Genomic DNA, 57,671 nt, shown 5'->3' with positions numbered 1-57,671 from the left:
TATTCATACGGCACGGCAACTGGTTTGCCGTCAGGGCCAGCAAGAGTGTCGGTCGGACGAAGCCAGTCACTCACCTTGGAAGCAGCTTCAGGCAGTGGTGCGTAGACGCCGGCAGACGCCATCTGCGGAACGACGGGGGTGTACATCTTGAAGACGTCAGGAGCCTGACCTGCTGCCGCGGCTTGCGGCAGTCTGTTCAACATGTCGCCAAGCGAGACGACGGAGAGGTTGATCTTGATATCCGGGTTTGCCGCCTCAAACTTGGCAATGTTTTCCTTTAGGGCCTTCGAGCGCGGATTAGCCTGGCTGGGATCGAGGAAGTCCCAGTAATTGAGCGTCACGGGTCCTTTGGGTTCCGAAGCTGAGGGGGAGCAGCCACTGAGAGCGAGGCCGGCTACGACGGCTGTGACGAGCGCCAAGCTCCATCGCTTTTTGATCATGAATTTCTCCTGAGAACTGGTTTGCCGTTGCGGGAGCATGCCGTGCTCAATCGACGCCTACTAAACGAGGGCCACCGACGGTTGGGAGGAGCCAGTTGATCATCGAGTCTCTCCCTTGAGATCGGTTGCATTTACGAAATTAGCAGTGAGATCGGTTGCTGAGATCGGTTGCAATAAACTTAGGACTGGAGGCTGGCTCTGTCAAGGGAGCATTTGACGCGGAATTGGGAAGTCTGAATTTGTCGATTAGATCCAGTATCTTGGGGCTGGTCGCCCTGTATCGTTTCGAAGTGCACTCCAGAGAGGCCCGAGCCATCCAAGCGGGCGCCTGGCCGATCTCAAGGGGCTCTCACTGACTCACTACTTTGCCGCTCGCAGCGGGCCGGGACTTCCGAGGCTTCTTGCCCAGTACTTGTTGCCGCCGCCGGATTAGGCGGCTCTCGGTTCGTTGCACTTCATTTTTTCCCTGGCTCCGCTCCGGGCCAAGTACACGAGCGATCTGCCGCTGCTACGAACAAAGAAACCAGTGTGGACAGACACCGACCGGACTGCTCAGGATTCTTCATTTTCCGCCACATCCCAGTGCGTCCAAGGCCCTGGAATGCCGCGGTCCGTGCCTCCCAACTGGCTGGCAGTTGTTGTCGTTCTGGGGGGACTGTCCGTTTAACGGTGGATTCGGGATTGGCATTTAGTTGATTCTTCCTTCGAAGGTGATGGCGAAGGCGTTGAGGGCCGGTTTCCATCGCATGGCCCATCGTGCCCTGCCTTTGCCGGCGGGGTCCAGTGCCCTGGTTGCCAGGTAAAGGCACTTCAGGGCGGCCTGCTCCGTCGGGAAGTGACCTCTGGCCCGGACCGCGCGCCGGTAGCGGGCGTTGAGCGATTCGATGGCGTTCGTGCTGCAAATGACCCGCCGGACTTCGACGTCATAGTCCAGGAACGGCACGAATTCACTCCACGCGTTCTCCCACAGACGGGTGATCGCCGGGTACTGCCGACCCCATTTGGCGGAGAACTCCACGAAACGTTCCTTGGCTGCGGCCTCGGACGGTGCCGTGTAGACCGGGCGCAGGTCACGTGCCACTTCGTCCCGGTACTGCCGGGCCGCGAAGCGGAAGGTGTTGCGGATCAGATGGACAATGCAGGTCTGGACCACGGCCCGCTCCCAGACGGTGTTGATGGCCTCGGGCAGGCCTTTGAGCCCGTCGCAGACGCTGATGCAGACATCCTCCACGCCCCGGTTCTTGATCTCAGTCAGCACGGAGAGCCAGAACTTGGCGCCTTCCCCGCCGTCGCCCGCCCACAGGCCCAGGATGTCCCGTTCACCGCCGGTGCTCACCCCGATCGCGACATAGACCGGGCGGTTCGTGACCTGCCCGTCGCGGATCTTGACGTGAATCGCGTCAATGAACACCACCGGGTAGACCCGGCGGTTTCCAGGGGCCGGTTTTGCCACTCGACCATCTCGGCAATGACCTTTTCGGTGATCCGGGAGATCGTGTCCTTCGAGACTCTCGCGCCGTAGACATCATCGAAGTGGGCGGCGATTTCCCCGGTCGTGAGTCCCTTCGCGCTCAGCGACCACACGATCTCGTCCACCCCGGTCAGGCGCCGCTGCCGTTTCTTGATGATCTGCGGCTCGAAGGTCGAACCGGTGTCCCGCGGCACATCGATCTTTACCGGCCCGATCTCCGTCAGCACCGTTTTCGTGCGTGTGCCGTTGCGGGAATTTCCGCTCCCGCGCCCGGCTACATCGTGCTTCTCGTAACCAAGGTGGTCCTCCATCTCCGCCTCCAGGGCGGTTTCAAGGACGTTTTTCGTTAGTCGGTTCAACAGCCCGTCGGGTCCGACGAGCTCAATTCCCTGCTCCTTGGCCTGGGCCAGAAGCTGCTGCGCCAACTCGTGCTGATCCACATCAGTCGCCATGGGATCCAGTGTTTCGCTCACAGTCAGTCCTCCCCGCCAGGCACGCTGCCCGGCGTGTCAGGCCAACCCTGAATCCACCGTTATTCAGACACTCCCGTTCTGGGGGCTGAAAACGGCAACAACTGCGAGTCAGTTGGGGGTGGCCCGCGTTTGGGTCGCCGTCCAGCCGTTGATGATTTGGGGTTGGCCGAGGGCTTTGAGGCCTTCGGTGCCGAATTCGAGGCCGTAGCCGGATTGTTTGGCGCCGCCGAAGGGGATGCGGGGGTCCACGGCGCCGTGTTTGTTGATCCAGACGGTTCCGGCTTGGAGGCGGGCGGCGACCTCTCGCGCCGCACTCACATCGGGGGACCAGACGGAGGCGCCGAGTCCGACGTCGAGGGCGTTGGCCATGGCGATGGCCTGGTCGATGGTGGTGTAGCGGATGATGGGCAGGGCGGGGCCGAATTGTTCCTCGGTGACGAGGGGGTTGTTGTTGTCGATGTCCGCGACGAGGGTGGTGGGGTAGAAGTTGCCGGGCTGGCCGGGGTCGGGGTTGCCGCCGAGCAGGATCCGGGCGCCGGCGTCGCGGGCGGCGTCGACGAGGCGGGCGAGGATGTCGTACTGTTGCTGGTTTTGCAGGGGGCCGAGGACGTTGTTTTCATCGAGGCCGTTCCCCATGGGCATCGCGGCGGCCACGGCGGCGAGTTCCTCACAGACGGCGTCGTAGAGGGAGTCGTGGACGTAGAGGCGTTTGAGGGCGGCGCAGGTCTGGCCGGTGTTGATGAAGGCGCCCCAGAAAAGATCCTGCGCGATCGCTTTGGGGTCGGCGTCGGGCAGGACGATGCCGGCGTCGTTGCCGCCGAGTTCGAGGGTGAGGCGTTTGACGGTGTCGGCGCTGGAGCGGATGATCGCTTTGCCGGTGGCGGTGGAGCCGGTGAACATGACTTTCCCGATCGCGGGGTGGGAGGCCAGGGCTTCGCCGACGTCGGGGCCGCCGGAGATTACGGTGAGCAGGCCTTCGGGGAGTTCTTCGTTGATCACCGCGGTGAGGGCGAGCACGGACAGGGGCGTGTATTCGGAGGGTTTGACGACGACGGTGTTGCCCATGCGCAGGGCGGGGGCGATCTGCCAGGTGGTGATCATCATGGGCCAGTTCCAGGGTCCGATGGCGCCGACGACGCCGATGGGCCGGTAGTGCAGTTCGGCGCGGGTTTCGCCGTCGTCCACGACGGTTTCGGGGTCCAGCGGTGTGGTGGCGGTGGCGCGGAGCCAGGCGGCGCAGGCGCCGACTTCGAAGCGGGCGTTGGGGCCGTTGAGTGGTTTGCCTTGTTCGCGGGAGAGCAGGCGGGCGAGTTCTTCGGCGGAGCGTTCGACGGCGTCGGCGGCCTTGAGCAGCGCGGCGGACCGGGCGTCGTGGCCCAGCGCGGCCCACGCGGGCTGGGCCGCCGCGGCGGCGGCAACCGCGGCCTCGAGGTCCTCGACGGTGTGCACGGGAGCCTCGCCCACGGGAGTGCCCGTGGCCGGGTCAAGGATAGTCCGGCTGCACTGGCCCGGGGCCGGGGCGATCCTGGCAAGCAATGAATCGTGCGTTTCCATGGGGTACTCCTCTTCGAGTAGCTGGATGAAGCTCTTGCTCGATGTCCGGTTAGTGTTTGTGGGTGTCCTGCGGGTACTCGGTGGTGTTAAGCACGCTCAGCCGGGAGTTGAACGGCAGGATCACGGGTTCGGCGGCGGGATCGTCCCATCCGAACATGCGTCCGATCGAGCGCTGCTCGCGGAGATCGACCAGCAGCACGGCCTCTACAGTCATGACTTTCTCTGTCCAGAAGAAGATATAGAGGTCATCGGCGGCGTCCCAAGTCATGCAGCGGTCCGTGTCGGCGAGTCCTGCTTCGCCGCCCCGGATGCAGTTCCAGGTGAAGGTGCCCGGGTTCAGGTAGATGTGCTCATAGGTTTCAACATCGCTGTAGCGGTAGAAGATCCGCTTTCCGACCAGCCCCGTTGAGCGCTGGTGCACAATGGTCGAGCCAAAGGTGTTCGAGTGGCTGAATTCAGTGGTGCTCCGGGTTTTGCCGTCGACGGTGACGAACCTGGAAACGCCGGCGGTGACTGCCCCGGTGTTGCGGTCGAGAATGATGGTGACGTTCTCGGCGTCGACGCCTTGGCCCATGACGAAGTCAATGATGAAGATTCCGGGGCGTGCCTCGATGGCCTTGTAGGTGGCCGTGCCGCTCCGGTTGGCATCACGTTCCGAGACACGCCAGGTGAGAGAGGATGCATCCTCAAAACCGTATTCGGCGGTGGACCCGTCCTGTCCCGGGAGGCGGAGGGTGGTGCCCGCCAGCTCGGGGGACGCCGGGAGGGTCTGGTCTCCGAAGCCATCGAGCATGGCTGATACAGGCGGCCACTGGTCTTCGGGGATGTAGTCCTGAATGTCCGTTGAGGTCATGGTGTGGTTCCTTTTGATAATCATGAGGTGCTTGATGTCGGTTGTTAGAGGATTTCTGCGGCGTAGTCGATCGATGGCTTCTGTTTCCCCCGTACCAGTCCCGCCACGAGGAAGATCGGTATGCCCAGGAGGAGCCAACGGGCGACTCCGCCGGCACCGCCGAGCAGGGCGTCGTAGTTGTCCAAGGTCAGGTACCCGATGGCGATGAAGGCCAGGACGGACAGTGAAGGAGCGATGACCGTCACCCAGAGATTGTCGCGGACGCCGTTTCGGGCGAAGAACGCGACGATCGCAACTGAGGTCAGAAGCAAGATGGTGATGAACCCCGCCGTGCCCAGCGCGACGAACCAGGAGAAGACAATGCCGATGGGGTCGGCTCCGGCCAGCAGGAAGGCGCTGATCACGACCAGGACGACCAAGGCATTGACGAGACCGGCGAAGGAGGGCGCTCCCGTTTTGGAGACGGAGGAAAGCTTGGCGGGCAAGGCGCCGGCCCGGCCGAGTGCAAACAGGTACCGGGAGAACATGTTGGACAGGCCCAGGAGCATGGCGATGAAGCTCGTGACAACGAGGACCTGCATGGCAACGCTCAGCCATGGGCCGGCGCTGGCATTGGCGAGATCGAAGATCATCCCGGCGGGGTTGTTGCTTGCCTCCTGCTGGATGTGGTCTATTCCGATGGAGCCGCTGATCGCCCAGGTGGAGAGCGTGTAGAAGACCCCGACAAAGGCGATGACAAGGTAGGCCGCGCGGGGGATCGTCCGTCGTGGATTTTTCGCCTCTTCGGCGAAGACAACCGTGGCTTCGAAACTCGTGAAGCAGGCGAAGGCGAACAGCAGGGAGATCCCTAGGCCAGGACCGAAGACACTGGATGCGGTGAAACCCTCAAACGTGAAGATTCCCAGCCCCTTCTGGGCAATGAGGGAAATAACCAAGGCCGCGACAACTAGGGTTTCTCCCAGGATCAAGACGCCCAGGACCTTCAGGCTCGCGTCGACGCCCTTCATCGTCAGTCCTGCCGTCAATGCCAGGACAACGACTATCCAGACGTAGACGGGTATTCCGATTCCGGTGAGGCCTTCAACGAGTTGCTGGGCGAAGACGCCGAACTGGGACCAGAGGCCTATCTGCAGGCTGAGATAGGTGAGGATGGCGATGCCGGCACCGGCGGTGGCCCATTTGTTACCCAGTCCCTTGGCGATATAGGCGACGAAGCCACCCGCGTTGGTGATGTGGTGGCTCATCCGCAGATATCCGACGGAGAAGAGCGCAACGAGCAGCGCCGCGATGGAGTAGATCACCGGGGTCCCGGGGCCGCTTGCTGCGAAAAGCACCGGGCTGGCCCCTACAACGGCGGCCATGGGCGCTGCTGCGGCGATGGAAAAGAATGCGACGGCGATGACGCCGAGTTTGTTCGGCCTCAATCGCACTGCGTGCGCGTTTGACACCGGCTCTACTAATCCGAGACCTGTCGAGGTCTCGCCTGGTTCTTGGTTCATGGGCGGCTCTTTCGGAAGCGCAATGGCGGGAAGCCTGATGCGGAAGGGGTGTTAGAAGGCCCTGCTTTCGCGCGCCGATGCGCGGTAGCGGGTAGGTCCGAAGCTCTTTTCGAGGACTGCGGACCGGTTAGTGATCCCGGCCACGCGCAAAACTCTACATCTGTATAGTTTTCTCTGTCAATGGCCTTTCAGTGCGAGCTGACGAGGCTAGACTCGGTCTATGAGCCAGGATTCACGGAGGTTGCCGTACGGGGACGGCCGAGACGCCCTGCTGGCCGCGGTGATCGACGTCGTCGCAGAAAAAGGCCTCAAGGGTGTCACGTACCGCGCGGTCGCCGCCCGGGCCGGCGTGAACCATACGCTTGTCACGCACCACTTCGGATCCATCGAGGGACTTCTGGCCGCCACCATGGAGTGGGCCATTCAGCGCTCCATCGAGGAGACCGGCCTGGCTGGTATCGCGGACTTTGATGAAGGATTCGCCGACTCCCTCATGGCTACGGTGTCGGCTGAACCCGAACTGCAGCTCTTCCAGTTCGAAATGCTCCTTGAGTCCAGGCGCAACCCTAAGATCCTGGCGATGGTGGAGCGGCTTTACGAGAGCTACGTGGGAACCGTCGAAGAGGCATTGAGCAAGCGAGGCCTCGACACTACAGGCGAAGCCTCCCTGGCCATCTTTGCCGCCCTGGACGGGCTCATGCTCCAGTTCCTGACGATCACCAACCCCGCGAAAATCAGATCGGCCGTGATCCAGGTGGGCAAGCTCGTGTCCGGACTGCAGAACACTGCAGAGGAATCCCGGCGCCCGGCAACCACCAGCTGAGCACTTAGTCCCGGTCGGTACTGGAGCACTTCACGTCAGGCCGGGGGTGCGTCTTGAATGGCGCGGGCTGCCTCGAGGCCGCTTTCGATGGCGCCGTCGATGAAACCACCCCAACCGTTGGCGTAGTCGGAGCCAGCGAAAAGGAGGCTCCCCTGCGGTTTCTGGAAAACCGCCAGAGCCCCGCTGAGATATCCGGGGCGATGCATGGGCCACGTTTCCCCGGACAAGGGGTCTGCGGTCCAATCATGGCTTGCGACCCCTAGAACCTCCGCATCAGGCACGAGGAGTCCGAGGGCGGCCTGCACTTGCCGGAGGTCTGTCACGTCCAACCGCGAGGAATCCGGGCCAAAGGCAACGAGAATAGTGTCTCCGTCCTGGTCATACTCTGTTTGGGCAAAATTAAGCTGCCAATCAGCCAACCCCAATGCAACAAGAGGCCTCCGTGCGCCTTTGACTTTGATCCAGGCCTTAATGCCCCTGGAGACCTGGCCCTCAGAAATGGCCTTCGTGCTGGATTCAGGAAGCGGTGGCTCGAAGGAGATACCGCCCATCGCGCCCAAGGGCAGAGTGCACACCACGTGATTCGCCCGATAGAGCGAGCCGTCGGCGGCCCTGACGGTAGCGCCCGCATCGTCGTGTTTGACCGAAACAACCGTCTCATTTAGCCGGATGTCCGTGCCGGTGGCCATGGCTTGGATGAGCGCCCCGGTGCCTCCCTGGATCTTGAACGTGGCGCACGCCTCGAAGCTGACCATCCAGTCGCCGTTGGTGAGGGCGACCCATCGGAGCGCCTGGGTATATGCCGCATCGTCTATTGGTCCGTTGAAGTTCAGTGCCCAGAAGGATTCCAGGATGTCCTTCGAATAATCGGTGATCTGCAGCTCTGCTATTTTCTTCGACAGGGGCGTTGCGTCGATGTCCCTGGACTCTGGATTGGCCCACGGGGTGAAGGGCTCGGGGAAGTACCGGCGTGCTTCCTCCATGAGCTTCCGGTTGGATGCGTCGATGTCGCCTAGGAGTTGCTCCGGGTCGCCTTGGTATCGCCTTCCGTCCGCCCACCAATAGGCAGTCTCCGGGACCGGGCTCGGCACGGTCCCCAGTCCGTACCTCTTCATTTCCGACCAGACGTGCGGCTGGGTCCAGTGCACCCAGGTGCCGCCCATCTCGAGCGGCCGCCCCAATCGGGTGTCGAGCCAAGTCCGCCCCCCGATGCGGTCACGGGCTTCCAAAACAATCACTGATCGGCCGGACTGGCGTAATTCCCGCGCAGTGGTAAGTCCTGCGAAACCGGCGCCGATGACAACGACGTCGGTCTGTTCGGTCCGGAAGGTGGTTTCAGTCATGATCAAGCCTTTGGTGGTCGTATTCGGGGAGGGGGTCAGGAGTAGACGAAGAACTCGGTAGTGGTTTCAACGACGGTCCAGCGGGTCTGTGCGCCTTTGTTGAATGACGCTGCCGAACCTGGTTTCAGGTCAAAGGTTTCGCTGCCGACGACCTCGATGCGCAGGCGGCCTTCGATGATGTGAATCGTTTCGTCCGCTTCTATGAGCAGGTCGAACGGTTCCGGAGCTTCCTCCTGTGTCACATGCCAAAAGCCAGCTGACAGGGCAGGCCGGTCTCCTTCGCCCGGGCGGCGCACCCACTGCACTTGCCCCAATTCGAACGGCTCGTACTTTTCTGGGTCAAATGCGCTGTGGACGGTGAATTCAGCGGATGTAGGGGTGGGCATGGCTTCTCCTTGGCGTTGCGATGGGATGCTTAAATTAAGCAGATGCTTAGTCGTGTCGTGAGTCACATATAAGCATCCGCTTAGCTTCGCCGTCAAGACTGTTTCAAAGGGCATTAGACTCTGCTTCATGGAAGAATTCGTCAGCGCCGGTTATGGCACCGGCAGGGAAGCCCTGCTGGCCGCAACGGTTCACGTTGTGGCACGGAAGGGGTTGCGGGGCCTCACATACCGTGCCGTCGCGGAGATCGCCGGCGTGAATAACTCGCTCGTGGCCCATCACTTCGGTAACCGGGATGCCCTGATCGAGGCGGCGCTGGAATGGTCGGTCAGCCGATCGATTGGCCTGTCCGGGCTGGAAAACCTGCCCTCGGATAAAGAGGATTTTTGCCGCACCCTCATGGCGCTCATTCGCGAAAATCCGGACCTGCAAACGTTTCAGTACGAAATGATCCTGGAGGCGAGGCGGCGCCCGGAACTCGCCGGCGCGGTCCGCCGTCTGTACGAAAGCTACATCTCGGCACTGTCAGTCGGGCTGAGCCGCTTGGGAATCAAGGGCGGTCCAGGAGCAGCGCAGGCCGCCTTTGCTGCCCTTGACGGCCTGGTGCTCCAACTCATCGCGGGGGTGGAGGAAGGAGGGGTGGAGCGTGCCATCCGTTATTTGTGGGGAGTCCTGGTTGGCTCGGACGAAGCTGGATCCCTTTCAAGCCTCGAGGTGTGAAGGGCTACCCCCCCTGGCGCGGCCTCCTGCCGCGGGACCTGAGTGCCGGGGTGCGGCGCCGCCATTAGGACACTGCCGTGACGGACAGTTTCCGGAAAACGGCCGTGCCGCCTTCCACGAACACGTCGGTGCCCAGGCTCCCGGGCAGGGGAAACACCAAATCGCTCAGGACGACCCTGCCGTCTTGGGCGAAGACCTCCACGGAGCACCGGTCCACGATCACCCTTAGCTTTAGCACGCCGTCGTCGAGCTCCACCGGCGCCGACTCAGCCGACGCGAACTTGTCGTGGAAGGAGGTGTTTCCGGAGTTGCGGCGATCCAGGGTGAGCCGGCTCGTGGTGGCATCGAAGCTGAGAACCGTTGCGGCGCTCCCGCTCGACGCGCCGAGAAGCCTGAAGGCAATGGTCCGTGCCGTACCGGGCAGGATTTCGGCCTCGATCAGTTGGGCTGATCCGGGCACCGCGTCAGGCAGTCTCACCAGTGAGTCGTGAACTTCCATGTTCTGGAGGGTGCGGGTCGGCTCCCCATAGTCCAACGGCAACACCGGGCGCTGGACCAGGCGCACTAAACCCTCCACCGTCGCGAGCTCGACCTCGCGGGCAAGGGACATCGCGGAGCGCCACGGAGACGTGGGCAAGGAGTTGGCATAGTCCCAGTTGTTCATCCAGCCGATCATGATCCGGCGGTTCTGCGGGGAGTTGCTGAAGGAGACGGCGGCATAGTAGTCCCGTCCCCAGTCGAGCCAGAGACATTTTCTGAGATCCGTGGTCCCATTGGCATCCGTCGGAACGAGTGAATCAAAGTCGGCGGTGAACTGCACCCCATCGAAGTCCCCGACGAAGTACTGCCCTCCCGAGCCGCCGGCAACGGCACCCGGGTTGATATTCACCACCAGGACCCACTTGACGTTGTCCGGGTCTCGGTCGACGGGGAGCGGGAACAGGTCGGGGCATTCCCATTCGCCTCCTGTCGCGTTTGCCGGGCCGAAGGTGCTCAGGTATTCCCAGTTTTTGAGGTTGGCCGAGCGGTACAGCACAACCTGCTGATGCTGGGCCTCCACCGCCACCATGACCCAGCAGGAACCGGCGGGTCCTTCATGGCGGAACACCTTGGGATCCCGGAAATGGGCCGAGCCGCGGCCAAGCACCGGGTTGCCTGCGTATTTGCTCCAGGTCATGCCGGCGTCCGTGGAGAACGCGAGAGACTGCGCTTGTGTCCCTTGGTGCGCCGAGCCTTCCTTGAAGGCGCTCGTGTAGATGGCCACCAAAGCCGGATTTTCCACCGTGCCGAATCCCGATGTATTGCCCTCGTCCACCACGATGCTGCCTGAAAAGACGTCTTCTTCCTCGTCGCAGGCGATGGCAACGGGGTGTTCGGTCCAGTGCAGGAGGTCGGTAGAGGTGGCATGTCCCCAGGACATGTTGCCCCAGATGTTGTCGAAGGGGTTGTTTTGGTAGAAGAGGTGGTAGACGCCCTGGTGCCACACGAGCCCGTTGGGGTCGTTCAGCCATGTGTCCTTGGCTGTGTAGTGAAGTACCGGCCGGATGGTGGGGCCGTTGTCTTCGCCGCGGCCACCGGCAAGGTGTGTTGTCGTTTCAGTCATCGGAGTTCTCTCCGGAATTCTGGGCCAGTTCCAGCGATCGAACAAGTTCTGCCCGTGTAGGCGGGTTCGCTCCGTGCCGCCCGACCGTTATGGCCGCAGCGAGCGAGGAGGCCGTTCCCAGGCGGCTGAGTTTGCCGTAACCGAAATCGTCCTCCGAGTCCTCAATGAGGCCAGCGATAAGCGAGGACATATAGGAGTCGCCTGCGCCGACCGTGTCTTTGACGAGTACCGGCCGTGCCGGCACCTCGATCTCGGCGGCGCTCGAACGCAGATAGGATCCGGATGCGCCGTCCGTGATGACTGCCAGTTCTGTCCCGATATCGAGTAGTCGCCGCGCGACGTCGTGAGGGGACGTGCGGGGATAGAGCCACTGGGCATCGTCCGTGCTCAGCTTCACGACGGTGGCCAGGGCAACTGTGTGTTCGAAGGTCCTGAGTGCTTCAGATTGGCTGTGGAGCAGTGTCGGGCGGATGTTGGGGTCATACGTGATCAAGCAACGGCCGGAGAAGAGTTCCAGCAAGGACAGGACCTGGGTTGCTCCGGGTTCCATGAAGGAGGCAAGGGACCCAGTATGCAGCACCTTCGGGAGGAAAGTGGGGCTGATCTGGGGGAGGTTCCATTCGAAATCGAATTCATACTCTGCGGAACCGCTGCTGTCCAGAAGTGCCCGTGCAGTGGATGTGCGGTCGAGGTGCTCGGCTCCCGGAAGCAGGCGTACCCCCGCGCTGTCCATGTGCCGTTGGATGGTCTTGCTGCGTTCATCCCTGCCCAGCGCCGTGAGAAACGCAGTGCTGACGCCTAGCCGACCGAGTCCGAATGCGACGTTCATACCCGATCCGCCGGGAAATTCGACGGGCCCTGCTGCGGTGTCAATGATGTCCATTATGGCCTCGCCGACGACGACGACATCTGTTTCAGGGCAGGGTGGAACGGGGGAGCTGTGCATTTTTGAAATCCTTGGAAGGTTGGGCGCGTCTTCTACTCGGCGCGCTCGGGGTCAGGTGTTGGCGTGTGCAGGAGAGCCTGGTGCTGCTCTGCTGGAAGCGTCCTCATGTTTTGGGGAGGCGACGGAATCGCGAAGCACGATGGGACAGGGAAGAACCGTCGGGTGAGCGGCGAACAACTGAAGGTCAGTTTTTCCCTCGATGGCGTCGATCAGGTTTTCGGTTGCCCATGCACCCATTTCATAGTGTGGGAGGGCAACAGTGGTCAGGGCGGGGTAGAGGCCTTCCGCAATCAGTTCCTGGTTGTCGAAACCTACGAAGGAAACGTCGTCCGGAATCCTCAGGCCAAGTTCCCCGGCGGCCCGGTACGCGCCCATGGCCATACGGTCGTTGTAGCAGAACACGGCCGTGGGCCGGTTTCGGGGTTTCAGCAGGCGCAGGGCCGCCTGGTGGCCGCCGGACACCTCCGAAGGCTCAGACTGGACCAGTTCTTTATGGAACGGCAGCCCGGCGTCTGCCAGTGTGTCCTTGAAGGCCCTCAGCCTGGAGTGGGTTGCCGGCACGTCATCGGTGTTGTTGAGCATGCCGATCCGGGTGTGCCCGGCGTCGATCAGGGCTTGCACTGCCGACCTTGCGCCGCCCGCTTCGTCGGGGATGACGGACGAAACGGTGTGACCGATATCCTCGGAGTCCACGAGGACTGCCGGCAGTCCGGCCAGGTTCTTGGGGACAACCAGCTTCCGGTGGTACATCGTGGCGTACAGAATGCCGTCCACCTGCCTGTCCAGCAGGTCCGCCACCTGGCTTTCCTTGGAATCCTGTGAGCCGGTGCTGGTGGAGTTGATGATCATGATGCGGTACCCGCGGGACCGCGCCGTTTCCTCGGCCCCGAGGATGATTCTGCCCGCGTGCGGGGTGGTGGCGATTTCCTCGCTGATGAACCCGATCATCCCGGAGCGATGGGTGCGCAGAGCCTGGGCGAGCCGGTTGGGCCCGTACCCGAGACGTTGAGCCGCTTCGTGGACCCTTTCCCTCGTGCGTGCGCCCACCCGGGCGTAGGCAACGTCATTGAGGACATGGGAGACGGTCGTGACAGAAACACCGGCCGCGGCCGCCACATCCTTGATACCGACTGATCTATTTGTCATTGTTCTCCCACATCCTCATTGTTCTGGTACTGATCCTACGTTCGGCCTATTCATTCCGGAGCCGGTGCTTGTTGGAACCCGGGACTTTGCGTCACCGGGCCACAAGTGCATGTGCCGCCTCGGATCCGACCGCCGGTGTAGCCCGAAAGGCGTTGACAGCCCTGTCTGCGATAACTTGGGCGTCACTTCCGGAATCAAGGATCGTATTCCGGGCTGATTCGGGATCGACCATGACGGCCGTAACGGCCAGGACGTCCGAAGCCTCGGTCGTCAACAGGGCGTCCACTTGGGCCGAAAAAGCGGAGTCACCTGACGTGAAGTGAACGTCCATCGCCACCACATGGTTGTTGGAGACGAAGTTGCCACCCCCTGCCATCAGCCGAATGATCACAGGCGTCGCGCCCGGCGGCCGGATGCTCTTTGAATCGATGACCTCGGAGAAATGGTTGCCGACGACAGTGTTGTTTCTGCCGCTGACACAAAGAAGTCCATAGTCGTCGTCCAGCCCGTTGTCTACTCCCAGGAAAGGCGTCCACGGCTCATGGTCACGCAGGAAGTGATTCGTGGCCACGAGGTTCTCCGAACTGTTCGCAGCGAGAACCACCATCCCGGGGTAGAACGAATGCAGACGGTTGTTGGTGACGCTTGAACGCGTGACGCCGACCAGATGGACGCTGCTCGCACCACGGGGGAAGACGTTGTTCGCGGTGATCAAGAGTCCGCCATGGTTCTCGGCGTAGATCGAGTGGCCTTTGAAGCCTGCCCCGATCAAATTGTCGGTGATCTTTGATGCCTGCCCCCACCCGCGCAACTCGATGCAGCTTCCGCATTCAGCGATGAAGTTGTCGTGAATGGAGAGCGCGTCCGCGTGGTAGATGGTGAGGGCATTCTCAAGGTAGACGAAACCCATTTCGTTTATCCGGAATGAGTCGTTGGCGCCCGCGACGTAGATCCCGGTCTTGCCGTTCACGTAGCTGTTCTCCGGATGCATTCCCGAGCCATCGGATTCGAAGTGCAAGCCGTCGATGCAGAAGTTGGAGAACTCCACCGAGCTGATCCGCGGGCTCCCGCTTCGCTCAACGTAGAAGGCGGCTCCCTTGGCTTCCTCCCCGTCTCCGCCGAGGGGAAGGTCATTGAGGATCCGGCTCCCTCCGGGCCACAGCTCGTGCAGGCCGGCCCATTCGTCTTCTGGAACGTTGAACCGGATGCTCGACGACGTGAAGCCGTGTCCGGAGCCTTGGATCCGCAGGAAGCTGACGTCGATCACCACCTGCGTCCGCAGGCGGTAGTCCCCGGGCGGAAGGTAAATCACCGCGCCCGGTTTTCCGCCGTTGTTGGCATCGGTGGCGGTCTGCCGGTTCTTGATGTCGGCGATGATGCTGTTGATTACTTCACCGACGTCTTCGGACGGATTGCCGACGTGCCACGTAGTCACGTCGTAGTAATTGTTGCTTGACATAGGTTTCTTCACTTTGTGTTGTGGTTTCTCAGCCCTTGACGGCGCCGAGGGTCATGCCTGCGACGATTTTGCGCTGCAGGAGGAGAGTGAGAAGGATGACGGGGATCGAGTAGACAGCCGCGAGGGCTGTCATGGATCCCCAGTCCAGTCCGAACTGGGTCTGGAAGTTTGCAATGACGACGGGGGTGGTCTGGGACCGGACGGCGGTCATGAGCAGGGCGAACAGGAATTCGTTCCAGGACGCGAGGAAGGCGAAGATCGCGGTAACTGCGATGCCTCCGGAGACGACCGGGATGACTACCCGCCATAGGGCTCCGAGCCGGCTGCAGCCATCCACTGTCGCGGCTTCCTCCAGATCCTGTGGCACGGCTTCGAAGAAGCTTGACATGAGCCAGATGGATAGCGGAAGGGAGATCGTGGTGTGCGCTATGGACAGGGCAATCGGGGTGTCCGCGAGACCCACGGAGGCCATCATGGACGCGAGCGGGATGCCGATGGCCACCGGCGGGACCATGCGGGTGACCAGCGCGGCCATGATGAACACTCGGCCGCTTCGGGTCTTGTAGCGTGTGATGCCGTAGGCGGCCGGGACCGCGAGGACCAGGGACAACAAGGTGCTGATGACAGCGGTCTGGATGCTGTTGATGAACGACGCCGGCACGCCGCCGCGGCCCAGCGCATTGACGTAGTTATCGAGCGTCCATTCTTTGGGCAGGATGGTCGGCGGAACGGCAATCGTGTCGATCGGCGTCTTGAAGGACGTGAACAGCAGGTACAGGAACGGGAAGCCGTAGATGACGAGGGAGGCTGCGAGCAGGATCCACAGAATGGTCCTTGTGCTGCGCTTGCCGGCTTCGAGTCCTTCACGATTGACGCCGCGGCGCCTGCGGCCCTCGCGGGTCCGTGGAGGTTCCGGGCTGGTCTGCGGCGCAGGGATGGTTGGACTTTCCATAGTGCTCATCAGGTGTCCTTTCCTGGCCGCCAGATCGTGGTGACGGCGACGAAGGCTATGGCGAGCATGGCCAGCAGGTAGATGGTGCCCATTGCGCTTGCGAGACCGGGGTCGCCGAAGCGGATCATGGTCTGGTAGATGAGCAGGCTCATGGTTTGGGAAGCGGACTGTGGTCCGCCGTTGGTCTGGATGAGGATGGTGTCGAAGGCCCTTGCTGCGTCGATGCCGCGGACCACCAGCGCGACGGCGATGACCGGCCGGAGCAGCGGGAGGATGATGCGAAACAGCAGGGACGGTGCACGGGCGCCGTCGAGCCTGGCCGCTTCAATGAGGTCTCCGGGGATGTTCTGCAGACCGGCGAACAAAACCAGGCACATGAACGAGGTCGTGAGCCAAATGTCCGGGATAGCGACGGAGAACAGGACGATGTCCGGGTTCGACAGCCAGCCGATCTGGTTTGGATTCTGCAGGATGCCTGCCTGGTTCAGCAGGGTGCCGAGCAAGCCGAAGTTGTCGATCATGAGGAACTTCCACAGCAGGCCGGCCACGATCGGAGCAATCATCAGCGGGTACAGGAACATGGTCCGCCAGACCTGGGATTTCCGGCCCAACGTGGTGAACAGGAGGGCCATGCCCAGGCCCAGGGCGAACTCAAGGGTCACCACCATCAGGGTGTAGGCGAGGGTCCGCCATCCAGCCCCGATAAAGGCATCGGATGTGAAGGCGCGGACGTAGTTGTCCAAGCCCACGAAGTCACGGGGTCCCCCGACGATCGGGGAGATCTTGAAGAAGCTGTCCGTTACCAACCGGAACAGCGGGTAAGCAACAAAGACTGCGAGGAACAACGCCGCCGGGGTCATCAGGTAGAGGGCGAAGCGGCGATCAGGGATGCGCACGGGATTCTCTTCCGCTGGTTGGGGCCGCGGCCGGCAACGCCATGGGCTGCTGCCGGCCGCGGAGTCTTACTTGAGGAGGGCTTGGATCTTGGACTTGGCGTCCGCCAGCAAGGTCGTGCTGTCTCCGCCGGCGACCGCCTTCTGGAGCATTGGAACCAGCACGGTGTCGACGATTTGCTGCCACTTTGCCGTCGCCGGACGGGTCGCCGTCGCGGGAGCGTTAAGTGTTTCGATCAGCGGCTTGAAACTCTCGTAACCGGGCTGGTCCTGGTACTTCTGGAAGGCGGAGACTCGTGCTGCCAGGCCAAGGCTTGACTGGACGGCCAGGTCATTGTGGTCGAAGGCGCACTTGACGAACTTCTTGGCAGCGTCTGTGTTCTTGGTTGCCTTCGGTACTGAGAGGTACCAGGGGCCGGGAACACCGGCAACACCTGCGGACCCGCCGATCATCGGGGCTGTTCCGACTTTGCCGTAGACGGGGGAGTCCTTGGGGATCTGCCGGTAGGCATGGGCCCAGAACTGGGTCATGGCCGTCTTGCCCTGGTTGAAGAGGTTCTGGGCGGCAGCCCAGTCGACCTGGGCCGCACCGGCCGGGGCGTCCTTGACGAGACTGGTGTAGAAATCCAGCGCTTGTTTGTGGGCCGCATTGTCAATGACTACGTTGTTGTTGCTATCCAGGACCATGGGCGATCCCGCCTGCAGCACATGGGCGAGATACTCGGTCTCAACGCCGCCCTTGACGTCCGTGCCGTACATGCCGTCTTTGGTGAAGAAGGCGGAGATGTCCTGGTATTGCTGCCAGGTCTTCGGCGCGGCGAGGTCGTAGCCGTACTTGGCCTTGAAGTCGGCCTTGTTCTTGGCGTCCTCAAAGAGGTCTTTGCGGTAGAGGACTATCTCGGCGTTGGTCCACGCCGGCATGCCAATGAAGTGGCCATCGACGTTGGCTTCCTTGACCAGTGCGGGGAAGATATCCTTCTTCGCCTCGTCGGTGAAGAGCTCATCGATGGGCTGCAGGGCGTCCTTGAAACTGGGCAGCCACACGGAGTCCAAGGCAGCAACATCGAAGGAGACAGTGCCCGAAGAGAACTCGCTGGAGAGACGGTTGAAAAGGCCGTCGTAGGGGAGTTCAACGAAGTTGACGTTGATCCCGCTGTCCTTCTTGCACTGGTCGGCAATCGGCTGCAGTTCTGCATGGCCGCCGGCCTCCACGAGGACGTTGATGGAGCTGCCCGCGGCGCCCCCGGACGTCGCCGGGCCTCCTGCGCCGCATGCGGTCGCGGCCAGGATCACAGCGGTTGAAAGGCTACCGATGGCGGCGAGCCTGGAGATTGTTTTTCGAGAGGACATCGCTGTCGACTCCCTTTCTCGGGAATGGAATACGAAGACTGGATGAGGATTGAAAAACCGTTTTGCCAAAACGACTTGGCAACAGACTATGCCGGGAGGGCAGAGGGTGTCAAGGGTCACAGATCATTGGTGGACGCGTTGGATGTGTGCCAAAAACTTCAGTCCGAATTTTGGCGTTGACAGCCGGTGTGCCGTGCTCCTAGTGTCATCTCTCGTTAGCCCAAACGGTTTGGCACCTCAGTTGTGACATTGGTCCAATGTGGGACATTCACCGTTTTCCGGGAACTAGAGCGTGATGCCGCCGAAGCAGATGACAAGGATAGCCAAGTCTTCGGCAGGCCAACCCGGTAGTGCCTGATTCTGAACAGCAGCAGTCTTATCCATACAAAGGAGACCCCGTGGTACCTGGCAAGAATCTAGACAATGCGAATCCAAGCCGCCGCCGGCTGATCGGCGCGGGAGCCGCCGGAACCCTGGCGGCTGCCTTGACCCTCGGGACAATGCAGAACGCCAATGCGGCCGAGGGCCAGCAAGGTACCCCCCTCAATTCGCCCAACACGTACGACGTAACCACATGGAGGATCAAGGCACGCCCGGACGTCACCGCGCAGTCCGACATCGGGGCGGTCATCAACGACATCATCGCCGACATCAAGCAACGGCAGACGTCACCGGACGCGCGTCCCGGAGCCGCGATCATTATCCCCCCGGGCGACTACGACCTGCACACCCAGGTCCTCGTCGACATAAGCTACCTGACAATCGCAGGCTTCGGGCATGGCTTCTTCTCCCGAAGCATCCTCGACAACTCGAACCCGGCTGGATGGCAGAACCTCCAACCCGGAGCAAGCCACATCCGCGTCCTGACCTCTCCGAGCGCGCCCCAGGCATTCCTCGTCCGCCGGACAGGGGATCCCCGTCTTTCAGGAATCGTGTTCCGGGACTTCTGCCTCGACGGGGTCGGTTTCACCCCCGACAAGAACAGCTACCACAACGGCAAGACCGGAATCGAAGTCGCCTCCGACAACGACTCCTTCCACATCACCGGGATGGGATTCGTCTACCTCGAACATGCCCTGATCGTGCGCGGCGCGGACGCGCTCCGCGTCAACGACAACATGATCGCCGAATGCGGCAACTGCGTCGAGCTCACCGGGGCCGGCCAGGCCACAATTGTCAGTGGAAATCACATGGGCGCCGGCCCTGACGGGGTCACACTCCTCGCCGAGAACCACGAGGGCCTCCTCGTCACGGGCAACAACCTCTTCCCCCGCGGCCGTAGCCTCATCGAACTCACCGGCTGCAACCGGTCCTCAGTCTCCTCGAACAGGCTCCAGGGCTTTTACCCTGGCATGCTCCGCCTGCTGAACGGCTGCAAGGAAAACCTCATCACGGCCAACCACATCCGCCGGACCAACGAGGGGTACCCGCCGTTCATCGGCCGCGGCAACGGCCTGGATGATCTCTACGGCGTCGTCCACGTCGCAGGAGACAACAACCTCATCTCGGACAACCTCTTCGCCTACAACGTCCCGCCCGGCAACATCGCCCCCGCCGGCGCCCAGCCGACCCAGATCCTGATCGCCGGCGGGGACGCCAACGTGGTGGCGCTCAACCACGTGGTCAGCGACGTCGCTTCCCAGCACGTCGTTCTGGACGCATCCACCACTCACTCGAAAGTGCTCGACAGCGGTACCGCCTCCCAGATCACCTCGTACAGCACGGACACCGCTATCCGGCCGACCCCCTGACAGGCGGAGAGCAGCTTCTCGGATATACCGAACGCGCCAGGGCATTTCTTTTGGGGCCTGGACCAATCGGTGGTATCGCGGGGAGCCTCAGCGGTCCTTGAGAGGCTCCCCGATCAATTCGAGCTGCCGGTTGCTCCAGTCGTGGAAGTAGGGGGCGGCGCCGTGATGGTGCTTGTTGTTGTACTCCTGGGCAAAACCGAGTGCACCTTCGAGCCCGGGGAAGACCCGGTCTTTGGTGTGATCAGCACATTTGACGAGGTAACCGAGCCCCTTAAAGCCGTAGCACTGGGTTACATAAGCGGGTCGAGCCAAAATGTCCCCCTTGGTGTCGATCCGCCCTCCGACGGGGCCCGCTTAGATGGTTCCATCGCCGGAATCCTGATCCACCTCAGTCACTGGTGATTTGATCCATGTGACGACCACACTCACCCCGCCGTCCTCGTCCCGTTCGGTCTCGATTTCAATCTCGGAAGCCGACGCCCCCATATCGAGAAGTTTCTCCCGGTAGGAGGCCACCAAGGCGTTCAGGCTCTCTTCTGTCCACTCACCGGGACGCATCCTGGTGGATATTTCAACCGGGTCTGGCTGGTAGAGCGTCACGCCGTGCCTCCCGGGATCTCCTTGCCGCAGGCTCTTCCCCGACGGATGTTCCGCAGAGGCCCCCCGCTCGGGGTCGGGCCCTGTTTGGATTCAGAAGCATCGATGGAGCGCATCGTTCTCTCCTGCTCTCACTGACGACTTACTGCCAAGAAAATGTAAGCATGCTTACTATTCGGGTTTAGTCAATATCGTAAAACAAAAACGGGCCGGGAGCGAGGGAGGTTGAGGGCAGGCTTGGATTGGCTGCTGGAGGCGTAGGGAAGACTGGGCTGTCGCGGGCAAGAGGGTTGCCCTCCGGCGCCGGTCTAACCGCGGTGCGGGGAGCCCAGTTCGACGGGTTCTTCGTCGCTGAGGTACGCGGCCTCGGAGTGGGCGGTGATGTCTATGCCGCGTAGTTCATCGGCTTCGTGGATGCGCAAGCCCATCGTGACGTTGAGGACCTTGGCGATGACCCAAGTGACGATGAAGGAATAGCCGAGCACGGCCGCTGTCGCCACGGTCTGGATGCCGAGCAGGCCGAACCCGCCGCCGTAGAACAGCCCGTTCACCTTGTTCGGTGCCGCGGCAGTGGCGAAGAAGCCGATCAACAGGGTTCCGAGGATGCCGCCGACCAGGTGCACACCGACGACGTCGAGTGAGTCGTCGAAGCCCAGGCGGAACTTGAGTTCGATGGCCAGGGAGCAGACGGCACCGGCGATCACCCCGATGGCGAGAGCGCCGAGGGGGCTGACAGCTCCGCACGCGGGAGTGATGGCGACGAGGGCCGAGATCAGGCCGGATGCGGCGCCCATGCTGCTGGCGCTGCCCAGCCTGATACGTTCCACGAGTGCCCAGGCCAGGAGTCCGGCGCAGGCGGCGACGGCGGTGTTCAGGAACACCACGGACGCGGACTGGCCGGCGGTGAGGGCCGATCCTGCGTTGAAGCCGAACCAGCCAGCCCACAGGAGTCCTGCGCCGACCAGGACGAGCGGCCGGCTGTGGGGTTTGGTGTGTTCGCTCTTGGGCCAGCCTGCGCTGCGTCCGAGGACGAGGGCGAGGGCGAGGGCGGCGATTCCGGCGTTCATGTGGACAGCTGTTCCGCCGGCGAAGTCGATGGCCTTGAGGTTGTTGACGATCCATCCGCCGGTCACGGCGCCGTCGGCAGAAGTGAACGCGAATACCCAGTGGGCGAGGGGAAAGTAGACCAGGGTTGCCCAAAGCGCGGCGAAGGTCATCCACGCACCGAATTTCATTCGTCCGGCCGCCGCCCCGGCGATGATCGCCGTCGTGATTCCGGCAAAGAACAGCTGGAAGGAGGCGAACAGTGCCGCAGGTATGGGCGCGTTCGGGTCCTCGGCGAGCAATTGCTCCATCCCGAAGTACTCGGCGATGTTGCCGATGAGGCCGGCACCGCCGACCGAGTTGCCGAAGACCATCGAGTAGCCGAACACGGCCCAAAGCACCGCGACGATGCTCATTCCGCCAAAGCACATCATCATCATGTTCAGGATCCTGCGCGAACCGACCATGCCGCCGTAGAACAGGGCAAGGCCGGGGATCATGATGCACAGCAAGGCGCCTGCGGCGAGGATCCAGGCGGTATCTCCAGAATTCATGGGGCTCCAATCAGGAAAGGGGAGGCTGACGGCCGTTGACGCAGGAGGCGTCGCTCAATGTGACCGTGGGATGAAACCATGATTCATGACAGTGAACGACCGCAGGTTTCGCTCACGTTAAGTTCCCGTTGCATTCGCCGCCTAATCGTGACATGTGGATTTAACACTTCGGGAGCGCGCCTGTAACATCATTTTGACTACTGTGGTTCAACAGCGTTTCCCCTTAGGTAACACCAATTGAACAGGACAGTTCCGATGACCAGTGTCGCAACCCCTGAAGTACCAACCGTGCAATCGGTGCCGGCCGAGGCCGGAGAGATTTCCCTCGCGGACATCGCCAAGACGCACAACGTGCGGTTCCTGCTGGCGACGTTCGTGGACATGACCGGCAAACCGTGCGCCAAGCTGGTTCCGGTCGAAGCCGCGGACGAGCTCGAGGCCGGCGCCATGGGATTTGCCGGGTACGCGGCCGGGCTGATCGGCCAGAAGCCGCAGGACTCCGATCTCATCGCAGTGCCCGATCTCACCTCGTTTACGCCCGTGCCGTTCATCAAGGAGGGCCTGGCGATCATCCACTGCGACCCGCACGTGGACGGCGCCCCTTGGCCCTTCGCCCCGCGGGTGATCCTGAAAAACACGCTCGCACGGCTGGCGGAGAAGGGCATGCAGGCCAAGGTGGGGGCCGAAGTCGAGTATTTCCTCGTCACCAAGAACCCGACGGCTCCCTCAGCACTGCCGACGCCAATGACGACTCGCCCCGCCCTTGCTATGACGCCCGCGGCGTCACCCGCATGTACGAGCACCTGACCTCCATCTCGGAGGCGATGAACGGCCTGGGTTGGGGCAACTACGCCAACGACCACGAGGACGCCGCCGGACAGTTTGAGCAGAACTTCAATTATGCCGACGCACTCACCACGGCGGACCGCGTGGTCACCCTGCGCTACATCCTGAACATCCTCGCCGAACAGCGCGGCATGACCGCGACGTTCATGCCCAAGCCGTTCACCGACCGCACCGGCACCGGCCTGCACTTCCACCTGTCCCTATGGTCAGGCGCGGAGGCACTGTTCCCGGGGGACGACGACGGTGCGGACGACGGCGGCAGGGGACTCGGTCTCTCCGACCTCGCCTATTCGTTCATCGGGGGCATCCTGGAACATGCGCCGGCCCTTCAGGCGTTCCTCGCCCCGACGGTCAACTCCTACAAGCGGTCGGGCGCCACCACCAGCTCCTCCGGCGCCACCTGGTCACCGCGCAAGGCCTCGTTCGGGGGCAATGACCGCACCCACATGATCCGTGTTCCGGACAACAAGCGGATCGAACTGCGTTCCGGGGACGGCTCCGCCAACCCGTACCTGGCCATCGCCACGGCCATCGAAGCAGGACTCGACGGCGTCACGAAGGGAACCGACCCCGGCGCACCGTCCGGACCGGGCGAATCACAACCGGACGCCCACCTGCTCCCGGCGACCCTCCTGCACGCCGTCGAGGCGCTGCGCCGCGACCCGGTGATGCTTTCCAGCCTGAGCGGCGACGAGACGATCGGCAGCTACTACGCCGATGCCAAGGAAGAAGAGTTCCTGGCCTGGCACAACCAGGTCAGCGACTGGGAAATCCGAACCTATTTGACCTCGATCTGACAGACCCCACTAGCAAAAGGACACACGATGTGCGGAATTGCCGCGCTGCAGCTGCGCAACCCCTCGCTGCACCCACAGATGGGCAGCCTCCTGTTCTCCATGATGTGCCAGATCGTGGACCGCGGACCGGACTCCGCCGGCCTGGCCGTCTACGACACTCCCGGCCTCGTCTCCAAGGGCACTTCCACGCTCAGCCTGCTGGGCAAGGACCAGGGCCTGCCGATCGGCGACATCACGGAAGCTCTGGAAAACCTGCTGGCGCGGTCCGCCGCACCGTCCGTCAGGGTGGTGGGGGACACCACCCTGGTGAGCGCCGCCGTCGGGACTGACCTTCTGGTGAAGGCCGTCAGCGAAACCCTCCCCGGTTCCACCATCATCGGCCGCGGCGAACACGTCGCCGTGATGAAAAGCGTGGGCCACCCCATGAAGATCGCCGCCGAACACGGACTCGAGGCCATGGCCGGAAGCCAGGGCCTGTCCCACACCCGCATGGCCACCGAATCCGCCGTCACCGCAGGCGGGTCCCACCCGTTCTCCGTGGCGGACGACCTGTGCCTGGTCCACAACGGATCCTTCTCCAACCACGCCACCATCCGGCGGGAGCTCAAACGCGAAGGAGCCGTCTTCGATTCGGACAACGACACCGAAGTGGGGGCCCGCTACATCGCCTCACGCCTGCAGCAGGGCGATGACCTGGAAACGGCCCTCATCAACCTCGGCAAGGTCTTCGACGGCTTTTACACCCTGGTGGTCACCACCGCCGACAGCATGGCAGTGGTCCGGGACCCGATCGCCTGCAAGCCAGCCATCATCGCCGAAACCGACGACTATGTCGCGATGGCCTCCGAATACCGCGCGCTTGCAGCCCTGCCCGGCATCGAGACAGCCCGCATCTTTGAACCGGAACCCGGAAAGGTCTACACATGGTCACTCTGACAGCCCCCGAAACAGCAGCACCCGCAACAACGATCGATCTCGCGGAATCCGCCGTCCGGGGCCTCAACCAAGTCCTGCACGACGCGACGGACGGCCAATCCTTCGTCGTCGAACGCCCCGGCGGCAAGCACAGCCTCGCCGTCGGAATCAACGCCGACATTTCCGTCACAGTAGATGGCCATGCGGGCTACTACGCCGCCGGAATGCACCAAACAGGCACCGTGACCATCAACGGCAACGCCGGCGTCGGACTCGCAGAGAACATCATGTCCGGAAAAGTGCACGTGAAAGGTGACGCGTCCCAGTCGGCCGCAGCCACCGGACACGGCGGACTCGTGGTGATCGACGGCAACGCCGGGGCCCGCTGCGGGATCTCCATGAAGGGCGTGGACATCGTGGTCGGCGGGAACATCGGCCACATGTCGGCGTTCATGGCGCAGGCCGGCCGGCTCGTGGTCTGCGGGGACGCCGGGGATGCGCTGGGCGACTCCATCTACGAAGCCCGTCTCTACGTGAAGGGAACCGTGGCGTCCCTGGGTGCGGACTGCATCGAAAAGCCGATGGAAGCCGAACACCTTGAGGAACTCGAAGGGCTGCTCAGCGCGGCGGGCCGGACCGACAACCCTGCGGACTTCAAACGCTACGGCTCGGCACGAAACCTCTACCACTTCAGCGTCCACAACTCGGCCTCGTACTAAAGGACACTCCCATGACCATCACCTCACGGCCGCAGGACACCGTCCTCCCGGCCCAAAGCACCCCCGCCCGGCACACGGAAGAGCTTGGCCTGCGCGAATCCGCCACCTTCGACCGCGCGACCATCGCCGACATCCAGCGCGCCGCCGCCACCGGCGTCTACGACATCCGCGGCTGGGGTGCCAAACGCAAGGTCCCGCACTTCGATGACCTGCTCTTCCTCGGCGCTTCCATGTCCCGTTACCCGCTGGAGGGCTACCGCGAAAAGTGCGACACCGACGTCGTCCTCGGCGACCGCCACGCGAGCAAACCGCTGCACCTGCAGACCCCGGTGACCATCGCCGGGATGAGCTTCGGCGCGCTGTCGGCGAACGCCAAGGAAGCGCTGGGCCGCGGGGCCAGCGAGGTGGGAACCTCCACCACAACGGGCGACGGCGGCATGACGCCCGAGGAGCGCGGCCAGTCCAAGCACCTCGTGTACCAGTACCTGCCCTCCCGCTACGGCATGAACCCGGACGACCTGCGCAAAGCCGACGCGATCGAAATCGTGCTCGGCCAGGGCGCCAAACCCGGCGGCGGCGGCATGCTCCTGGGCCAGAAGATCACCGAGCGAGTCGCCGGGATGCGCACCCTGCCCGTCGGCATCGACCAGCGCTCCGCCAGCCGCCACCCCGACTGGACCGGACCCGACGACCTCGAAATCAAGATCGGCGAACTGCGCGAAATTACCGACTGGAAGACCCCCATCTACGTCAAGATCGGCGCATCCCGGCCCTACTACGACACCGCCCTGGCGGTGAAGGCCGGAGCCGACGTCGTGGTTGTTGACGGAATGCAGGGCGGAACCGCCGCCACCCAACAGGTCTTCATCGAAAACGTCGGCATCCCCACCCTGGCCGCCATCCCGCAAGCAGTCCAGGCCCTGCAGGAACTGGGCATGCACCGCAAAGTCCAACTCATCGTTTCCGGAGGCATCCGCACCGGCGCCGACGTCGCCAAGGCCATGGCCCTCGGAGCCGACGCCGTCGCGATCGGCACCGCCGCGCTGATTGCGCTGGGGGACAACGACCCCCGCTACGCTGCCGAATACGCGGCCCTGGGCTCGGCAGCCGGGTTCTACGACGACTTCCAGGACGGACGCGACCCCGCCGGCATCACTACCCAGGACCCCGAACTCTCCTCGAGGCTGGACCCCGTTGCCGGCGGGCGGCGCCTGGCCAACTACCTGCGCGTCCTGACGATGGAAGCCCAGACGATCGCCCGGGCCTGCGGAAAATCCCACCTGCACAACCTCGAACCCGAGGACCTCGTGGCCCTCACCGTCGAAGCCTCCGCCATGGCACGCGTTCCCCTGGCCGGCACCAACTGGATCCCCGGAGCGAAGTAGTGCCGGAGTCCGCTGAATATGTCGTGGTCGGCGCCGGGCTGGCCGGCGCCGCCACGGCGTGGCAGCTGGCCGCCCGCGGCCACGACGTCACGATCCTCGAACGCACGCGCCCGGCCAGCCACGACGGCAGCTCCCACGGATCCGCCCGGATCTTCCGCTACGCCTACCCGGACGCGTTCTATACCCGGGCTGTCATCGAGTCCAAGGCCTTGTGGGATGAACTGGACCGGGCAAGCGGGCTGGAACTGATCACGCCTTTCGGGGCGGTGGACTACGGTTCCGGGCGGCAACCGGAACACCTCGCGGGCATCCTCGCCGCGACAGGCGTCGAGCACGAACTCCTCAGCGCAACCGAGGCAAGAGCACGCTGGCCGCACATCGCCTTTGATACCGCCGTGCTCTGGCACCCCGGTGCCGGAGTGATCGACGCCGAGAGTGCAGTCAACGCCATGATCGGACAGGCAGTGAAGCACGGCGCCCGGCTGCTGACCGGCTGGAACGTATCGCGCGTGGACAAGCGGGGATCCGGCTACCGTCTGGTTGCCGACGGCTGGGAGACGCTCGACGCCGGCAACGTCGTCATCAGCGCCGGCGGCTGGTTGCCGTCGTTGCTGGGACAGTTGCCGCTTCCGCCGGGGTTCCTTACCGGCCTGCCGGAGTTCACCGTCCGGCAGGAGCAGGCCTACCTTTTCCGCTACCTTTCCGACGGCGGTCCATGGCCCACGTTCATCCATAAGGGCCCGGACATCCAGACCTACGGGCTGCCCGGAGGCCGGGATGCCGGCTTCGCCGGGCAGAAGGTCGCCGAATACAACGGCGGAAAATTCATCCCCTCGGCCGCTGCCCAAACCGGCCTGGTGGACCCGGATAACCGACGGCGCGTGGTGGACTACGTGGAAAGATACCTACCCGGCCTCGACCCCGAGCCGTACGCAGAAACGACCTGCCTGTTCACCAATACCCCCAATGAGGACTTCGTCATCGACCGGACCGGCGGCCTCACTATCGTGTCCCCCTGTTCGGGGCATGGTGCGAAATTCGCCCCGCTGATCGGGCAATGGGCGGCCGACATGGCCACCGGGACCGGCGATATCCCGGCGCGCTTCCGGCAAGCCACCGCGCGGATCATCAACCAACCTTCCTACAGAAACGGACCCAGTACGTGACCCCTTTGGCGACCAAACCGGCAAGCGACACCGTCACCGGGCTCATGCGGGACATCTCCAGCGTCGGGACGGACCCGCGCCGCGGCGGATATTCCCGTCCGGTCTTCTCCCACGCAGAAACCGAGCTGCGCAGCTGGTTCATCGAGCAGGCCGGCAGGCGCGGACTCGATATCATCACTGACAACAACGGGATCGTCTGGGCTTGGTGGGACACCGCGACCCGAATCCGCAAGGACGCCGTCGTCACGGGCAGCCATCTGGACTCCGTACCCGGCGGCGGCGAGTACGACGGACCCCTGGGCGTCGCCTCGGCCCTCGTCGCCGTCGATGTTCTCAAGGCCCGCGGTATCCGTCCGCGCCGCCCCCTGGCGATCGCGGTCTTCCCGGAAGAGGAAGGCTCCCGATTCGGCGTCGCCTGTCTGGGCTCCCGGCTGCTTACCGGCGCCCTCGACCCTGACAAGGCACGCAACCTCAAAGACGCCGACGGCAACACTTACGCGGATGTGGCGGCGGCCAACGGACAGGACCCCCGGTTTATTGGCGCAGACCCCGAAACCCTCCAACAGCTGGGCATGTTCGTGGAACTGCACGTCGAACAGGGGAGGGGACTGGTCGACCTGGACCAACCGGTGGCCATCGGATCGTCCATCCTGGGCCACGGCCGGTGGAAGCTCTCGGTGAACGGCCAGGGCAACCACGCCGGAACCACCCTGATGAAGGACCGGAGAGATCCGATGATCGCAGCAGCCAAGATCATGATCGGCATCCGCGACACGGCAAGGAATTACCGGGACGCCCGCGCGACCGTGGGCCGCCTGCAGCCCGTTCCCGGAGGCACCAACGTCATTGCCTCCCGGGTCGACCTGTGGATCGACGTCCGGCACCCACGCGATGAAGTCACGGCAGCGCTCGTCGAATCCATCCACCTCAACGCGCATGTCATCGCCGCAGAGGAAAACTGCACTGTGACCTTCGGCGTTGAATCGCTCAGCCCCACGGTGCACTTCGACACCGGCCTGCGGGCCCAGCTCCAGAAGCTGCTCCGGGATGCACCTGTCCTGGACACGGGCGCAGGCCACGACGCCGGAGTGCTCGCAGGCCACCTCCCCACCGCGATGCTGTTCGTCAGGAACCCGAGCGGGATCTCGCATTCTCCCGAGGAACTGGTAGAGGACCACGATGCCGAGGCAGGTGCCTTGGCACTTGCCGATGCGCTGGGCGGATTGCTGGGCGAAGCCAGGAACCTGGGCTAGAACGGGCACCTGGGCTAGAACGGGCGGACCCGACTTATGATGGCTGAATGAGCAGCCCCTCAACCAGCCACACGAACCTCGCGCCGGAAACCGAGCGTTCGGCAGGCACCGACGGCACGGACGCACCCGGCAAACTTGAACGCGTCATCGCCGGGCAACTCCGCCGCTACCGCTCGGCCCAGGGACTCTCGGCCGCCGAACTCGCCGCCAGAACCGGCCTCTCCAAGGCGATGATCTCCAAGATCGAGTCGGCCAGTACCTCCTGTTCCCTGACATCGCTGCAGCGTCTGGCGGACGGTCTGAACATCCCCGTCACGGCATTGTTCCGGGGCGCGGACACCGACAGGGATGCCACGTTCACCAGGAACGGTGAAGGCAGCCTGACCGTGCGCAGCGGAACCCAGCACGGGCACGAATACCGCGTCCTGGGGACCCTCAAGGGCCGCACGGACGCTCTCGAGCCCACGCTGGTGACGCTGACGGACGCCTCGGATGTCTTTCCGTTGTTCCAGCACCCCGGCACGGAATTCATCTACATGCTCTCCGGCAAGATGGTCTACGGCCACGGCGCCTACGAGTACACGATGGAGGCCGGGGATTCTCTTCTTCTCGACGGCGAAGGGCCGCATGGTCCGCTGGAGCTGATGGAACTGCCCATCAGGTTCCTGGCCATCTCCGCTAAATAGCGACGCAGCTAAATAGCGACGCTCGGACGGCAAGGCTAGCCCGGGTCTCCCAGCCCGGCTTGTTCCATCAGTTCTGTCAGCCATGGCCGGTGGGCACGGTGGAACACAATTCCTTCGGGAAGCCCCTGCACGGTCGGGACGGAGTGGGCGATGTCGACGGTGATCCGGCTACCAGCCATCGGCGCGTTGGTGATGTGCAGATCGCCGAAGGATTCCGGGAGTGCCGGGTCCATCCAGAATCCGCCGCGTGAAATATGGGCGTCGTAGCGCATCAGGCTCGTCACCAGCCGGATCGGCGTGGTCGCTGCCCAGGCCTGCGGGGAACATGCCGTCGGATACGGAACGGGCTCGGTGACCTGGTCGCGGCTGAAGCCGCAGAACAGTTCCGGGAGCCTGCCATTGGTGTAATCGGCCGCTTCGAAGAGGGCGGTGGAGATCCGCTGTGCTTCTTCCACGAAGCCGTAGCGCATCAGGCCGACGGCAATGATCGCGTTGTCATGCGGCCAGACCGATCCGTTGTGGTAGCTGGCGGGATTGTAGGCGCCCATGTCGCTCGCGAGGGTTCGCACTCCCCAGCCGCTGAACATCTCGGGGGACATGAGGCGTTCGGCGACCAGCGGTGCCTTGTCTTCATCGATAATGCCGTGCCACAGGCATTGCCCCATGTTCGACGCGCACGCGTCGACCTGCCGTTTCTTGCCGTCCAGGGCGATGGCATAGTAGCCGCGGTCGGGCATCCAGAACTGTTCGTTGAACCGTTTTTTCAATTTCGCTGCTTCGCCGGTGAGCCGGGCGGCCAAGGGTGAGTCACCGGCGTCGTACGCCATCCATGCCCGGGACAACAGCGCGGTGTAGACCAAAGCCTGGACTTCGCAGAGCGCGATCGGGGGTTCGGCCAGCCGGCCGTCGGCGAAGTTGATGCCGTCCCAGGAGTCCTTCCAGCCCTGGTTGATGAGGCCCTGGTCGTTGAGGCGCTCATATTCGACGAACCCGTCGCCGTCCTTGTCCCCGTACGTGCGGACCCAGTCCAGTGCGCGGTCGGCGTGGGGCAGCAGCGCCGCGATGGTGTCCTTGGCAAAACCCCAGCGGCTCACCGATCCGAGCGTCATCACGAACTGCGGGGTCGCGTCGACGCTGCCGTAGTAGACGGACTTGCCGCCCAGGGAGAGCCCGCTGGAGACTCCGAGCCTGACCTCGTGCAGGATCTTTCCCGGCTCTTCCTCGCTCATGGGATCCACCACGCTGCCTTGGCGGTCAGCCAGGGTCTGCAAGGTGCCCAGTGCCAGGGACGGGTCCACGGGAAGCGCCATTTCCGAAGCCCAGAGCGAGTCCCGGCCGAAGAGCGTCATGAACCACGGAGCGCCGGCGGCCACCACGATCCGCTCCGGATGGGCAGGATCCTCAATGCGAAGCGCGCCCAGGTCGTCGTAGCTGCGCCGCAGGGTCCGTTCGACCGAACGGTTGCCCATATGCAGTTGGGGAATCTTCGCCACCCATTCCTGGCGGCGGCGGTCGCTACGGGATACCTCCCCTTCGGCCGGACGAACGAACGATGCCACCGGTACGGCGCCGTCGACGGCGGGCACCACGCTCACCCAGGTGCTCCAGTGGCCGTGCGGCGGGACAACCAGCCGGTAGCTCAGGGCCTCCGGGGAGACGTCGGCGCCGCTTGCCTTGACGACGATACCCTTCCGGAGGTCCTGCCAGGCTGCCCTAATGGTCAGGGAGTCGCCCTCCGGATGGCGGGATTCCTCCCAGCGCCGCTGGACGCGAGCCTCCTTTACCTCGAAGAGATCCGCGAAGTCGGCTTCGACGCTGAGGGTGACCACGCATTCGGCGTCGTCGGAGGAGTAGTTCCGGAGGGTGATCTCCTCCAGGATCCCGGCACTGACTTCCCGCAGGCGCTCAACGATCATGGGGCTGTCCGCGTACCCGTCGGAGCGGGGAACACGGCCAATGAACAAAGCCCGGTAGGGTTCCTTCGTCTCCGCCGTCAGAGGCTCCAGGGGCTGGCCGTTGACTGCGAGGTTCCATCGGGACAAAATGCGGGTGTCGTCATGGAAAACACCGTGCGGATGCTCGGGATGGATGTCTCCATTGGCCGAGGAAATACAAAAGGACGAACCCTCCACCAAAGTAACCGTGCCGGACCCCACCGGCCCGGCTGCCGTGTCAGCATTCCATCCAGCCAACCCCGCCTCCTTCAACGGCTCACGACCGGCGCGGCGCTATGCGGCTCCGGGTAAACCCGTCGATCGCTATACTCCGTTGAATAGACGCTACGCCTTTGCGCGCATGGATAGTAGGCGGTGCGCATCCGGGACCGGGATCGGGGGGCTTCCGGGGAAGGTAGGTCGCCCAGTCCTAGGAAAACCAGGGAGCGGCACAGCTGCTGACATGATTCCCCTTGCCACATAACGTTGTCTGTAGGGACGTGACGAAACCGGTTTCCGGATGAGTCCCTCCAACCCCCCCACTCACCTGTGCCTGAAGAATGCCTGGGCAAGGGCGCATTTCGGTGCGTAACAACGACAGAAGAGAACTGTGGATTTTTCACTAATGATGGCTTGTGCAGTCGTCAAGTCCGTCAACCATGAAGCACTCAGCGCATTGCCAAATGCCCCGGTCATTCCGCCACGACCGGCCGGAAGCACCCGCAGGGGCCTGGTCCGCCTGCGGGGATTGCTGGCCCGTCTCCTGCACGGGGCAGCGTGGGCCATTGAACCTCACTCCGCCAACCATCGGGGAAGACAGACCCTCACTCAAGGAGACAGCGGCCTCCCGGAGCGTGCCTGAAAGATCCACGTTCCTGAAGACGGGTCCACCCTGGCCCTGGACCGGACTTCTCAGCTTCTTATAGTCGGGCGAGTGCGTATCAGGGCCAAGGCGGTGACGACGGTGAGCGCGAGCATTACGCTGCCGAATATCACGACGGACAGGACGAGCGGCAGGGATTGCATGATCAGTCCGAGCGCAACGACGGGAAGCGCCATACCGATGTAGCCGGCGAGAAACAGCCCGGTCAATGCCTCCCCTCGGGTGTTAGCCGAGGAGATGGCGATCACCGAGCCGATTGCGGACTTGAACGTCGCGCCGACCCCGGAGCCGGCAACGATTCCGCCGGTGATCAGCAGCGGCAGTGACGAAGCGGTGATTGCCGCGATGACCGTGGCAAGTCCGGCCGCGAGGAGGCCGAGTCCGGCGGCGAGCTGTGCGGTGCGCGACCAGCGGGAGGAGAGGACTTGGAAGGATGCCGAGGAGGCGAAAACGACGAATGTCACCCCGCCGGCCACCAAGTGGGAGGCAATTCTCAACTGCCCCGAGATAAAGGCTGGGGCCAGAGAGGTGAAGAAGCCGAAGACGGCAAATCCGACGAAGGCCAGAAGGGTTGAAGCCAGGTACTGTCCCCGCGCGGCTTGAGGAACGTTCATCCGCTGGGGCCGGTAGGTCCAGGTTCCGTCGACGGTGTTGACGGTTTCGGGAACCGTGACCACCAGCAGCAGCCCGATCAGCAGCAGGAACGCGAATACGACATACGGGGTGTAGAGGGGCATCGGCGCGTACTCGGCCATAAAGCCGGTGAGGAGGGGGCCCAGGCCGAGGCCCCCGATATTGGCGGCGGTGGAGATAACCTCGGCCCGCCGGGACCTGGCGCCGGGTCTTGCCGCACTGCGTAGTTCTGTCATATGCGCTGTCGCGGTGGCCGTGAGCATACCAATGCCTAAGCCGCAGATGAATCGCGCCAGCAGCAGGCCCGGTAGCTCCGGCCAGACCAGGAAGACCAGTGCCGCCACGACGTTGAGCACAACGGCGGGTGCGATAACCCGACGACGGCCGAATCTGTCGGAAATATGTCCGGCCAGGAAAAGGCTGACCACCACTCCGGCAGCGTACGCCGCGAAGATGAGCGTGACGGTGAAGGCGTTGAAACCGTCGCGCTGCTGGTAGAGCACATACAGCGGGGCGGGCGCCGAGGCGAAGGCCATCGTGATCATGAAGACGAAGGCGACGACCCAGAATCCTCGTGCGTGCCGGCGTTCGTGCGTCCGAGTAGCCGCGGTGCTGGGTGCAAATGAAGTTGAAGTACTAGCCATTCCTCCAGTATTCAATTGGTCTGCCATCGCGTCCAACGCTTATTCACGCTAGTATCCATCGCGATCAGCGATAATAGAGGCATGCAGCTCTTTCACCTCGAATACTTCCTTGCGGTCGCCGAGGCCCTGAGTTTCACCGGGGGCGCCCGCCGGGTCAACATCGTCCAGTCCGCCGTCTCGGCCGGCATCAAACAACTCGAACGCGAGCTTGGCGCAGAATTGTTCGTGCGCCAGGGCCGCAGCATCCGGCTCACGCCCGCGGGGGAGGTTCTGCTCCCGCGCGCACGCGTGGTCTTGACGGATGTACAGGCTGCACGGGACGCCGTCGACGCCGCCAGAGGGGCGGTTCGAGGGGCAGTTGTCCTCGGCACGCTTGCCCACGTCGGATCCATTGATGTGTTGCAGATCCTGCGAGAGGTCCGCCGGGACTACCCGGACGTCGTCGTGAAGCTCCGGCAAACCGTCCAGGGCACGCGTACCAGCCTGGAAGACCTCCGCTCCGGGGCCTTGGACCTGGCGCTGGTCTCCGTGCCCGAGCAGGCTGCTCCAGGTTTTGAGCTATACCCCATGCACGTCGAGGGAATTGACTTTGTCTGCTCGGTCCGGCACCGCCTGTCCGGGCGGAAGCGCGTGGCTCTGTCCGAGCTTGTCGACGAACCCTTTATTGACTTTCCCGAGGGATGGGGAAACCGCGCGACTGTGGACAACTCCTTCAGCTCTGCCGCACTGAACCGTACGGTCTCCGCCGAGGTCGTGTCCTTTTCCATGGCCTTGGAACTCGTGCGGCAGGACCTTGGAGTTGTCTTCCTGCCCCGGTCCGCACTTTCAAAAGAGACCGGGGTTGGCACTTGGTCCATCAAAACTCCCCTGAACTGGAGGATCCAATTGGCCCGCTCCGCCGCCCGGCAGCCCACAGCGGCCGAACAAGCACTGATCCTCAAATTCAGGCACACCACCCAGCCGGTCTTTGATATTTAGTCAGATGCGACGTTCACGTTGATATCGGAGCGGCTTTGGAACATGGCGAGTTGCTCCGGAGTGATGGATGAGTCGGTGATAAGGGTCCAAGGACGATCGATCGCTGCCCACCAGTGTGCCGATTTGGCACCCAATTTGCTGGCGTCGGCCAGCACATAAATCTCGTTGGCTGCCGAGATCATCGCCCGTTTGAGCGAAGCCTGTTGATCAGTGGTTTCGCTGAGACCACGAAGGGGATCCACCCCATCGGCCCCCAGGAATGCCGCGTCTGCGGTGAGGCTACTCAATGCCGCTTCCGCGAGGGGGCCGACAGTTCCGGAGCTGATGTGACGCAGGTGTCCTCCCAACAACACGAGATCGACACCCTCCGCGTGCTCGAGTATCCGGGCGCACGTCATCCCATTTGTGATGATGGTCAGTTCCGAGCGGGTTGTCAGGTTCTCTGCGAGAGCGCCGACTGTTGTGCCGGCGTCGAGCAGGTTGACGGAACCCGGAGCGACAAGCGAAGCTGCGAACCGACCGATCATGAGCTTCGCGTCACGCGCGACGAGTTCGCGCTCCTGAAGGCTCTGCTCGCGTGGAGAGTAGCCAGCGGTGACGGCGCCTCCATAGGTGCGATGAATTCGACCGCTGGCCGTGAGGCGTTCGAGATCCCGGCGGATCGTCGAAAGCGATACACCGAATTCTTCGGCGAGCTCTTCGACAGTAGCCGGACGGACCTCGAGTATTGCGGCTATCGTTGTTCGCCGCCCGTTAGCATTCATGGTTCGACTATTTCACCTCGGCGCGTGTTGCTTTTCTTCTCTTATTGCGGCTGTTCGATGTGCGTGACGACGGACGTGAGTGCGTCGACGTCGCCGAACGCGCCGGATTTGGTTATGAACGGCTGTATATGGCCGGGCATCTCGGCGTCGACGATCCCCGGCAGGATTTCGCCTCTGATGTTCAGGACGGCCACGCCAAGGTGGTTTAGCACTGCCACGGCTGTCTCTCCGCCGGAGACGACTATTGAGGATGCGTGGGATGCAGCCGCTGCCGCCGTGGCGCCGATCGCTGCGGCTACGATCTTCGCCTGCTTCTTGTCCAGCGCGGCAGCGAGATCCGGGGTGAGTACGGCTTGTCCGCGATCGAGGGCGTCTCTTAGAGTGGCAATCGTTGCACCGACGTTCATTGCTCCGGAAGGGTCTCCGGCGTCCAGCCTGTCGGTGTGGTCCAGATGGATGTGCTGGAATCCGGCTCTGACGAGTTCATCCAGTTGGGCACGGCTCGTCGGCGCATAGCTTCCGATGACGACGAGGGAGTGGCCTCCGGCCCGATGTCCACCCTTGACTGGGATCGGCCGTGCCCGCTTCGCAGGCTCGTCGGATTTCAACGACGAGGCGAGTGCCGCCGAGATGCCCCCGGAGCCGACGAGGAGTGCCTGGTCACCGAAGGATTCGGCGGCCGCGACTATGGCAGCCAGGTCGGAATCGTTCCGGGCATCGACAATAGCCGTGTCGATGTGCGCGCTAAGGATCTGTTGGAAGCGAGCCGCGAGGGAAGCAGGGTCGGTCCAGTCGTCAGTTGAGACAAGCGCGTGGCTTAATCCGGTCCCGGACAGCACATCTGCTACTCGACGTTGGCTGCCGAGCGGCGTGCCGGCCACATGCACGATTCCGTTGAGGGTTGTGCGTCCGGTTCGGGGAAACGCGGGAGCCACGATCGCGAGTATGGGGAGATCGGGCAAACGCAAGGCTTCGAGGGAAGCCGCGATTTCGACTCCAACGTTGCCCCGCAGCAGGGAGTCGATTTTCTTGAAGACGCGGACGCCATTCCGGCCGGCCCGTGAAACGAGCCCACCCACCGTTTTCCTCGCAGTGAGACCATCCGCGTAACGGGTTTCAGTATTAATCGCAAGGACGTCTGCGGGCGGCCATGCGACCGTGGGATGAACGAGCACAGCGGTTTCCCGGCTCGCTGAGAACGGGACTGCAGCGTCAGCAGCCCCGGTGAGGTCATCGGCGACGATAAGGAGCTCCACTATGCGGCGATCTGTAGGGGAGCAGCCTGAGCGCTCACGTTGATTCGCTGCGCTGGGTAGGCAGTAAACAGAAGAATCCCGCTTGGGATTTTCCGGAGGGTCGCCTTGATGGATACGGCCATGTCTCAACCTTAAAATCGTCGATTTCGCGCCGATTACGTGTAGCGTACGTCGCGGAATCTGCGCCAAACGCGCATATTTATGCTTACAGGAGTTCTTCCTGGGGGAGTGGTGCCAAGCGGGTTCAGTTCACCAATCCTGGAATTCCCTGGTCAAGCCGAAGGGAACGGAATCGCTGAGGGCGACCGTGAAAGAGTCGTGTCCATGGCGTGAGACGAGTATTCCACAGCGTCGTTCCCGCATTGCTACCGCCCGGGCGGCGCTCACCGCTTCATCGAGTTCGCGGTCCATGCTGGCACGGTCCGTCGCCGTGATCGTTAATGTGCCAGGACTGACGGTGATCATGTGTTTCTCCTTTAGTGTTCTATATGTCAGGTGTTGCTGTTCCCGGATAACGACTTCGGCCTGCCGTGAATAGGGCGTACCGGCAGGCCGAAGTCGTTCTTGGGAGCCTTGTCCGCGAATGCCCCGATGCTCGGGGCCTATTTGCCCTCAGGTCGCGGTGGGGCGAGGTCGATCGCTTGCCGCAAAGCCTCGAGAAGCGATTTGTGATCTGCTATGTTTTCGCCTGCGATGTCGAATGCCGTCCCATGGTCAACTGACGTCCGAACTACGGGAAGGCCGACGGTGATGTTCACGCCGTTCTCTAGCCCAAGAACTTTCACAGGACCATGACCCTGGTCATGGTACATCGCCACGACAAGGTCAAAGTCCCCCCTGCCGGCCCGGAAGAACACGGTATCGGCGGGCAGCGGACCGAAGGCATCAATTCCTTCCGCCTGGGCTTGCTTGATGCCCGGCTCAATCTTGATTGCTTCTTCCCCGTTGCCGAACAAGCCGTTTTCACCGGCATGGGGGTTGATGGCGCAGACAGCGATTTGAGGGTTCGTGATACCTGAACGGATCAGGAGGTCGTAGCCGCGTTTGATGGTCCTGTAGACGAGCGGACCGTCTATTCGCGCCACCGCATCCAGAAGGCCAAGATGGGTTGTCACATGAATGACTCTCATCTTCGGGGCCGTCAGCATCATGGAGACTTCATCCGTGCCGGTTAGTTGCGCCAGCAATTCGGTGTGCCCGGGGAATTTGTGTCCTCCGGCGTGAAGTGCGGCTTTGTTCAAGGGTGCGGTACAGATGGCATCGATCTTGTTGAGCGTGGACAGTTCTACTGCCTTCTCCAAGAACAGGTAGGCCGCATGCCCGGCCTCGGCCGATAGTTCTCCCCAAGGTAAATCGGCCCGGACACTGGGCACATCCAGGCAATCAATGGTTCCAGCCTCAAACCGCGCCTGGGACGGCTCGCCGATGCTGTTGACCTTAAGGGCACTTCCTACCACGTCCATCGCCAGTTCCAGTCGACCCCTGTCACCAATGACAAATACGCGCGCCCGGTCCTGGATCGAAGGATCCGCCATAGCCTTGGCGATGATTTCAGGGCCGATCCCTGCTGGATCTCCCATCGTGATGGCTACAATCGGTCGTCCCATTATCTGTCTCCTCTAGTCAATGAACCGGGTTGTTGTATTTGTGGCAGGTTGCCGATGATTTTGGCCGGCCATCGATGGCTTTGGTAAAGATGGGCCGATCCGGCATAGCAACGTGATGGGCCTGCCGCCTGAACAGCGTCAGGCAGGGAATTCACAACCCCTGCGGCCGGCCCTGCCGAGCCAACCAGAAGGCTTTGGAACTCCAACAATCGGTGCGCGGTCGCTACCGTAACGAGGTCCTCGTCTGTCGTGCAGTCGACGACGGCCGCATCACACTCCGCAAGGAAGACCCCGCGGATCCGGTCGGCAAGAATCTGTGCGTCCGCATATTCGCTCCTTTTGATGACGGCTGCACGCAGGCCGCCCCGGCGAAGTGCTTCGACGACACCGATGCTGTTCGTTTCGCCTGCTGCGCTTGGACCATCAATCAACGCGGTCCCGTCGACGGTTATTCTGGCCGCCGCGGGCAGCGCTGGTGCGACAACCGCGAAGGCAGGCAGCCCCTTCCGGCCCATTGCCCTGAGCGCGCCAGCGACTTCGTCGCCGACATTCAAATCCGCGACGATTGTCCCCAAGTCGTACGAGCCGAACCGCCCCGCGGGCTCTTGAAGGTTTATTTGGCTACAATCCACGATGCCTCCTTCCTCGGACAAATTGGGCAGAATACTGATTGATTCTTTGCAGCAGCTTTGTGTCTGGGGTTCAGACGCGTTCATTCGGCCCTGCAAGGTGACTATTGTGCGACGGGGGCAGCGACGGCGTCGTCGACGCCATGGGCATGTGCCGGCTCTTCTTCTCCAATGGGGTGTCGCGGCAAGGTCAGCGCGACGACGACACCTGCCAACAGGAAGATGCCGGCGACTACGAAGGCACTGTTGTAGCTGTGTGTGGTGTCAACGATGTAACCGGTAACGATCGGTGCGGCGGCCCCGAACGTGTTGCCCCCGATCATGGCTATGCTGTTGGCCCTTCCGGCCAAGTGGCGCGACCTGAGCAGATCGCCCAGCAACGCCAGGTTCATGGAGACGGTTGTAGAAATGCAGGTCATCGAGATGCTGATCAGGATCAGGATCATGGTGACGTCGGAGAAAAACGGCGTCAGCAGGACGACTGAACTCGTCAAGAGACAAGCGGCAACGATATAACGGCGCCGGGCCGCGGATTGTGCATGCCTTTTCAGCCTGCGATCAAAGACGATGCCGAGTCCGATTCCTGCGAGAACTGCGACGACGTACGGTACTGCCGTAAACAGTCCGGACTTCATGATCGACAAATGGTGGACCTGCTCCAGATATCCCGGGAGCCAAGTTAGAAACAGGTACTGCGTGTAGACGGCTGCCGACTGGATGAGCGCCACGCCCCACATGCTTCGGTATCGCAGGAGGCTCAGGACGCCGCCCTTGGGCTTGCCCTCCTGTGACTGCTCACCTGGTACTTTTCGCTCCTCCAGGATCATGGCTCGCTCTGGCTCCGACAGCCACGTGGCCTTGGATGGATCACGGAACCAGATCAGCCAGGCAGCAAGCCAAATGAATCCGAGGGCGCCCATGATTACGAACATTGTCTGCCAGCCAAAGGACGTAATCAGGGCCGCTGCCAAGATTGCTCCCAGGGCCGGTCCCGCATAGGCACCTGAGTTGTATATGGAGGCAGCGCGGCCACGCTCGCTGGCGGGGGCCCATTCCCGCAACACTCTTCCGGCGGCCGGATATGTTGACGATTCCCCGACTCCCATGAGCAGCCGGGCTCCAATGAGGCCACCGAATCCGCGGACGATACCAACGAGCATCGTGGCCAGCGACCAAACGACGATGCTGACCGCGTTGACTACCCGCGGGCCGAACCGGTCGGTGAGCATGCCGCTGGGAATGAGGAAAAGCAGGTACGACCATAGGAACGCCGAAAGCATGAGTCCTACCTGGGTCGACGAAAGATTGAGCTCCTTCTGGATAGGTGCTACCGCGACGGAGAGCGCGGTCCGATCCATGTAGTTGATCATGACCAGGACGAAGAGCAGGAGATAGATCCACCAACGGCGGCGGGCGATTTTCATTTTCAAAACCTCGTTGTTTCTAAGAATTTAGTGGGAGCTGCCGGCAAGCAGGTCGATGGTTGTGGTTCCGGCACCGTCGGGCTGCCAGATTTTTACTCCTGCCTCGAGCTGGGAATGCGCGATGGGCTCCCCGTCTCTGAGGCTCAGCAATCGGTCATGCCCGGGTACGAGAATCAAAGAAGGATCATCGAGGAGCATCCTTCGGACGGTTTCGATGCTTTCCCGGCTCAGGTCAGGATCTAGGGTCATGTCGGCGACCCCTGACATCAGTTCAGTTTCGTTCTTGACGGCGTCGCCAGCGAAGATCGCGCGGCCACCCTCAACCGCCGCGTGGTAGGCAAAGTGCCCGGGCGTGTGTCCCGGAGTCGCCAACGCAAAGAACCCGGGCAATGGTTCTGCGCCGTCGGCAATCCGTTCCACGCGATCGGATCGGCTAAGGAAATCAACGTGGAACTCCGGCAGTTCCCACGTTCCTACGGGTTGTTCGACGGCCCATTCCAGCTCCGGTCGCGGCACGATGATGCGCGCGTTGGGGAAAAGGGGAAAATTGCACGCGTGGTCCCAATGACAGTGCGTGAGCGCGACGGCGGTCACGTCCTCGCGTCCGATGCCTTGGTTCGCGAGAGCCGCCATGAGCGGGACTCGGTATCCGTAGCCGCCTGTGTCGACAAGGATGGTCTCCCCTTGCCCTCTCAGGACTGAGACGGTGCTCCATCCCAGTCCACCATGGCAGGTACTTCTGCCGGGAAAACCCTGGATCAAGATAGTCAAGTCATACACAGTGCGCCTCCTTGCGATACATGTACTGACAGATGCGCCGGCCAAGCGCTTCACGGTCGATTACTTCCGGGTGCCTCGCCGCACGTCGTTGATGCTGGCGCCTTCTTGCACTGACGGGGGTTAGCTCAATGCATGGTCGATGCATATATCTTGACATCGATGCGCGTTCTACGCAATAGCAATGCACATTCTGCGCAGAATTGAGAGACGGGTCGCCGCGAGGGAGGCTGGCGTGTGGGTTTACGATTTAAGGCAGATCAGAGATGCGTGAACCGCGCAGTCCGCGGTGACCCGGTCATTGAATCAAAGCGTTTTGCAGCTTCAGTTGCCCGGGAGGGTCTGCTTGTTCGGCGGTGGGGTTTTTCGCCACCAACACGTCGATCCCTTCCGCTTCGAAGGCTCTTAGTTCGGCCGGTTCGGCGCTTTCGTCAGTTACCAGCGTCCAAGGTTTGCCCAGGCGGCTCCAGAAGTGGAAAGGCCGGTGGCCGATCTTTGCGCCGTGCGCGAGAACATAGACGCGCTCTGCGCGTCGGGCCATGAGTTCCTTGAGCCTCGTCTGGGTGAGCTCGGCCTCACATATGCCATCGGTCGCACTGACGCCGTCGGCCCCAAGAAAGGCGCGGTCAAACGTCATGCGTTCCAGGGCTGCCTCCGTCAACGGGCCGACAAAAGCTTGGCTGAGTGCCCGCAGCCTTCCGCCGAGGCACTCCAACTCAACGCCTTTGCTGTCATTGAGCTCCGCTATGACTGAAAGGCTCGTTGTGGCGACGTGAAGCCGGCTCGTCGCCTTAAGCTCGTGGGCAAGCAATGCGATGGTCGATCCAGCGTCGAGTAGAACAGACTCTCCTGGCCGAATGAGCCCGGCTGCGCTCCGGGCGATCGCCAATTTCGCGTCGTACGCTTCGCCTGCGCGCTCCCTTAGCGCGGATTCAGGATGGGCGGCCAGTGCCATAGCGCCGCCGTAAGTCCTGGCGAGGAGTCCTTCAGCGGTGAGGCGCGCGAGGTCGCGGCGGATAGTCGATGCCGTCACATTGAAGTGGGCGGCGAGTTCATCCACGCCTGCCAGGCCGACAGTGGTGGCGCGCTTGACGATCTCCTCGCGGCGCATGTGGGAGTTCGTGGCCAATTCGATGCCTTTCGCTACGCGTCAGGCCGATGCACATCCCGTACACAGCTTTCGACGATGATCAGATGCTACCCGGGCAGGACCAGTCGGCGCTTCCATTGGTCACTTCGCTGATCCACGATTTCCTGAGCGAAGTCCGCAACCCGTTTTCGTATCGGATGCGGGAGTTACCTATATTGTTTACAGCTATCGGGCAGTAGTTGGCGCGAATATCCCGCACATGACGAGGTCCCGCGGTCTAGGGTGGGACATCGAGAGGACAGGCAAAGTGACTGGATCACGCAACGGCACGCGGAGCCGGGACGACGGGCCGGCGGGTCCGCCGGGCGGTCTCATCGTCGGCGCGTACGCCACGTCTCCCTACCGCAACGACTGGCATCCAGAGTTCGAGAGTCGGCTTTTTGACTTGCTCTCGGCCATGCCCGGACTCCGGGGCCTTGAAATTCCATGGTTCGGGTCGCTGCATCAATTCGACGATAACTGGTTGCTGACGCATCTTCGTCCTCATTGGGACTTGGTTTTGAACGATATAGGTTCCGGCCTCCGGGGGGTCGCCGCGGATTCGACGTACGGACTTGCCTCCCGCGACAGGCTCGGCCGGATGTCAGCGTTGAAAATGGCAGCCCGACTCCGCGACGATGTAGACAGGCTGAATCAGGCGGCAGGGCGACAGGCTGTCATCGCCGTCGAGTTCCATAGCCCGCCCCCACGGATGAGTAGCAGTGAGGCCCTGGCGGAGTCACTAGCCCGGATACAAAGTTGGGATTGGGGGGAAACCAGCCTGCTTGTCGAGCACTGCGATGCCCTTGTAGCAGGGCATCCACCTGCCTTCGGCTACCTCTCCCTGACGGACGAGCTATCAGCCGTCATTTCCTCGGGGACAGACTTTGGAATCTCCATCAATTGGGGCCGTTCCGCCATCGAGTTACGCGATCCGGACCGTGTCCTCGAGCATATCGCTGAGGCCCGGTCGGCAGGTCTTCTCCGATCGATTGTGTTTTCGGGGGCTGCGTCACAGGACACGGAATTCGGTCCGTCCTGGGTCGACGCGCATCTGCCTCCGGCGGCATCAAATACCAACAAGTTCGGCGAACCCGCGTCCCTCCTCACCCCGGGCCGGATGAAATCCGTTCTCGATACATCAGGCCAGCTTGACTGGATTGGCCTGAAAATCGCCGCCCGGCCTGTGGACTTACCGTTGGCCGGACGGATCCAGCTGCTTTCAGATTCAATTCGGCTCGTCAACGAGGCGAGGGCGTCCGCATCTGTGTAACCTCGAGCCAGCATGTTGTGCGAAAAGCCTGTCACCCGCTTCCTCGCCGCTAGCCGGTGAAGAATTTCCCAGCGAATCCAAAACCCAATCACCTTTAAGAGGTCAGCCCGTGCCCCCACGCCAACCTTCCGAGTCTTCCAGAGTCAAAGCCGCGGTCAGCGACGCGTATCCTTCCATGCGCGCGTCCATTCTCGAAGGCAGGATCCCCCCCGGAACTCGGATCAACATCGACGCCGTTTCCCGCAGCCTCGGCGTGTCCCAAACGCCGGTGCGTGAGGCGCTGCAGCGGCTTGAAGGGGACAACCTTGTGGTGTACAGCCCCGGCCGCGGCTATAGTACAACCCCCCTGCTGGATCTGGCCGAGCTGCGCTCCCTTTTTGAGTTCCGGCTTCTGGTAGAGCCCTGGGCCGCGCGCTCGGCGGCGGTGGATCGGCTCGCGAATCCCGCTGGTGCGCTCGGGAACGAGCTCGCGGCGTTCCGCAGCGCAATGGGGGGCACGGGCGACCGGCGCCAGGACCTCGTGGCGCACGACGCTCGCTTTCACGACACGATCCTGGCTGCGTCGGGCAACGATGTGGTCCGCCACGCCTTTGCGCAGACGCACTGCCACCTGCACACGTTCCGGCTTTACCCTGCTGACGTCGACGGCGCCATCACCGTCGCTGAGCACTCAGCCATCCGGGAGGCCATCGAGGCCTGCGAGCCGGAGCAGGCCGAGGCGGCGATGGCCGAACATATCAGGAACTCATTCGGGCGGTTTGCGCAGGCCTTCCCGGGTAATTCAGCGTTGCCGGCACTGGAAGACAGCGGCCCCTCAAGGCGACATATTGTGAAGTGAAACGAAGCCCCGGCTTGGCACCGGGGCTTTTTGCTGGGCTGATCCCTTGATCTCGCCGCTATTTCCTATATGATTATCGAAATTCATATAGGAAACGACGATTCTGTCGTTCACTGAGAGAAGAGATTCATGCCCTCCATCATTTCCATCACCACCCAGGACGTCCGGTTTCCCACGTCCTTGGAGCTCGACGGCTCCGACGCGGTCAACGTTGACCCGGACTACTCGGCGGCTTACGTTGTCATCTGCACGGACGCGGGCGAGGAGGGGCACGGCTTGGTGTTCAGCTGCGGGCGCGGGAACGACATCATTACGTACGCCATCGACGCCTACTCCCGCCTGCTGCTGGGCCGCGATATCGACGAGTTGATTTACGATCTGGGCAACGCGTCCAAGCGCCTTATCCACGATTCGCAGCTCCGCTGGCTTGGCCCGGAAAAAGGCGTCACGCAAATGGCGGCTGGCGCGTTGGTCAGCGCCCTTTGGGACATCCGTGCCCGCCGTGAAAACAAGCCCCTTTGGCTGCTCCTCAGTGAAATGCCCGCCGAGGAAATCGTCGACGCTGTCGACTTCACGCATATCCGTGATGCCCTGAACCCGCAGCAGGCGCTCGACATCCTGCGCACCGGCGAAGAAGGCAAGGCTGCCCGCATTGCTTCACTCATGACCGACGGCTATCCGGCCTACACCACGTCGCCCGGGTGGCTCGGTTACAGCGATGAGAAGCTGGTGAGGCTGAGCAAGGAAGCCGTTGCGGACGGCTTCTCGATGATCAAGCTCAAAGTGGGCGGGGACATCGACGACGACCGCCGCCGCATGGCCATCGCCCGCGAAGCGGTGGGAAATCTTCCTATCGCCATCGACGCCAACCAGCGCTGGGAGGTGTCCGAAGCCATCGACTGGGTTAAGCAGCTGGCCGAATACGATCCGTACTGGATCGAGGAGCCCACCAGCACCGACGACATCCTGGGCCACGCGGACATCCGCCGGGGAGTATCGCCGGTTCGTGTCGCCACCGGCGAGGCCGTGGCCAGCCGAATTGTCTTCAAGCAGCTCATGCAGGCCGGCGCCATCGATGTCCTTCAGCTCGACTCCACCCGCGTGGGTGGCGTGAATGAAAACATTGCGAACCTCCTCCTTGCCGCCCGCTTCGGTGTTCCCGTATGCCCGCATGCCGGCGGTGTGGGGCTGTGTGAACTGGTCCAGCACTTCTCTTTCTTTGACTACGCTGCCATCACCGGCACGCAGGAAGGCCGGATGATCGAATACGTGGATCACCTGCACGAACACTTCGCCGAGCCCGTTCGCATCCTCAACGGCCGGTACGCCGCGCCCCGCCGCCCGGGGACGGGCGCCGAGATGCTGAGTGCATCCCGGACGACATGGGAATTCCCCACCGGGGCTGGTTGGCTTGAGGTGGGCGACCGAGCGGCCGTGACGGGCGCGTCCCTGGTTCCCGCAGGCGGCGTCCGATGAACACCACCATCGAAGACCTCAACGCCAAGGTGGCGGCTGCCCACGGTGCCTTCGAAAAGGGCCGCGCAGCGGATCCGGAGGTCCGTGCTTCGTGGTTGGAGGCTGTTGCAACCGGGCTGGAAAATGCCGGCAGTACCCTCGTGGAGCTGGCGGTCAGGGAAACACATCTCAGCACGCCGCGGCTGGAAGGCGAATTGAAGCGCACCGTCTTCCAGCTGAGGCTCTTCGCCGAAGAAATCCGGCAAGGCGAACACTTCGACGCGACGATCGACCATGCAGACGCCCGCTGGGGCATGGGCCCGCGGCCGGATCTCCGCAGGGTCAATGTCCCACTCGGCGTCGTGGCGGTCTTCGGGGCGTCCAACTTCCCGTTTGCCTTCAGTGTCATGGGTGGCGATAGCGCTTCGGCTTTGGCCGCCGGCTGCGCCGTCGTGCACAAAGCGCATGACGGCCACAGGCAACTCGCAGCGCGCACGGCGGAAACCGTGATGGCCGCACTAGACGGCGCTGGCGCACCCCCCGGCCTGTTCTCGCTAGTGAACGGACGCCCCGCGGCAGAGGCGCTGGTAGACCATCCGCTGATCAAGGCCATCGGGTTCACAGGCTCGACGGCGGGCGGCAGGGCATTGTTCGACCGCGCCGCCGCGCGGCCCGAGCCCATCCCGTTCTTTGGCGAGCTGGGCGGGATAAACGCCGTCTTCGTCACCCGGGGGGCCTGGGAGTCCCGGCGAAGCGAGATCGTCAACGGTTACGTCAGCTCATTCACTATGGGCATGGGGCAGTTCTGCACCAAACCGGGACTGTTGTTCGTCCCCGCTGGAGGCCGGGATGAGGTCCGCAGGCTCTTGAGCGATGCCCTGGCCGGGTTCGCACCTGCCCAGCTCCTGAGTGAGCGGCTGCATCACGGCTTCCGGGAGGCAGTAGAACAGCTTCGGGACACCGACGGTGTTGATGTCCTGGTGGAAGGCGACTTCGCGGCGACGCCGGCGCCCACCCTGCTCCACACCACGCCCGCTGCTGTGCGCCGTGATCCGTCGATCCTTCGTCAGGAAATGTTCGGGCCGGCCAGCGTAGTTGTGGAATACGGCGATGAGTCCGAACTTACGGCCCTCGCACAAATGCTCGAGGGGCAGCTCACCACCACGTTGCAGGCAGAGCCGGATGACGACGTTACCGAGCTCGCGGCGCGGCTGACGGACGTCAGCGGTCGCGTGCTGTGGAACGGCTGGCCGACCGGAGTCACGGTCAGCTACGCCCAGCACCACGGCGGACCATACCCCGCCACGACGTCGGCCACCACCTCCGTTGGAACGGCCGCCATCCGCCGCTTCCTTCGGCCCGTGGCCTATCAGTCGTTCCCCGAAGCGAGACTGCCCGAGCCGCTGCGGGATGACAATCCTTGGAACGTGCCCCAACGAGTGGACGGCGAGTGGCGCGGCAGGGGACGCTTTGTCAACCCACCATCGATTGAAGGTCCGCGATGAACTCCCGCCACACCGCAACCTCGGTCCTACCCGACGACGCTGAAAACGCGCTGCTGATCGGCCGGATCTGGGACTTCGAAACCGCCGGTCCCCGTGTGGTGGCGGTCCACGGAGAGGACATGTTCGACATCCAGCGCCTGGCCGGCACGGTCTCCGAGCTGTTGGAGCGCACAGACCCGGCGGCCGATGTCCGCTCTGCTATTGCCGACAGGTCAGTGATCGAACCACGGTGGAAGACTGCCGACGTCGTCGAGGCGTCCCTCCGGCAGGACACCAGCCGACCCTTCCTGCTGGCTCCGGTCGACCTCCAGGTCATCAAGGCGTGCGGCGTGACTTTCGTGGACAGCATGATCGAACGCGTCATCGAGGAACGCTGCGGCGGAGAGTCCAGCCGGGCCACGGCGATGCGCGAGCTCGTGGGCAAGGCACTCGGCGGCAGCATCACCGGGGTTCGCCCCGGGTCTCTTCAGGCCGCCGAGGCCAAGCGTGTCCTGATCGCCGAAGGTCTATGGTCCCAGTATCTGGAAGTCGGAATCGGGCCGGATCCAGAGGTCTTCACTAAGGCGCCGGTGCTCTCGTCCGTGGGACTAGGCGCCGGCGTGGGGATTCCATCCTTTTCTTCGTGGAACAACCCCGAGCCGGAGCTCGTGCTCATCGTCAATTCGCGGGGAGACGTTAGGGGCGCGACCCTGGGCAACGACGTGAACCTGCGCGACGTCGAGGGCCGCAGTGCGCTCCTCTTGGGCAAGGCAAAGGACAACAATGCCTCCAGCGCGCTGGGACCGTTCATCCGACTGATTGACGAGGGCTTTACCCTCGACACGGTACGGCAGGAAGAGATCCTGCTGCGGGTGGAAGGTACGGACGGCTACGCAATGGAGGGCCGCAATTCCGTGGCCAGAATCAGCAGGCCATTCGAGGAACTAGTGGCGGCCACTTTCGGTCCGCACCACCAGTACCCCGACGGTTTCGCTCTGTTCACGGGCACCTTGTTCGCACCCACCCAGGACAGGGACACGCCGGGGCAGGGATTCACCCACAAGACGGGTGACGTTGTCGCCATCAAGAGCCGCCACCTCGGCACACTCGTCAACCATGTGGCTCCCGCCGAAGAACTGCCGGAATGGACGTTCGGGGTCCGACAGCTGTTCAACTACCTGAGGTCCGAAGAACCTACGGCGCCGGTCCACGGCTAACGGGTCCCACGATCTGCTGACGGGGCGCGGGTCGGGCCGGGCCGGCCTGCGCTCCACAGTCGGCGGGCTGACGGCTCAGCGTCGCCGTCGCGGTGTGGTGGGGGAGTGAATTCGTACATGATTCCACCGAATCCTATTGTTCATCTGTTGGTGGCCGTAGATTTGGCTATCCTTCACGAACGGCCACCGTTGCCCCGGCAATGTGTTGAACATGACAGATGACAGACAAATTTTTAGTAAAGCATTTTCACGACGTGGTTTTTTCGCGGCGGCAGGAGTCGCAAGTGCCGGCGCAGCACTGGCCAGCGCGGCACCTGCCACGGCGGCCACTGGGGGTAAGGTGTCGGCGTTGCCGACGACGGTGGGCGACCCTCTGACAACCCCGATCGTAAACGGCCTGCACCTCCAGTTCGGGGCGGATGCGTCCAGCGAAGTCGTGGTGTCATGGCACACCCTGCAGCCGGTCAGCCATGCCCGGGCGATGCTTGGTGAATTGGACGGAAGCTACAGCAAGAGCCAGGATGCGGTGCAGATCAGCTACACCGACGGCAAGTCCGGTCAAATCGTCTACGCCTATCACGCGAAACTCACCGGTCTGAAATCGTCCCACGACTACGTCTACGCGGCCATCCACGACGGCGCGCAGCCTGAGTTTGGTTCATTCCGAACCGGACCGCGTGGCCGCGAGGCTTTCACGTTCACCAGCTTCGGCGACCAGGGCACACCGACGTTGGGAAAGAAGTACGTCCCGCCGGCGGGAGTCACGATCGCCAATCCGCCCTGGGTCAACGACAATCTCGGCTCGCCTGCTGCGGGGGACATGCCCGCTGGAATCGAACGCGTGCAGCCCTTGTTCCACTTGTTCAACGGCGACCTCTGCTACGCCAATGGCTCCGTGGACCGAGTACGCACCTGGACCGATTTCTGGGACAACAACTCCCGCAGCGCCCGGCACCGGCCATGGATGCCGGCGGCGGGCAACCATGAGAACGAGCTTGGCAACGGGCCAATTGGCTATGCGGCCTACCAGACATACTTTTCGGTACCGCCGCAGCCGGGCCAAACCGATATCACCCGCGGGCTCTGGTACTCCTTCACCGTTGGTTCTGTGCATGTGATCAGCCTGGCCAACGATGACGTCTGCATCCAGGACAGCGGAAGCAGCTACGTCCGCGGATACTCCCAGGGCGCGCAGAAGGCATGGCTTGAGAAGGAACTGATCGCTGCCCGGTCCGACAAGAACATCGACTGGGTTGTAATCTGCATGCACCAGGTCGTCATCAGCACCGCGAGCGCGCTCAACGGCGCCGATCTGGGCGTCCGGCAAGAATGGGTGCCGCTGTTCGATAAATACGGCGTTGACTTGGTCGTCTGTGGCCACGAACACCACTACGAACGATCTCACCCGATCCGCGGCCAGCAGCCCAACGCGACACTGACCCCGATCCCGGCAGACACCAACACCGCGACCATCGACACTACCAAGGGCACCGTGCACATGGTCCTGGGAGGCGGGGGCACCTCAGTGACCTCCAACCAGATGTTCTACAACCCGCCCGCCTGCCGTGTTATCACCAGCGTCGGCCCGCTCAACCCTACGACCAACAGGCGGCCACCGGTTTACACGCAGGAAGACGCACCCTGGTCGGCTAAGCGCGACGCCGCCAACTCGTACGGATTCGCCGCCTTCACCGTCGACCCGGGAACCCAGCCCGGCGGAATGACCAAGCTTCAAGTCACCTACTACAACGTGCTCGGACCACAAGGACAGCTGGCCGCCTTCGAATCCTTCACACTCCAGCGGCCCCGCACCGACAACACCCGCCAAGGCACCGGAAGCGGAAACGACAAAGGCCAATAAGGCTAAACCCGTCCGCGGCTAGACGACGTCGGTCCGCTCCCGCAGCAGATACGTGCAGCGGGAGCGGGCCGGCCAAGGTGACCGGTCCCTTACCCCTTGGTTCCGGTCAGCCTTCCGGGCGGGGCCGACACCCCGGCAAGTCGCGCCGGTTACCCCATCGAGAAAGATTGAAGAAAACATGCGATACCTCGCTCATCAATTGACCTGGAAACCACTCGCGGCCGCCGCCGGCGCCGCGGTCCTGGCTACCTCCACCCTCACCGCCGGCCTGTTCGGCTTCGGAGCCGGCCCGGCCACCGCAAGCGAAAACCACGCGGACACGGCCACACCCATCAAGCACGTGGTGGTGATCTTCGGCGAGAACGTCTCGTTCGACCACTACTTTGCCACCTACCCCAAGGCTGCCAACACGCCAGGTGAAACCCAGCAGGGAACCGGGCTCCCGGCAACGCAGTTCACCGCCGCAAGGAACACACCGACGAACATTGCGACACTGGCTCACGACGGCCTGCTGGCCCCGAACAACCCGAACTCCATCCAGCCGCAGCGACTGACACCGGCACGGGCCGTCACCTGCGACCAGAACCACACCTACACCGCCGAGCAGTTGGCCTACAACGGTGGCCTGATGAACAAGTTCGTTGAGAACACCAGCAAGGACGTGTGTGCAGCGAACCAATATGGCGCGCCGGGCCTGACCATGGACTACTACGACGGGAACACCGTCACGGGCATGTGGAATTACGCCCAGAACTACGCCATGAGCGACTCGTCCTTCAGCACCGGCTTTGGTCCGTCAACCCCGGGCGCGTTGAACCTGGTCTCGGGCCAGACCCACGGTATCCAGGAATTCACTGCCGCGGGTGCACCGGTCGTTCCGACAGCCAGCACCTCCACCGTACGCGTCCCAAACCCGAGCGGCGTCGGAACAGTGATCAACGACCCCGACCCGGTCTACGACGACTGCTCCAACAGCAGCCATAAGACCACCAACAACGTGGCCGGCGCGCAAGGTAAGAACATCGGCGATCTGCTCAACGCCAAGGGAGTTAGTTGGGGATGGTTCCAGGGTGGATTCACCCCGACCGCCCCGGCGTCCGGATCCACGCCGGCTTCCTGCCTGAGCACGCACACCAACGTCACGGGCGCCTCCATCGTCGACTACTCGCCGCACCACGAGCCCTTCCAGTACTTTGCCTCCACCGCCAACCCGCACCACCTGCCGCCGGCTTCGGTCTCGGAAATCGGTCACAACGGCCAGGCCAACCACCAGTACGACGTGACGGCGTTCGACCAGGTCGTCAACTCGAACAACATGCCCGCCGTGTCGTTCCTAAAGGCTCCCCAATACCAGGACGGCCACCCCGGAAGCTCCGACCCGATCGACGAGCAGACCTTCGTCGCCAATCAGGTCAATGCCATCCAGAACTCCCAGAACTGGAACAGCACCGCCGTCATCCTCGCCTACGACGACTCTGACGGATGGTACGACCACGTAGCAGCAGCCGTGAAGAACTCCTCCAACTCTCCCGATGATGCCGCGTTCTGCCTGAACGCGTACAACAAGGGCGTTCCCATGGCCGGCGGCTACGCGGACCGTTGCGGCCCGGGCCCGCGCCAGCCGCTGATCGTGGTTTCTCCGTTCGCGAAGACGAACTTTGTTGACCACACCCAGACGGACCAGACATCCATTCTGCGTTTGATCGAGGACAACTGGAGCACCGGCCAGATCGGCGGTTCCTCGCTCGACGCCAACGCGGGCTCGTTGACGAACATGTTCGACTTCAAACACCCCAACACGGACAAGGTCATCCTGAATCCGACGACCGGTGCCGTCGTCCCCGGGAAGGACACCAACGGCAACGGCAACCATAACGGAAACGGCCAGAACGGTAACGGTAACGGTAGCGGAATCGGCAATCAGATCAACAACCGGTGGAACGGCCTGAACTGATCCTCCATCGAATTCGGAAAGGACCTCGGCGATGCACGCCCCAGAATGCTGGTCGCGTGTACGGATGTCCTGATGCTCCTGGCGGGATGGCACTGGCCTTATGCAGCTTTTCAGACTAACGGGCTCAACGATGGGCCGAACTGCGTACCCTTGCGGGTTCGCAGCAGCTAGGACTTCTTGATTAGGGGAAATACACCATGGGCAAGAAAAGACGTTTGCGTAAGGGCGTGGCCATTCCGGCTGCCGCCGTTGCGCTGGTATTGGCTGGCGGCGGCGCGTATGCGGCCGGTAACACTGACTGGGGGCAGCGCCTGATCGGGCGGCAGGCCAACGGGTCGGTGCTGACCGCGAGTAACCAGTTGGTCACCCCGGCCGGGTCCGGGGTGGAGCAGACCGGTAGGCCGATGGCTTTGGCGGTGAGCCCGGACGGGCACACTTCGGTCAATGAGACCTATGACGGGAAGGGCACCTTCACCGTGACCGACTTGGTGGGGCATAAAGTCCTGCAGCAATACACGCCGCCGGCCGGCACCGGCAGCGGCCAAGCCGGATATGGCGGGCTGCTGTACTCGCCGGACGGCAAGAGCCTGTGGGCCGGGCAGAAATCAAACCTGCTGCGTTTCACGGTTGCCGCGGACGGGACGCTCTCCAGCCCGGTGGTCGTGGCATTGCCAGCCGTGAGCGGTAAGCAGCCGCTGCCAGCCAGCCTGGCCTTCGCCCCGGGCGGGCAACAGATCCTGGTCACCTTGAACGGAACCAACACCATGGCCGTCCTGGACGCGGGTACCGGGGCCTTGGTCCGTCAGGTTGCGGTCGGCAACGCGCCGCGGGACGTCGTGGTAGCCGGGGGGCACGCGTTCGTGGCCAACCAGGGCGGGCGCACCGCAGTGCCCGGGGACAAGACAAACCTCTCCTATGGTACGGACATTGTCACCAACACCGATAACGGTTCTCCGTCTACCGGTACCGTCTCGGAGGTCGACCCGGCCACCGGAACCGTGGTGCGCAGTTACGACGTCGGTCTGGCCCCATCAGCCTTGATGGTCCAGGGCACAGACGTATTCGTCGCGAACTCCAACTCCGACACCGTCTCGGTGCTGGATACCAAGAGCGGTAAAGTCGCCCAGACGATCAACGTCAACCCGTTGCCGGGTGCGCCGACCGGCAGCGAACCGAACTCTTTGACGATGCTGGATCCAACGCATCTGGCCGTGAGCCTGGGAACGGCGAACGCAGTCGCCGTCTACGACTACAGCAACGCCCAGACACCGGCCGGTTTTCAGGGCCTGATCCCCACCGGCTGGTACCCCGGCACTGTGGTGCTCGACAAGGCCCTGGGCCAGATCGTCGTGGCAGCGCAGAAGGGTGTCGGTTCCCTCGGCGCCCAGGCCACCAACAGCCAGGGCGCGGGCACCGCGACCGTCACCGGGCACAGCGTATATTCGGACATCGGGCTCGTCAGCACCGTCCCGGTCCCCAAAACCAGCGACATGCCCGACTACACCAAGCAGGTCTGGTCGAACAACCAATGGACCGCCTGGCAGGACCAGCAAAAGGCCAAGGGCGATCAGGGCAAAGCGAAGCCGGTGGCGATCCCGCAGCGTGCCGGTGACCCCTCCACCATCAAGCACGTGTTCATGATCGTGAAGGAAAACCGCACGTACGACCAAGTCCTGGGCGACGACACCCGCGGCAACGGCGCACCCTCCCTAGCCCAGTTCGGCGGGGCGACCACCCCGAATTTCCATGCCTTGGCCCAACAAGGACCGTTGCTGGACAACACCTACTCATCGGGCACTATGTCCGCCGACGGCCACCAGTGGCTGACCCAGGCCAACGTCGATGAGTATCTGAACCAGTCGATCAGCAACTACGCCCGGAGCTACCCCTACAACGGTGGGGACGCGATGGCCTACGGCTCCACCGGGTTCCTCTGGGACAACGCGGCCGCGCACGGCGTCAGTGCCAAGGACTGGGGCGAGTACACGAACAAGTGGACCAGCGCCGCCGGTGCCAACGACCCCAACAGCTGGACCCAGTGGTACCAGAACACCATGGCCCAGGAAGCCGGCAAACCAGCGATCATCCCGCAGGACGCGTTCCACGCCTCCACCGACGTGCCCTCGCTCACGAAGATCCTGCAGCCGCAGTTCCCGGGCTTCCAGCTTCAGGTCCCGGACCAGTACCGGGCCGACCTGTTCCTCAAGGACTTGAAAAGCGCTGAACAAGACAACAACCTGCCGCAGCTGAACATCATGACCATCATGAACGATCACACCGCGGGCACCTCGCCCGGCTCGCCCACACCCTCGGCCATGGTCGCCGACAACGACCTTGCCGTGGGGCGGATTATCGACGGCATTTCGCACAGCAAGTTCGGTCAGGACTCCGCCGTGTTCGTCGTCGAAGATGACAGCCAGAACGGTGTCGATCATGTCGATGGGCACCGCGCCCCGGTCCTGATCTGGTCCCCGTACGCCCGCCGTAACGCGGTCGTCAGCGATTTTTACACGCAGCTCAACGTGGTGCGCACCATCGAGCAGATCCTCGCCCTGCCGCCCATGACGCAGATGGACCTCGCCGCCGAGCCCATGTACTCGGCCTTCACCAACAAAGCAGACACCACCCCCTACGCTGCTAAGCCGAACCAGATCCCGCTCGACACCATGAACGGGGCACCGAACACCCTCACCGGCGCAGCCGCTGCATGGGCCACCTGGTCAACCCAACAGGACTGGTCAGGACCCGACCGCGTCGATCCGGGCCGACTCAACCGAGTCGACTGGTACGCCGCACACAACTGGACCACCCCCTACCCCGGAGACGCACGCATCCTCTTCCCCAACGAAGTGCCTGACGGACCCGGCGATGGCGACAACGCCCCCACCGGCACCGGGAAATAACGACATCCACCACAGCGGTCGTTGCAACACCCGGAATTTTGGGAGTTGCAACGACCGTGTCTCGTTTATCGTGTCTCGTTTATGCTGGGATTCGCCAGGTCGAGGTCGCTATGGCAGGGTCAGAAAAGCCAGGCTGACAAGCTCGGAGAGTTGACGCCAGGGGTGAGGGCCCAATTTTCCTAAGCCGGATCAGTCAAGAACCCGGCGCCGGATGCATCCGTGTTTTCCGTCGTTTGTGCGCGCTCCCAGGCGGTCGCCGCTTCGGCGCCGAAACTGCCTAGCAGTGTGAGGGAATCGGCCGACGGCGAGCCTGGCTTTGCGGAAAATACGCGCAGCACCTGATCCGGGTCGTCCGGGAGCGTCAGGTTTTCAACGTTCAGTTCCAAGTCGCCGACGACGGGATGGTGCAACCGCAGACTGCCCGCAGACCTCCTGGACACCCGGTGTCCGGCCCACCACAGGCGGAAGTTCTCGCTCTGAACTGCGAGTTCACCAACGAGCTGGTTGGCCTGGGCGTCGTCCGGATGCCGGCCAATGTCCACTCGGAGGGCTCCGACAGCTTCGGCCGCTACGGAATTCCAGTCCCGGAAGAGTTCTTTCGCGCGTGGATCGAGCATCATCCAGCGAGTCAGGTTCCGCTCGGCAGCCGGCATGGATGCGAAATCGGCAAGCAGGAGAAAAGCCAGGTGATTGCCGGCCAAAACATCCGTTCGGCGCCCCAATACCAGTGCGGGCACGCTTCCCACGGCGTCCAACAGCTGCTTCAGGGCGGGCCGAACGCTCTGGGCCGCTAGGGGTGGACGCTGGGACTTCGCACAGTTCTCAAGCAGGTCCATCATGTGCGCCTGTTCGCTGGGATCCAGACGCAGAGCCCGCGCTACCGAGTCCAGTACTGCCCGGGACGGGTGGATGTTGCGGCCCTGCTCGAGGCGCGTGTAGTAGTCCGTGCTCACGTCCGCCAGCCGGGCTATCTCCTCGCGGCGCAGCCCGGGAACGCGCCGGACACCCGAAGTACCCGGCAGGCCGCCGTCCTCGGGCTTCAGCCGTGACCTCATGGCCTTCAGGAATTTTCCAAACTCTGCGCTCTGACCCATAAGTCCCATTGTCCACGGCCCGATCACAGCTTTCTACAAGGAAGGTAGGACTGTCATTCCTAGGAAAGGAAGGGAGCGGCATACCGGCTGACACGACATCCCAAGATAGGTAGCCTATTTTGCAAAGCCCGGGCGCACAATTCGCACCGAATTTCGTGCGGGCGCTCCTAGGCACAACCCCACTGACGGAAGAATCGATAGTGTCGCAGACGCAAGAAACCACCACACCCACCGTGACCCTCAACAACGGCGTCGAAATTCCGCAAATCGGCTTCGGCGTATTCCAGGTTGCGCCGGAAGAGACCCAGCGAATCGTCGAGGAAGCGCTTGAGGCCGGCTACCGCCACATCGACACGGCAGCCGCTTATCGCAACGAGGCCGGCGTCGGAGCAGCCATCGCTGCCTCAGGCATTCCCCGGGATGAAATCTTCATCACCACCAAGCTGCGCAACGGCGAGCAGGGCAACGCCTATGAGGCCTTCGAGAACAGCAGGAAAGCGCTTGGTGTCGAGTTCGTGGATCTGTACCTGATTCACTGGCCGGTGCCCTCACAGGGGCTCTTTGTCGAAGCCTGGAAAGCGATGGAGAAGCTCTACGCCAACGGCGTGATGCGTGCCATCGGTGTGTCCAACTTCCTCGGCGAGCATCTGGACGCGCTACTGAAGGACGCTAGTGTGGTCCCGGCCGTGAACCAGTTCGAAATCCACCCGACGTTCCAGCAGAAGGAGTTGACGGCCAAGTGCCGTGCCTTGGGCATTGCGGTGGAGGCGTACAGCCCGCTGGGGCAGGGGGCCGATTTGAATACAGCCGCGGTGAAAACGATTGCCGCCAAATACGGCGCCACACCGGCCCAGATCGTGTTGGCATGGCACGTCGCTTCAGGGATTATTGCCATTCCCAAGTCCTCGACGACTAGCCGCATGCGGGAAAACGCCGACGCTGCGGGCATCACCCTGACTCCCGCGGACCTTGCCGCCATCACACAGCTCGAGAGCGGTGCCCGAATCGGCTCCGACCCCGCCACGGCGTCCCACAGCCAGCTCTAGGTAATCCGGCAATGGGCTGAGGCCGATTGCGCGCGGGACTCGACCGCTCCCGCGGTCGAGCCCCGCGCTGCCTCCCGGCCGATGCTGCCTCTATCCTGCAATCGGCGCAGGCCCGCCCCTCCTATTTTTTCAGGGACTGGGCTATCTGGGCCATGATGGTGGGGTCGGAGGGGGTGGTGGCGTCGCCGGGTTCGCGGCCTTCGGCGACGTCTTTGAGGAGGCGGCGCATGATTTTCCCGGATCGGGTTTTGGGTAGTTCGGGGACG

The 57,671-nt window shown here is 63.0% G+C and carries 47 protein-coding genes and 2 pseudogenes (1 of these 49 running past the window's edge); 21 read left to right on the top strand and 28 right to left on the bottom strand.

Going from position 1 to position 57,671, the window contains the following annotated elements; genetic code table 11:
* The 5 genes and pseudogenes from AB0323_RS12720 to AB0323_RS12700 all read right to left on the bottom strand — a co-directional run.
* On the bottom strand, window positions 1–341 hold the 5' end (the start) of the coding sequence (locus AB0323_RS12720; RefSeq protein ID WP_366177642.1) for an extracellular solute-binding protein. Its footprint begins 817 nt before the window's first position; only the first 341 of its 1,158 coding nucleotides appear in the window; it begins with the start codon at window positions 339–341; its stop codon lies beyond the left edge, outside the window.
* A gap of 787 nt (window positions 342–1,128) precedes the next feature.
* Window positions 1,129–2,363: pseudogene (locus tag AB0323_RS12715) on the bottom strand (IS256 family transposase).
* Window positions 2,364–2,492: 129 nt separating this feature from the next.
* Window positions 2,493–3,938 carry an aldehyde dehydrogenase family protein gene (locus AB0323_RS12710; RefSeq protein WP_366177641.1) on the bottom strand — a complete coding sequence of 482 codons (1,446 nt, stop codon included), beginning with the start codon at window positions 3,936–3,938 and terminating at the stop codon, window positions 2,493–2,495.
* Between the two features lie 49 nt (window positions 3,939–3,987).
* Entirely contained in the window at window positions 3,988–4,791 is an 804-nt protein-coding gene (locus tag AB0323_RS12705) for a MoaF C-terminal domain-containing protein (RefSeq protein ID WP_366177640.1), read from the bottom strand.
* Between the two features lie 44 nt (window positions 4,792–4,835).
* Window positions 4,836–6,290 (bottom strand): APC family permease, encoded by a 1,455-nt coding sequence (locus tag AB0323_RS12700; RefSeq protein ID WP_366177639.1) that lies wholly within the window; start codon window positions 6,288–6,290, stop codon window positions 4,836–4,838.
* A gap of 220 nt (window positions 6,291–6,510) precedes the next feature.
* Between AB0323_RS12700 and AB0323_RS12695 the strand changes: the two genes are divergently transcribed.
* Window positions 6,511–7,113: a TetR family transcriptional regulator gene (locus AB0323_RS12695; protein WP_366177638.1), complete on the top strand. Its 603-nt coding sequence runs from the start codon at window positions 6,511–6,513 to the stop codon at window positions 7,111–7,113.
* Between the two features lie 35 nt (window positions 7,114–7,148).
* Here AB0323_RS12695 and AB0323_RS12690 read toward each other — a convergent pair whose 3' ends face one another.
* Window positions 7,149–8,456 (bottom strand): NAD(P)/FAD-dependent oxidoreductase, encoded by a 1,308-nt coding sequence (locus tag AB0323_RS12690; protein ID WP_366177637.1) that lies wholly within the window; start codon window positions 8,454–8,456, stop codon window positions 7,149–7,151.
* A gap of 35 nt (window positions 8,457–8,491) precedes the next feature.
* Window positions 8,492–8,842, bottom strand: coding sequence for a cupin domain-containing protein (locus tag AB0323_RS12685; RefSeq protein WP_366177636.1), 351 nt, complete (start codon window positions 8,840–8,842; stop codon window positions 8,492–8,494).
* A 127-nt stretch (window positions 8,843–8,969) separates the two neighbouring features.
* On the opposite strand from AB0323_RS12685, the gene AB0323_RS12680 reads away from it, so the two are divergent.
* Window positions 8,970–9,560 carry a TetR family transcriptional regulator gene (locus AB0323_RS12680; protein ID WP_366177635.1) on the top strand — a complete coding sequence of 197 codons (591 nt, stop codon included), beginning with the start codon at window positions 8,970–8,972 and terminating at the stop codon, window positions 9,558–9,560.
* 64 nt (window positions 9,561–9,624) lie between these two features.
* Here AB0323_RS12680 and AB0323_RS12675 read toward each other — a convergent pair whose 3' ends face one another.
* The 7 genes from AB0323_RS12675 to AB0323_RS12645 all read right to left on the bottom strand — a co-directional run bounded on the left by AB0323_RS12675 (window position 9,625) and on the right by AB0323_RS12645 (window position 17,909).
* Window positions 9,625–11,163, bottom strand: coding sequence for a glycoside hydrolase family 32 protein (locus AB0323_RS12675; RefSeq protein ID WP_366177634.1), 1,539 nt, complete (start codon window positions 11,161–11,163; stop codon window positions 9,625–9,627).
* Entirely contained in the window at window positions 11,156–12,109 is a 954-nt protein-coding gene (locus AB0323_RS12670) for a carbohydrate kinase (RefSeq protein WP_366177633.1), read from the bottom strand. The genes AB0323_RS12675 and AB0323_RS12670 overlap by 8 nt, the downstream gene beginning before the upstream one ends.
* A gap of 51 nt (window positions 12,110–12,160) precedes the next feature.
* Complete coding sequence (locus AB0323_RS12665) at window positions 12,161–13,255, bottom strand: LacI family DNA-binding transcriptional regulator (protein WP_366177632.1); 1,095 nt, start codon at window positions 13,253–13,255, stop codon at window positions 12,161–12,163.
* 91 nt (window positions 13,256–13,346) lie between these two features.
* Window positions 13,347–14,714, bottom strand: a complete 1,368-nt coding sequence (locus AB0323_RS12660; RefSeq protein WP_366177631.1) for a right-handed parallel beta-helix repeat-containing protein — start codon at window positions 14,712–14,714, stop codon at window positions 13,347–13,349.
* A gap of 28 nt (window positions 14,715–14,742) precedes the next feature.
* The gene (locus AB0323_RS12655) at window positions 14,743–15,675 is read right to left on the bottom strand and encodes a carbohydrate ABC transporter permease (protein ID WP_366177630.1); all 933 of its coding nucleotides are present in this window, start codon (window positions 15,673–15,675) and stop codon (window positions 14,743–14,745) included.
* Window positions 15,675–16,562: a sugar ABC transporter permease gene (locus AB0323_RS12650; protein ID WP_234750643.1), complete on the bottom strand. Its 888-nt coding sequence runs from the start codon at window positions 16,560–16,562 to the stop codon at window positions 15,675–15,677. The genes AB0323_RS12655 and AB0323_RS12650 overlap by 1 nt, the downstream gene beginning before the upstream one ends.
* A 66-nt stretch (window positions 16,563–16,628) precedes the next feature.
* Window positions 16,629–17,909 carry a sugar ABC transporter substrate-binding protein gene (locus AB0323_RS12645; protein ID WP_364535689.1) on the bottom strand — a complete coding sequence of 427 codons (1,281 nt, stop codon included), beginning with the start codon at window positions 17,907–17,909 and terminating at the stop codon, window positions 16,629–16,631.
* 398 nt (window positions 17,910–18,307) lie between these two features.
* On the opposite strand from AB0323_RS12645, the gene AB0323_RS12640 reads away from it, so the two are divergent.
* Window positions 18,308–19,660 carry a NosD domain-containing protein gene (locus tag AB0323_RS12640; protein ID WP_366177629.1) on the top strand — a complete coding sequence of 451 codons (1,353 nt, stop codon included), beginning with the start codon at window positions 18,308–18,310 and terminating at the stop codon, window positions 19,658–19,660.
* A gap of 87 nt (window positions 19,661–19,747) precedes the next feature.
* Here AB0323_RS12640 and AB0323_RS12635 read toward each other — a convergent pair whose 3' ends face one another.
* From AB0323_RS12635 to AB0323_RS12625, 3 genes are all read right to left on the bottom strand, one after another.
* A complete protein-coding gene (locus tag AB0323_RS12635; protein WP_366177628.1) occupies window positions 19,748–19,972 on the bottom strand; it encodes a hypothetical protein in 225 nt (74 codons plus the stop codon).
* Between the two features lie 42 nt (window positions 19,973–20,014).
* Window positions 20,015–20,260, bottom strand: coding sequence for a hypothetical protein (locus AB0323_RS12630; RefSeq protein WP_366177627.1), 246 nt, complete (start codon window positions 20,258–20,260; stop codon window positions 20,015–20,017).
* 305 nt (window positions 20,261–20,565) lie between these two features.
* The gene (locus tag AB0323_RS12625) at window positions 20,566–21,855 is read right to left on the bottom strand and encodes an ammonium transporter (protein WP_366177626.1); all 1,290 of its coding nucleotides are present in this window, start codon (window positions 21,853–21,855) and stop codon (window positions 20,566–20,568) included.
* A gap of 255 nt (window positions 21,856–22,110) precedes the next feature.
* Here AB0323_RS12625 and AB0323_RS12620 point away from each other — a divergent pair, with 255 nt between their 5' ends.
* From AB0323_RS12620 to AB0323_RS12585, 8 genes are read left to right on the top strand one after another with little or no spacing between them, the layout of a single operon-like run.
* A complete protein-coding gene (locus tag AB0323_RS12620; protein WP_366177625.1) occupies window positions 22,111–22,662 on the top strand; it encodes a hypothetical protein in 552 nt (183 codons plus the stop codon).
* Entirely contained in the window at window positions 22,647–23,498 is an 852-nt protein-coding gene (locus tag AB0323_RS12615) for a hypothetical protein (RefSeq protein WP_366177624.1), read from the top strand. Before AB0323_RS12620 ends, AB0323_RS12615 begins: the two co-directional genes overlap by 16 nt.
* Window positions 23,499–23,525: 27 nt before the next feature.
* Complete coding sequence (locus AB0323_RS12610) at window positions 23,526–24,434, top strand: glutamine amidotransferase (RefSeq protein WP_366177623.1); 909 nt, start codon at window positions 23,526–23,528, stop codon at window positions 24,432–24,434.
* Window positions 24,422–25,132: a protein glxC gene (locus tag AB0323_RS12605; RefSeq protein ID WP_366177622.1), complete on the top strand. Its 711-nt coding sequence runs from the start codon at window positions 24,422–24,424 to the stop codon at window positions 25,130–25,132. Before AB0323_RS12610 ends, AB0323_RS12605 begins: the two co-directional genes overlap by 13 nt.
* Window positions 25,133–25,143: 11 nt before the next feature.
* A complete protein-coding gene (locus AB0323_RS12600; protein ID WP_366177621.1) occupies window positions 25,144–26,517 on the top strand; it encodes an FMN-binding glutamate synthase family protein in 1,374 nt (457 codons plus the stop codon).
* The gene (locus tag AB0323_RS12595; protein WP_366177620.1) at window positions 26,517–27,683 is read left to right on the top strand and encodes an FAD-dependent oxidoreductase; all 1,167 of its coding nucleotides are present in this window, start codon (window positions 26,517–26,519) and stop codon (window positions 27,681–27,683) included. The genes AB0323_RS12600 and AB0323_RS12595 overlap by 1 nt, the downstream gene beginning before the upstream one ends.
* A complete protein-coding gene (locus tag AB0323_RS12590) occupies window positions 27,680–28,936 on the top strand; it encodes an allantoate amidohydrolase (protein WP_366177619.1) in 1,257 nt (418 codons plus the stop codon). The genes AB0323_RS12595 and AB0323_RS12590 overlap by 4 nt, the downstream gene beginning before the upstream one ends.
* Window positions 28,937–28,983: 47 nt before the next feature.
* Window positions 28,984–29,622 carry an XRE family transcriptional regulator gene (locus AB0323_RS12585; RefSeq protein WP_364535720.1) on the top strand — a complete coding sequence of 213 codons (639 nt, stop codon included), beginning with the start codon at window positions 28,984–28,986 and terminating at the stop codon, window positions 29,620–29,622.
* Between the two features lie 35 nt (window positions 29,623–29,657).
* On the opposite strand, the gene AB0323_RS12580 is transcribed toward AB0323_RS12585, so the two are convergent.
* Complete coding sequence (locus tag AB0323_RS12580) at window positions 29,658–31,814, bottom strand: glycogen debranching N-terminal domain-containing protein (protein WP_366177618.1); 2,157 nt, start codon at window positions 31,812–31,814, stop codon at window positions 29,658–29,660.
* A 654-nt stretch (window positions 31,815–32,468) separates the two neighbouring features.
* On the bottom strand, window positions 32,469–33,716 hold the full coding sequence (locus AB0323_RS12575) for an MFS transporter (RefSeq protein WP_366177617.1): 1,248 nt from the start codon (window positions 33,714–33,716) through the stop codon (window positions 32,469–32,471).
* Between the two features lie 81 nt (window positions 33,717–33,797).
* On the opposite strand from AB0323_RS12575, the gene AB0323_RS12570 reads away from it, so the two are divergent.
* Window positions 33,798–34,694, top strand: coding sequence for a LysR family transcriptional regulator (locus tag AB0323_RS12570; RefSeq protein ID WP_366177616.1), 897 nt, complete (start codon window positions 33,798–33,800; stop codon window positions 34,692–34,694).
* On the opposite strand, the gene AB0323_RS12565 is transcribed toward AB0323_RS12570, so the two are convergent.
* The 8 genes from AB0323_RS12565 to AB0323_RS12530 form a co-directional block, all read right to left on the bottom strand.
* A complete protein-coding gene (locus AB0323_RS12565; protein ID WP_366177615.1) occupies window positions 34,691–35,458 on the bottom strand; it encodes a DeoR/GlpR family DNA-binding transcription regulator in 768 nt (255 codons plus the stop codon). The genes AB0323_RS12570 and AB0323_RS12565 overlap by 4 nt on opposite strands.
* Window positions 35,459–35,499: 41 nt before the next feature.
* Window positions 35,500–36,714 (bottom strand): four-carbon acid sugar kinase family protein, encoded by a 1,215-nt coding sequence (locus tag AB0323_RS12560; protein WP_366177614.1) that lies wholly within the window; start codon window positions 36,712–36,714, stop codon window positions 35,500–35,502.
* 249 nt (window positions 36,715–36,963) lie between these two features.
* On the bottom strand, window positions 36,964–37,179 hold the full coding sequence (locus AB0323_RS12555; RefSeq protein WP_364535769.1) for a hypothetical protein: 216 nt from the start codon (window positions 37,177–37,179) through the stop codon (window positions 36,964–36,966).
* A gap of 137 nt (window positions 37,180–37,316) precedes the next feature.
* On the bottom strand, window positions 37,317–38,321 hold the full coding sequence (gene pdxA / locus AB0323_RS12550) for a 4-hydroxythreonine-4-phosphate dehydrogenase PdxA (RefSeq protein WP_366177613.1): 1,005 nt from the start codon (window positions 38,319–38,321) through the stop codon (window positions 37,317–37,319).
* Complete coding sequence (locus tag AB0323_RS12545) at window positions 38,321–39,037, bottom strand: four-carbon acid sugar kinase family protein (RefSeq protein WP_366177612.1); 717 nt, start codon at window positions 39,035–39,037, stop codon at window positions 38,321–38,323. The genes pdxA and AB0323_RS12545 overlap by 1 nt, the downstream gene beginning before the upstream one ends.
* A 17-nt stretch (window positions 39,038–39,054) precedes the next feature.
* Complete coding sequence (locus AB0323_RS12540) at window positions 39,055–40,374, bottom strand: MFS transporter (protein WP_366177611.1); 1,320 nt, start codon at window positions 40,372–40,374, stop codon at window positions 39,055–39,057.
* 27 nt (window positions 40,375–40,401) lie between these two features.
* A complete protein-coding gene (locus AB0323_RS12535; RefSeq protein ID WP_366177610.1) occupies window positions 40,402–41,154 on the bottom strand; it encodes an MBL fold metallo-hydrolase in 753 nt (250 codons plus the stop codon).
* Window positions 41,155–41,449: 295 nt separating this feature from the next.
* Window positions 41,450–42,280: a DeoR/GlpR family DNA-binding transcription regulator gene (locus tag AB0323_RS12530; protein WP_366177609.1), complete on the bottom strand. Its 831-nt coding sequence runs from the start codon at window positions 42,278–42,280 to the stop codon at window positions 41,450–41,452.
* Window positions 42,281–42,548: 268 nt separating this feature from the next.
* Between AB0323_RS12530 and AB0323_RS12525 the strand changes: the two genes are divergently transcribed.
* From AB0323_RS12525 to AB0323_RS12490, 8 genes and pseudogenes are all read left to right on the top strand, one after another.
* Window positions 42,549–43,553, top strand: coding sequence for a DUF4862 family protein (locus tag AB0323_RS12525; protein ID WP_366177608.1), 1,005 nt, complete (start codon window positions 42,549–42,551; stop codon window positions 43,551–43,553).
* Between the two features lie 109 nt (window positions 43,554–43,662).
* A complete protein-coding gene (locus tag AB0323_RS12520) occupies window positions 43,663–44,391 on the top strand; it encodes a GntR family transcriptional regulator (protein WP_366177607.1) in 729 nt (242 codons plus the stop codon).
* Window positions 44,392–44,520: 129 nt separating this feature from the next.
* Window positions 44,521–45,867: an enolase C-terminal domain-like protein gene (locus AB0323_RS12515; protein ID WP_366177717.1), complete on the top strand. Its 1,347-nt coding sequence runs from the start codon at window positions 44,521–44,523 to the stop codon at window positions 45,865–45,867.
* Window positions 45,864–47,351: pseudogene (locus AB0323_RS12510) on the top strand (aldehyde dehydrogenase (NADP(+))); the annotation flags it as partial. The gene AB0323_RS12515 and the pseudogene AB0323_RS12510, both read left to right, overlap by 4 nt.
* On the top strand, window positions 47,348–48,547 hold the full coding sequence (locus AB0323_RS12505) for a fumarylacetoacetate hydrolase family protein (protein ID WP_366177606.1): 1,200 nt from the start codon (window positions 47,348–47,350) through the stop codon (window positions 48,545–48,547). The pseudogene AB0323_RS12510 and the gene AB0323_RS12505, both read left to right, overlap by 4 nt.
* A gap of 349 nt (window positions 48,548–48,896) precedes the next feature.
* Entirely contained in the window at window positions 48,897–50,408 is a 1,512-nt protein-coding gene (locus AB0323_RS12500; protein ID WP_366177605.1) for a metallophosphoesterase family protein, read from the top strand.
* Window positions 50,409–50,607: 199 nt separating this feature from the next.
* Window positions 50,608–52,362, top strand: a complete 1,755-nt coding sequence (locus AB0323_RS12495) for an alkaline phosphatase family protein (protein ID WP_366177604.1) — start codon at window positions 50,608–50,610, stop codon at window positions 52,360–52,362.
* A gap of 197 nt (window positions 52,363–52,559) precedes the next feature.
* Window positions 52,560–55,265 carry an alkaline phosphatase family protein gene (locus AB0323_RS12490; protein ID WP_366177603.1) on the top strand — a complete coding sequence of 902 codons (2,706 nt, stop codon included), beginning with the start codon at window positions 52,560–52,562 and terminating at the stop codon, window positions 55,263–55,265.
* A 179-nt stretch (window positions 55,266–55,444) separates the two neighbouring features.
* On the opposite strand, the gene AB0323_RS12485 is transcribed toward AB0323_RS12490, so the two are convergent.
* Window positions 55,445–56,359, bottom strand: coding sequence for a helix-turn-helix transcriptional regulator (locus tag AB0323_RS12485; RefSeq protein ID WP_364535808.1), 915 nt, complete (start codon window positions 56,357–56,359; stop codon window positions 55,445–55,447).
* Between the two features lie 200 nt (window positions 56,360–56,559).
* Between AB0323_RS12485 and AB0323_RS12480 the strand changes: the two genes are divergently transcribed.
* The gene (locus AB0323_RS12480) at window positions 56,560–57,405 is read left to right on the top strand and encodes an aldo/keto reductase (RefSeq protein WP_366177602.1); all 846 of its coding nucleotides are present in this window, start codon (window positions 56,560–56,562) and stop codon (window positions 57,403–57,405) included.
* Window positions 57,406–57,671: the final 266 nt, after the last annotated feature.

The sequence above is a fragment of the Arthrobacter sp. NPDC080031 genome (genome assembly GCF_040702485.1).
Classification (GTDB): Bacteria; Actinomycetota; Actinomycetes; order Actinomycetales; family Micrococcaceae; genus Arthrobacter.
This window is presented reverse-complemented; position numbering and strand designations above follow the sequence as displayed.

Coding starts and splice junctions, on each gene's coding strand:
- AB0323_RS12710 (WP_366177641.1), bottom strand. CDS start 3,938: ATGGAAACGCACGATTCATTGCTTGCCAGGATCGCCCCGGCCCCGGGC.
- AB0323_RS12705 (WP_366177640.1), bottom strand. CDS start 4,791: ATGACCTCAACGGACATTCAGGACTACATCCCCGAAGACCAGTGGCCG.
- AB0323_RS12700 (WP_366177639.1), bottom strand. CDS start 6,290: ATGAACCAAGAACCAGGCGAGACCTCGACAGGTCTCGGATTAGTAGAG.
- AB0323_RS12695 (WP_366177638.1), top strand. CDS start 6,511: ATGAGCCAGGATTCACGGAGGTTGCCGTACGGGGACGGCCGAGACGCC.
- AB0323_RS12690 (WP_366177637.1), bottom strand. CDS start 8,456: ATGACTGAAACCACCTTCCGGACCGAACAGACCGACGTCGTTGTCATC.
- AB0323_RS12685 (WP_366177636.1), bottom strand. CDS start 8,842: ATGCCCACCCCTACATCCGCTGAATTCACCGTCCACAGCGCATTTGAC.
- AB0323_RS12680 (WP_366177635.1), top strand. CDS start 8,970: ATGGAAGAATTCGTCAGCGCCGGTTATGGCACCGGCAGGGAAGCCCTG.
- AB0323_RS12675 (WP_366177634.1), bottom strand. CDS start 11,163: ATGACTGAAACGACAACACACCTTGCCGGTGGCCGCGGCGAAGACAAC.
- AB0323_RS12670 (WP_366177633.1), bottom strand. CDS start 12,109: ATGCACAGCTCCCCCGTTCCACCCTGCCCTGAAACAGATGTCGTCGTC.
- AB0323_RS12665 (WP_366177632.1), bottom strand. CDS start 13,255: ATGACAAATAGATCAGTCGGTATCAAGGATGTGGCGGCCGCGGCCGGT.
- AB0323_RS12660 (WP_366177631.1), bottom strand. CDS start 14,714: ATGTCAAGCAACAATTACTACGACGTGACTACGTGGCACGTCGGCAAT.
- AB0323_RS12655 (WP_366177630.1), bottom strand. CDS start 15,675: ATGAGCACTATGGAAAGTCCAACCATCCCTGCGCCGCAGACCAGCCCG.
- AB0323_RS12645 (WP_364535689.1), bottom strand. CDS start 17,909: ATGTCCTCTCGAAAAACAATCTCCAGGCTCGCCGCCATCGGTAGCCTT.
- AB0323_RS12625 (WP_366177626.1), bottom strand. CDS start 21,855: ATGAATTCTGGAGATACCGCCTGGATCCTCGCCGCAGGCGCCTTGCTG.
- AB0323_RS12620 (WP_366177625.1), top strand. CDS start 22,111: ATGACCAGTGTCGCAACCCCTGAAGTACCAACCGTGCAATCGGTGCCG.
- AB0323_RS12615 (WP_366177624.1), top strand. CDS start 22,647: ATGTACGAGCACCTGACCTCCATCTCGGAGGCGATGAACGGCCTGGGT.
- AB0323_RS12610 (WP_366177623.1), top strand. CDS start 23,526: ATGTGCGGAATTGCCGCGCTGCAGCTGCGCAACCCCTCGCTGCACCCA.
- AB0323_RS12605 (WP_366177622.1), top strand. CDS start 24,422: ATGGTCACTCTGACAGCCCCCGAAACAGCAGCACCCGCAACAACGATC.
- AB0323_RS12600 (WP_366177621.1), top strand. CDS start 25,144: ATGACCATCACCTCACGGCCGCAGGACACCGTCCTCCCGGCCCAAAGC.
- AB0323_RS12585 (WP_364535720.1), top strand. CDS start 28,984: ATGAGCAGCCCCTCAACCAGCCACACGAACCTCGCGCCGGAAACCGAG.
- AB0323_RS12575 (WP_366177617.1), bottom strand. CDS start 33,716: ATGGCTAGTACTTCAACTTCATTTGCACCCAGCACCGCGGCTACTCGG.
- AB0323_RS12570 (WP_366177616.1), top strand. CDS start 33,798: ATGCAGCTCTTTCACCTCGAATACTTCCTTGCGGTCGCCGAGGCCCTG.
- AB0323_RS12565 (WP_366177615.1), bottom strand. CDS start 35,458: ATGAATGCTAACGGGCGGCGAACAACGATAGCCGCAATACTCGAGGTC.
- AB0323_RS12555 (WP_364535769.1), bottom strand. CDS start 37,179: ATGATCACCGTCAGTCCTGGCACATTAACGATCACGGCGACGGACCGT.
- pdxA (WP_366177613.1), bottom strand. CDS start 38,321: ATGGGACGACCGATTGTAGCCATCACGATGGGAGATCCAGCAGGGATC.
- AB0323_RS12545 (WP_366177612.1), bottom strand. CDS start 39,037: ATGAACGCGTCTGAACCCCAGACACAAAGCTGCTGCAAAGAATCAATC.
- AB0323_RS12540 (WP_366177611.1), bottom strand. CDS start 40,374: ATGAAAATCGCCCGCCGCCGTTGGTGGATCTATCTCCTGCTCTTCGTC.
- AB0323_RS12515 (WP_366177717.1), top strand. CDS start 44,521: ATGCCCTCCATCATTTCCATCACCACCCAGGACGTCCGGTTTCCCACG.
- AB0323_RS12505 (WP_366177606.1), top strand. CDS start 47,348: ATGAACTCCCGCCACACCGCAACCTCGGTCCTACCCGACGACGCTGAA.
- AB0323_RS12490 (WP_366177603.1), top strand. CDS start 52,560: ATGGGCAAGAAAAGACGTTTGCGTAAGGGCGTGGCCATTCCGGCTGCC.
- AB0323_RS12485 (WP_364535808.1), bottom strand. CDS start 56,359: ATGGGTCAGAGCGCAGAGTTTGGAAAATTCCTGAAGGCCATGAGGTCA.